Consider the following 56,211-nt stretch of genomic DNA (forward strand, 5'->3'; position numbering starts at 1 on the left):
CGCTGCAAGCCCTACGTCAAGGACGGCCCATGGTGGGGTCGCAACCTGCGCCCGGCCTCTTGGGCCGACATGGCGGCCTATGTCACCTTCAAGAACCTGCTGATCGCGGCGACGCTGTTCCTGATCATGAAGGGGACCGGCGTACTCGACTACCTGAGCGACGTACCCGGACTCGAATGGCTCTACTGACGCGCGTCGCCGCCCTGCTCTGGCTGCTGAGCACCGGCGCGACGGCGGCCGAACTCACGGTAAGCCCGGGCCAGTCGATCGCGCAGGCGGTCGCGCGCGCAGCCCCGGGCGACGTGATCCGGATCGAGCGCGGCCACTACGAGGAAAACCTCCTGATCGAGAAGCCGCTGACGCTCAAAGGCATCGGCCGGCCGACAATCAGCGGCGGCCTCAAGGGCGACACGATCCGCGTCACCGCCGAGGACGTCGTCATCGACGGACTGATCGTCAGCGACTCGGGCGACAGCCTGCTCGACCAGAACGCCGGCGTCTACATCTACCCGGGCGCGCATCGCGCGGTCGTGCGCAACTGCGACCTGACCTACAACCTTTTCGGCTTGTGGATCGAGAAAGCGAACGACGTCCGCATCGAAAACAATCTCATCACCGGCAAGCGCGACTACCGCTCGCCCCAGCGCGGCAACGGCATCCAGCTCTACAACACGACGGGCGCGCGCATCATCGGCAACCGCATCGGCTTCGTGCGCGACGCGATCTACGTCGACGTCTCGCACCGCGCTATCTTCCGCGGCAACAGCCTGCATCACAGCCGCTACGGTACGCACTACATGAACTCCTACTACAACCTGTGGGAGGACAACGACAGTTGGCGCAACCGCGGCGGACTCGCGCTCATGGAAGTGCGCGACCAGGTCGTGCGCAACAACCGCGCCTGGGGCAATTCCGACCATGGGATCATGCTGCGCACGATCCAGGACGCCGTCGTCGAGAACAACGTGGTCGCGGGCAACGCGCGCGGATTCTTCATCTACGACGCCGAATACAACGTCCTGCGTGGTAACCTCGTCGTCGACAACGTCGTCGGCGTCCACCTGTGGGCGGGCTCGATCAACAACACGGTCGAGGGCAACGACTTCATCTCCAACCGCGAGCAGGTCCGCTACGTTGCGGCGCGTGACTCGGTCTGGGGCGGGAAGCTGGGCAACCACTGGAGCAATTACCTCGGCTGGGATCGCGACGGCGACGGCGTCGGTGATGTGCGCTACGAAGCCAACGACGTCGTCGACCGGTTGTCGTGGCAGCATCCGATGATGAAACTGCTGCTCGCCAGCCCTGCGGTGCAAACGCTGCGCATGGTCGGGCAGCAGTTCCCGCTGCTGCGCGCGCCGAGCATCGTCGATCCGCACCCGCGCATGCAGCCCGGACATACAAACTGGAGAATCTGGCTTGGCAAGTATTTCCCCGGCGCACGCTGAGTCCCGCGCCACCCCGGCGCACGACAACGTCGTCGTCGCCCGCGCGGTTAGAAAACACTACGGCGCCGTCCACGCCGTCGACGGCGTCGATCTCGAAATCCGCCGCGGCGAGTTGTTCGGCCTGATCGGCCACAACGGCGCGGGCAAGAGCACGCTGTTCAAGACGATGCTTGGCCTGATTCCGCTGAGTTCGGGCGAGATCCTGATCGATGGCGCCTCGGTATCGGGCAGCGGCTTTCGCGCGGTGCGGCGCAAGATCGGCTATCTGCCGGAAAACGTCGTGCTCTACGAGAACCTCACCGGGCTCGAAACGCTGCAGTTCTTTTCCCGGCTCAAGGGCGCCGCGCTGCGCGAATGCGCGCCTGCGCTCGAGCGGGTAGGCCTGGCCGCCGCGGCGAAGCGCCGCGTGCGCGAATATTCCAAAGGCATGCGGCAGCGCCTCGGATTCGCCCAGGCCCTGCTCGGCAAGCCCCAGATCCTGTTCCTCGACGAGCCGACGACCGGCCTCGACCCCGAAGCGATCCGCGAGTTTTACAGCATCCTGCGCGCGCTTCGCGCCGAGGGCGTGACCGTGGTCCTGACGTCGCACATCCTGGCCGAGATCCAGGAGCGCGTCGACCGCCTCGCCATCATGGCTGCGGGCAAGATTCAGGCGCTCGGCAGCGTCCAGTCCCTGCGCGAGCAAATGGACCTGCCGCTCTGGTTCGACATCCACATCGCGGCCGAGCACTTCGACACCGTGCGCACGGCGCTCGGCCATCTGCCGGTCATCGCAGTCGACGCGCGCGGCGATCATGTCGCCGTCCAGTGCCGGCGCGAAAGCAAGATGGCCGTACTCGAAGCGCTGGCGGCACTCGACGGCCGCGTGCTCGACCTGCACGTGCGCGAACCCTCGCTCGAAGACGTATTCTTCGGTTTTTCCGACTAAAGGGCAGACGCGTGGAATTCAGCCAAATCGGGGTCATCGCCGGCAAGGAATTCTGGGACCGCATCCGCAACCGGTGGGTCCTCGCCGTCGCCCTCGTGTTCACCGTTTTCGCACTCGCGATCGCCTATTTCGGCGGTGCGCAGCAGGGCACCGTCGGCTTCCGCTCGATCGAGTTCACAATCGCGAGCCTGGTCAGTCTGGTCATCTACCTGATCCCGCTGATCGCGCTGGTTCTCGGCTTCGACGCGATCGTCGGCGAGCGTGAGCGCGGTTCGCTCGACCTGTTGTTGTCGATGCCGATCACCCGGCTGGAGTTGCTGCTCGGCAAGTACCTCGGGCTTGCCGCCGCGCTCGCGTTCTCGACTGTCGCCGGCTTCGGCCTGGTCGCGATCGTGCTCGCCACCCAGCTCGATCTCGCCGCCCTGCTCCACTACTTCGGCTTCATGCTGAGTTCGGTCCTGCTCGGGATGGCCTTCCTGAGTCTCGCGGTCATGGTCTCCGCCTTCGCCGCCGACCGCACGCGCGCTTCGGGCATGGCGATCGCCCTGTGGTTCTTCTTCGTGCTCGTGTTCGACCTGCTGCTGCTTGGCGCGCTCGTCGTCAGCGGCGGCCAGTGGGGCGGCGACATCCTGCCCTACCTGCTGCTCGCCAATCCGGCCGACGTCTTCCGTATCCTCAACATTTTTTCGCTATCCGACGTCCGCAGCCTTTACGGGCTCGCGACGGTCTTCCCCCCGGCGCTCGCCAACCCCTGGCTTCTGGGCCTCGTGATGCTGGGCTGGATCGTCGCGCCGCTCGGCGTCGCAACCTGGAGATTCCGTCGATGAACCTGTCGCGCCCCGCAGGCGTCCTGATCCTCGTGGCCGCCGGCGCCCTCGCCGCCTGCGGCCAGGACAAGATAGCCGAGAAAGTCGCTCCGCTCGAGATTACGCAGGGCACGTCCTGCAGCCTCGACGGCATGCTGCTCGCCGATTACCCCGGCCCCAAGGCGCAGATCTTCTACGCCGGACAGACCGAGCCCGAGTTTTTCTGCGACACGGTCGAGATGTTCCACGTCTACCTCAAACCCGAGCAGGTGCGTCCGGTGCGCGGCATTTTCGTCCAGGACATGGGGAAAGCCGACTGGGACGAGCCGCGCGACAACTGGATCGACGCGACGGCCGCCTACTACGTCCACGGCAGCAAACGACGCGGCTCGATGGGACCGACCCTGGCGAGCTTCGCCTCCGAAGGCGACGCGACCAAGTTTGCGGCCCAATACGGCGGCAAGGTCTATCGTTTCGCCGACGTCACGCCCGATATGGTCGTGCTCGACGGCGGCGCCCTCCACGACAGCACCATGTAAGAAGCCATGGCCCATTTTTTCGAAAACCTCGACCCAGAAACCGCGGCTGAACTCGACCAGTTGTCGCGCCTGCTCTACGAATTGCGCGAACACCTGAGCACGGTTCTCGCCGCCTACGGTGCGGACAATCCCGCCGCCCTGCTGCGCCAGATCGAAAGCGGCGCGGTGGGCGAGCATCCGGCGTACGAACACTACCTGTCGGCGCGCATCCTTGCGGATACGCGGGACGCCGCCCGCACCCTGCTCGGCGAACGGGCGAAGGAAGCGAACCGCTGATGAGCCTGCATTTCGAACTTGCCACGGCGGTCGACGCCGCATTCGCCGACCACCTCGATGGACCCGTCGAGCAGAAGCAGGACGCGCTGATCATTCGGCTCAAGAACGGCGTCGCGCTCACCGTTCGCTACGCCGCCGAGGACGCCTACTCCCTGCGCTGGACGTATGGCACATCGGAAGCCGCGATCGACACGGCGCCGCTCCACAGCGGTCTCGCGACTTTCCCCAACCACTTTCACGACGCCGCCGGCCGCGTGGCGGCCGACCCTCTTACCCGACCCGACGCCACGCCGGCCGACAATCTGCAACGTCTGATCGGCGCCTTGCTCGACGATCCGACGCTCGGGGCCGCGGATATCGGCTGATGCGCGGGGCGACGAAACTGGCGCTGGCCGCGACCGTGGCGGCGCTTTCGGCGGCGGCCGTCGTCGTGTTCCCGACGGGCGGCGCGAAACCGGTCCCGCCGGAGGTGGACAACGACTTCTGCGTGGTCGCGCCGGCGACACCCTACGAAGCCGCGTCGGGCCTGCCGATGCTCGCGCCCAAGACCGTTCCCGATGATGCGCGCTGCCCGGTCTGCGGCATGTACCCAGCCCGTTTCCCCCACTGGGCGGCGCAAGTCGTTTTCCGCGACGGCGCCTCGCAGTTCTTCGATTCGCCGGTCGACCTGCTGGTCTTCCTCGCGCGTATCGAACGCTACAACCCGAGCTACGCGGCCGCCGACGTCGCGGGCCGCTTCGTCACGGATGCCAAGACCGGGAAGTGGACCGCGCTCGAGCAGGCCTACTTCGTCCACGGCTCGAACGCGCTCGGGCCGATGCGCGACGGTGACCTGCCTGCCTTCGCCAGCCGCAGCGAGGCTGAACGCTTCGCCGCGAAAAACGGCGGGCGCGTGCGCAAACACTCCGAGATCACCGCGGCCGAGCTGGGTGTGCTGAGCCGCAACCGACGGCATCACCACTAGGCCGGCGAGCGCCCCACGAATTCTCGGACCAAAAAAAAACGGAGGAGACCAGGTCTCCTCCGTTTTTTTCGAAGCCGCGGTTTTCGAAGCGGCTTACTTCGACTGCGCAACCATGAAGTCGACTGCAGCCTTGACTTCGTCGTCCGACAGCGTCGTCGAGCCGCCGCGCGCGGGCATCATGCCTTTCTTGCCGGTGAAGCCTTCGATCGCGTGCTTGTAGAGCACGTCGTTGCCCTGGGCGATGCGGGGGCCCCACTCGGCCTTGTCGCCCGGCTTCGGCGCGCCGGCCACGCCTGCAGCGTGGCACATCGAGCACACGTTGCCGTAGACCTTCTTGCCGACGTCGCCTGCCGCGGCGACTGCCTCACCTTCGGCCGGAGCGGCGGGGGCGGCAGCCTCCGGCGCAGGCGCGGCCTCCGGTGCGGCTGCCTCAGGTGCCGCTGCTTCGGGTGCGGCGGCCTCGGGCGCCGGTGCGCTCATTTCAGGCGCTGCCGTTTCCGGGGTCTCTGCTTCCTTGTCGCCGCAAGCGCTGAGCAAGGCCGCCAAAGACAAGGCGAGTGCAAGCGAGGTCATCTTCATCGTTCATATCTCCTGTAGATCGGGTTTGAAAAGCTGGGAATAAGTCTGGCCGATGCAACGGGTTCCATCCTCGCGGGCGGGCCCAGGCTTTATTCGGCGCAGAAGCATCGACGCCGCGGAAATATAGCACAGCCGGTGGGCGCGACGCCCCCGGCCAAGGGGTTACACGGCGCGTCGGCGAGGCGCTCACCACGCGACGCTCCGGCCGCATGCTGTTTTTCTTTCATAAGAAAAACAGCGTCTTACCGGAATACCCCCTCTACCTCTTTAGAGGTAATCCCCTCTTTTGCACGGTCAGCAAAGTTGCATAAACGATACATCATTGGTCCGGCGGGGCGACCGCGCTCCCGTCGGGTGAATGCGCGCAACCCGCTTCAGGGTTTCGCCTGCCGGCGACAGCGATCCGCCCACACCGCCGCCTCGACCCGCGACCGGAGGTTGAGTTTCTTGAGGAGATGCTTGACGTGCACTTTCACGGTGCCCTCGGCGATGCCCATGTCGCGGGCGATGAGCTTGTTGCTCTTGCCGTCGACGAGGTGGTCGAGGATGCGGTTTTCCTGCTCGGTGAGTCCTGCGTCGGCGAGGCTCGTCGGCCGCGTCTTCTCTCGCAGGGACGAGACGAGCAACTGCGTCAGGCCTTCGCTGATCGTGATCTTGCCGCGCGCTGCCTCGGCCAGTTGCTGCATCAGGTCTTCGGGCTCCATGTCCTTGAGCAGGTAGCCGTCGGCGCCTGCCTGCAACGCGGCGATCAGGTCTTCCGCCTGGTCCGACACGGTCAGCATGATCACCCGTGAATCCAGCCCCTCGTCCTTGATGGCCTTGAGCACCTCGACGCCGTTCATGTCCTTCATGTTGAGATCGAGCAGGATCATGTCGGGGTGCAGGCGGTGCGCGAGCGTAAGGCCTTCCCCGCCGCTCGCCGCTTCGCCGACGAAGCGGAATTCCGGCGCCGCCTGGATGAGCTGGATCACACCCTTGCGAAACAGCGGGTGGTCGTCGACGATCAGGATGGTCTGGGGGTCGGTCGTAGGCATGGCTTTCAGCTCGGTTGAATGGGGTGAATCGTACCGTTGTCCTCGCGCCGCGTGCTCGGCACGAAGTGGAGGGCCACGCGCGTGCCCCGTGCAGCAAGGTTCTCGACGCTGAGCCGGCCGCCGAGGTTTTTCGCACGCTCTTCCATGATCGTCATCCCGTAATGGTGGGCGCGTGCAGTCCCGTGGATGCCGATGCCGTCGTCGGTCACGGTGGCCGACACCGATCCGTCGCTGTTGCAGCTCACACTGACCTCGGCCTGGCGCGCCTGGGCGTGATTGAGCACGTTGGACAGCGCCTCGCGCACGATTTGCAGCGCATGGATTTCCTCGTTCGGCGTGAGCTTGCACCCGGCCAGATGGACGACGAGCGTGATCGGAATGCCGCCGCGGTTGGAGAATTCGGTCACCGTGGTCTGCAGCGCGGCGCCGAGGCCTTCACCCTCGATTCGCAGGCGGAAGGTCGTCAGCAGTTCGCGTAGCTGGCGGTACGCGCTGTTGAGACCTTCGCGCAACTCGGCCAGCACGTCGCCGGCCTCGCTGCCGGCGCCCGACCCTTCGACCAGCGGCTTGAGCCGGCTGACCTGGATTTTCATGTAGGCGAGCGACTGCGCGAGCGAATCGTGCAGGTCGCGCGCGAGCGCGGCGCGCTCGTCGAGCAGCGACAGTCGACGGCTCTGCTCGGTGCGCCTCGCGGTGCCGATCGCAATGCCGATGTGGCGCGACAGCGCTTCGAGCAACTGGCTTTGCCACTGGACCAGTTCCTTGCCCGGCGGCATTTCGAGTTGCAACACGCCATACAGCTGCTCGGTGTCGTTCAGCGGCAGCGACAGCACGCGCCGGCCGTCGCCGAGCGGGTGGACCGCGAGCGCCGGGCGCGCGAGACACTCGGCGCAGCTCATGACGCTGCAGGGGTCGGCCCCCTCGGGCAGCGGCGGCAAGGTGCTCGCGATCACGCGCCCGCGCGTCGCGCCGTCGCCTTCCACCAGACACGCGAGGCCGTGCCCGAGGCCGAGCACGTTCTCCAGGTCCTTGAGCAGGATCTCGTAGGTACGGGGGGCGATCGGGCCGTTGTAGAGCCGCGCGATCGAGTGATAAAGCAGTTCGAGCGAACGGTTGGCAATCGTCAGTTCCGCGGTCTTCTCCTCGACCCGCGCCTCGAGGTTCTGGTAAAGCATCGAGAGGTCTTCGGCCATGTGGTTGAAAGCCTGGCCGAGCCGCCCGATCTCGTCCTCGCCGGTCAGATCGTTGCGCACCGCGAGATTGCCCTGGCCGATCTGGTCGGCCAGCCCGAGCAGGCCGCGCAGCGGGTAGACGAGAATGTTGTTGACCAGATAGATGGCAAGCGCCACGACGAGCATCGTCGCGATCACGGCTGCTCCGAGGATCACGCGCATGACCAGGATCTTGGCCTCGGCCGCGTCCTCGATCTGTTTGACCAGGTCGTTGATGTGGGCGACGAACGCCGGAATGTCGTCGAGCACGCTGCCGCGCGCGGGCCGCCCGGCGGCCGGCGTGACCTGCAAGCCGGGCTTGACGACGGTGCGCCAGTCGTTTTCGACCTGCCGGTAGACGTGCCAGAGCGGCGTGGTCTCGTCGCTCGGCAGCACGGCGAGAATCGGTGCCGCCTTGAGGTCGGCCTCGAAGCGGGCGATCGCCTCCCCCAGATCCTCCGCGTCTTCAGTTGCGCCGTCGCTCTGCAGCCGCTGATAGATCGCAGCCATGCGCCAACTCTGCATGCGCAGGCTGCCGGCAAGGTTGATCGCCTCGCCGCTGCCCTGGATCGTCTCGGCCACCATCCACGAGGTCGACATGCTGGTGACCGCGAGCACGGTGATCGCGACAAACATGCCGCCCAGCCGCATGAGCAGCGAGTTCTCGAGTTTGGTCCGCCCCGAACGGATCACCGCTTTCTCCCTTGCGCCTTGTCTACAGGGCCCCAAGCGTAATACACCGGCGCGTCTGGCGCGCGGATAAATAGGTATACCTCTTCTTCGTCAGGCCGCCGGCTACGCGCCCGCCTCGCAAAAATAGCAGCAACGAAACAAGGCGTTATCGAATATCCCCCCTATCCAGAAATGGGTATCCGCGCCCTTCCGACCGGCGCTTCCCCCTCTGGCCTGTGTGGGTTCAAGGGGGTAAAAAGACCCCTAAGTCCATTTTACCGGTTCCGTCGCGGGGTGGTTTATGCAGAGCCAACAATACAAGGCATGGTCGGTCGTCAGCATGAGCACGCTGGCGTTCACGGTCTGCTTCATGATCTGGATGATGTTCGCCGTCATCGGCGTTCCCATCAAACAGCAACTCGGCCTCAACGAGACGCAGTTCGGCATCCTCGTCGCCACCCCGGTCCTGACCGGGTCGCTGATCCGCGTGCCGCTCGGCATGTGGACGGACAAATTCGGCGGCCGCATCGTGTTCTTCGTCCTGATGCTGACGACGGTCATCCCGATCTGGCTGATCTCCTACGCGACCGAGTTCTGGCAGTTTCTGCTGGTCGGCCTGTTCGTCGGCCTGGCCGGCGGCTCGTTCACGGTCGGCATCGCCTACTGCGCGCGCTGGTTCCCGCGTGAGCGCCAGGGGCTGGCGATGGGCATTTTCGGCGCGGGCAATACCGGCGCCGCCGTCACCAAGCTGCTCGCACCGATCATCGTCGTCGGATACGGCTGGACGATGGTGCCCAAGGTCTACGCCGGACTCATGCTCGTCACCGCCATCGTCTTCTGGTTCTTCACCTACACCGAGCCCGCCCACAAGGTGAGCAAGTCGGTCACGATCCGCGAGCAGCTTGCGGCCTTCAAGGATCCGAAGGTCTGGCGCTACAGCCAGTACTACTCGATCGTGTTCGGCGGCTACGTGGCGCTCGCGCTGTGGATGACCAAGTACTACGTGAGCCAGTACGGCTTCGATCTCAAGACCGCGGCCTTCCTGGCGGCCGCCTTCAGCATTCCCGGCGGCGTGCTGCGCGCGGTCGGCGGCTACTTCTCCGACAAGTACGGCGCGCACACGATCACCTGGTGGGTGCTGTGGGTCTCGCTGCTGTGCCTGTTCTTCCTGTCCTACCCGCAGAGCAGCATCACGATCCACACCGTCGACGGCCTGCGCACCTTCCACTTCGGCCTCGGCCCGACGGCGTTCACGATCGTGATGTTCAGCCTCGGCATCGCGTTCGCGATCGGCAAGGCCTCTGTCTTCAAGTACATCTCCGACGACTACCCCGACAACATCGGCGTGATCTCCGGCGTGGTCGGCCTCGCCGGCGGTCTCGGCGGCTTCCTGATGCCGATCATGTTCGGCGCCCTGGTCGACCTGACCGGCGTCCGCTCGTCGGCCTTCATGCTGATGTTCGGCGTCGTGTGGGTGTCGCTGATGTGGATGTATTTCACCGAAGTACGCGAGATGGACGCGGCGGCGCGGGGCGCGAAGCGCGTCATCGCCGCGGACGTCATGGAGTAACTGTGTCGATCAGCCGAATGGAGGGCAAGGGATCATGAGTCTCAGAAACAAGCAGCACGGCGCCGCGGGCGTCGCCGTCGGGGGACGCGAGCGCGAGCAGGTTCCCGCGACCATTCCCGAGTGGGACGTCGAGAACAATGTGTTCTGGGAATCGACGGGCAAGCGCATCGCCAACCGCAACCTGTGGATTTCGATCCCGGCCCTGTTGTGCGGATTCGCGGTGTGGGGCATGTGGGGCATCATCACCGTACAGATGCTCAATCTCGGGTTCCCCTTCTCCAAGGAGGAGCTCTTCACGCTCACCGCGATCGCCGGCATCTCGGGCGCCACGATGCGGATTCCGTCGTCGTTCTTCATTCGTCTCGCGGGCGGGCGCAACGTCATTTTCCTGACCACGGCGATGCTGCTCGCGCCGGCGATCGGCACGGGCATCGTGCTGCAACACCCCGACTGGCCCTTGTGGACCTTCCAGCTAATGGCGCTGTGGTCGGGCGTCGGCGGCGGCAACTTCGCCAGCTCGATGTCGAACATCAGCACCTTCTTCCCCAAGCGTCTCCAGGGCACGGCGCTCGGCCTCAACGCGGGCCTGGGCAACTTCGGCGTAACCACGATGCAGGTCGTGATTCCGCTGGTCATGACTCTCGGCATGCTCGGCAGCTACGGCGGCGAATCGATGACGCTGGTCAAGGACAGCGGCTGGATCCTCGGCAAGATCGCCGCGGGCACCGAGACCTACGTGCAGAACGCCGGCTTCGCCTGGGTGCTGTCGCTGGTGCCGCTGGCCATCCTGGCCTGGTTCGGGATGAACAACCTGAAGCCGATCTCGCCGGACGCGCATCACACGATCGCGTCCTTCGCCAAGGTCACCTACCTCTACACGCTGGCCTTCCTGCCGGCGATCTTCATGCTCTACCTGTATCTGCCGGCGCCGACCGGGCTCGGCGTACTCAACATGTGGGTCGCCATTCCGCTCGATATCCTCGCGGCGCTGCTGGTGATGAAGCTTGCAGCGTTCGGCACCATGAAGGAAAACGTCGCCAAGCAGTTCGCAATCTTCAAGAACAAGCACACCTGGTCCCTGACCGCGCTGTACATCGTCACCTTCGGCTCGTTCATCGGCTTCTCGATGGCGCTGCCGTTGTCGATCACGGTCATCTTCGGCGACTCGCACGTGCTCGATGCGGCAACCGGCGTCTGGACCCATAGCAAGAACCCCAACGCGCCCTCGGCCTTCACCTATGCGTGGATCGGCCCCTTCGTCGGCGCGGCGATGCGCCCGATCGGCGGCTGGATTTCGGACAAGGTCGGCGGATCGATCGTCACCCAGATCATCTCCGCCGTGATGGTCGCCGCCTCGGCCTACGCGGGCTGGATCATGATGCAGGCCTTCCACTCGGCCACGCCCGAAGTCTATTTCACCCAGTTCCTCGTTACCTTCATCGTGCTCTTTGCCGCCACCGGTGTTGGCAACGGCTCGACCTTCCGCACCGTCGGCGTGATCTTCGACCGCGTGCAGGCGGGGCCGGTGCTCGGCTGGACGTCGGCGGTCGCCGCCTACGGCGCGTTCATCGCCCCGGTGGTGATCGGCGATCAGATCAAGGCCGGCTCGCCGGAGAACGCGATGTACGGCTTCGCCGCCTTCTATGCCGTGTGCCTGTTCGTGAACTGGTGGTTCTACCTGCGCAAGCACGCCTACATCAAGAACCCCTGATCGCAGCCTGAAACCCCAAGGAGCAAGAACAATGAGTCACTTTCTCGACCGACTGACCTACTTCACCCGCCAGCGCGAGTCGTTTTCCGGCGATCACGGCATCACCACCTGCGAGGATCGCAAATGGGAGGATGCCTATCGGAACCGGTGGCGTCACGACAAGGTCGTGCGCTCGACCCACGGCGTGAACTGCACCGGCGGCTGCTCGTGGAAGATTTTCGTCAAGGGCGGCCTGGTTGCGTTCGAAATGCAGCAGACCGACTACCCGCGCACCCGCGAAGACCTGCCGAACCACGAGCCGCGCGGGTGTCAGCGCGGGGCCTCGTTCTCCTGGTATCTGTACAGTCCGCACCGCATCAAATACCCGCTGATCCGCGGCCGTCTGCTCGATTTGTATCGTGCCGAACGCGCAGCGGGCCGCGACCCGGTCGAAGCCTGGGGCGCGATCCAAGCCGACGACACGAAGCGCCAGCAGTACGTCGCCGTACGCGGGCTCGGCGGCTTCGTGCGCTCGACCTGGGACGAGATGACCGAGATCATCGCCGCCGCCAATGTCCACACGATCAAGAAGTGGGGGCCCGACCGCATCTACGGGTTTTCACCGATTCCCGCGATGTCGATGATTTCCTACGCGGCGGGCTCGCGCTACCTCTCGCTGATCGGCGGCGCGTGCGGCTCGTTCTACGACTGGTATTGCGACCTGCCGGCCGCGTCGCCGCAGACCTGGGGCGAGCAGACCGACGTGCCGGAAGCGGCCGACTGGTACAACTCGACCTACATCATCATCACCGGCGCCAACCTGCCGATGACGCGCACGCCCGACGCCCACTTCGCGGCCGAAGTCCGCTACAAGGGCGCGAAGATCGTCGCGATGGCGCCGGACTACGCGGAATTCTGCAAGTTTTCCGATCTCTGGATGCCGATCCGCCAGGGCACCGACTCGGCAGCATTTCTCGCGATGGGCCACGTCGCGCTCAAAGAGTTCTACATCGACAAGCAGGACCCCTACTTCCAGGAATACGCGCGCACCTACACCGACCTGCCGATGCAGGTGATGCTGCGCGCGCACGAGAACGGCAGCTACGTGACCGACCGCATGCTGCGCGCGTCGGACTTCGACGGCGCGCTCGGCGAAACCAACAACCCCGAATGGAAGACCATCGTCTACGACGAGAAACGCGGCGCCTTCGTCGCGCCCAACGGCTCGATCGGCTTCCGCTGGGGCGAGGAAGGCAAATGGAATTTGTTGCCGAAAAACGCTGCGGACCAGAGCGTGATCCAGGCTGAACTCTCGTGCATCGGGCACCGCGACGAGGTGGTCTCCGTCGGTTTCCCGCACTTCAACCACGACGAGGATGCGCTGCTGTTCCGCAACGTGCCGGTGCGTCGCGTCAAGCTCGCCAGCGGCGAGACCGCGCTGGTTGCTTCCGTCTTTGACCTGCAGATCGCGCAATACGGCATCGACCGCGGCCTCGGCGGCGGCAACGTCGCCAAGGACTACAGCGACGCCAGCGTGGCCTATACGCCCGCCTGGGCGCAGAAGGTCACGGGCGTGAAAGCCGCCGACATCGAGCGCACCGGACGCGAGTTCGCCTACAACGCGTCGAAAACGAAGGGCAAGTCCATGGTCATCATGGGCGCTGCGATCAACCACTGGTACCACAACGACCTGTCGTACCGCTCGATCATGAATCTGCTGCACATGTGCGGCTGCGTCGGCCAGACCGGCGGCGGCTGGGCGCACTACGTCGGGCAGGAAAAGCTGCGCCCGCAGGCGGGCTGGGCGCCGATCGCGTTCGCGCTCGACTGGCAGCGTCCGCCGCGGCACATGAACTCGACGTCGTACTGGTATTTCCACACCGACCAGTGGCGCTACGAAACGCTGGACGCCGACAAGCTGCTGTCGCCCGCAGGTAAAGGCAAGAACAAGGGCTACTCGCTCGCGGACTACAACGTCGCCGCCGCTCGCATGGGCTGGCTGCCGACCGCGCCGCACTGGAACACCAACCCGCTCGAACTCGTGGCCGAGGCCGAGCGTGCCGGCGCGACCGATGAGGCCAGCATCGGCAAGCACATCGTCGGCAAGCTGCAGGACGGCTCGCTCGACGTCGCGTTCGCCGACGTCGACAACCCGGTCAACTGGCCGCGCAATCTGTTCGTCTGGCGCGCCAACCTGATCGGTACCTCGGCAAAGGGTCACGAATATTTCCTTAAACATTTACTGGGAGCCCAGAACGGCGTGCTGCAGGAAGGCGGTGCCGGGCGCGACAACAAGGAAGTGAAGTGGCACGACGAGGCGCCGATCGGCAAGCTTGATCTGATGGTCGACATCAACTTCCGTCTCAATTCCACCGGCGCCTACTCGGACATCATCCTGCCGACCGCGACCTGGTACGAGAAGAACGACCTCAACACGACCGACATGCATCCCTTCATCCATCCGTTGTCGGAGGCGGTGTCGCCGGGCTGGGAATCGAAGTCCGACTGGCAGATCTTCAAGTCGATCGCCAAGACCTTCTCGCCGCTCGCCGCGAAGCACCTCGGCACGCGCAAGGACGTCGTGGCACTGCCGATGCAGCACGACTCGGCGATGGAACTGGCGCAACCGTTCGGCCAGGTGACCGATTGGAAGCGCGACGGCGTCGCCCCGGTGCCAGGCAAGACCATGCCGATCCTGAAAGTGATCGAACGTAACTTCGGCGACACGTACAAAAAGTACATCGCGCTCGGTCCGCTCATGGTCAAGCTCGGCAACAACATCAAGGGCGTCGACTGGAACACCGAGCAGGAATACGAGGAGCTGAAGAAGTGCAACTACACGGTCAAGGACCCGGGTGTCTCCTTCGGCATGCCATCGCTCGAAGAGGACATCAGCGTATGCGACGCCGTGATGCGCATGGCGCCCGAAACCAACGGTGAAGTCGCGCACAAGGCGTGGACGGCGATGTCGAAGAAGACCGGTATCGACCATCACCATCTCTATGCCGGACGGCACGAGGACAAGATCACCTTCCGCGACATCCAGGCGCAGCCGCGCAAGATCATCACCGCGCCGACGTGGTCGGGGATCGAATCGGAAAAGGTGTCGTACACGGCCGGCTACACCAACATCCACGAGCACATCCCGTTCCGGACGCTGACCGGCCGCGCGCATTTCTATCAGGATCACGAATGGATGCTCGACTTCGGAGAAGGCTTCTGCGCCTACAAGCCGATGGTCGATCTAGGCGAACTCGACCAGCTGCCGGCGGCCGTCCGCGACAAGCCGCATCTGTCGCTGAACTGGATCACGCCACACTCCAAGTGGGGCATCCACTCTAGCTACCAGGACAACCTCAGGATGCTGACCCTGTTCCGTGGCGGCCCCTACGTCTGGGTGTCGGAGGACGACGCCAGGCGCATTGGCCTCGAAGACAACGACTGGGTCGAGGCGGTCAACCACAATGGCGCGACCGTGGCGCGCGCCGTCGTCTCGCAGCGCATCCCGCGCGGCATGGCGATGATGTACCACGCGCAGGAGAAGAATGTGAACGTCCCCGGCTCGCCTTCGACCGGCAAGCGCGGCGGCATCCTCAACTCCGTCACGCGCGTGCTCATCAAGCCGACCAACATGATCGGCGGCTATGCGCAGCTGTCGTACGGCTTCAACTATTACGGAACGGTCGGCAGCCAGCGCGACACGATGGTGGCCCTGCACAAGATCGCGGACAAGGACGTGGACTGGCTCGAACGTCCGCTCACGCCCGAGCGTGAAGCGCAACGCAATCCCAACGGCATCGGCACCAAGTAAGGAGAACCCCATGAAAGTCAGAGCGCAATTCGCCTTCGTCTTCAACCTGGACAAGTGCATCGGATGTCACACCTGCTCGGTGACCTGCAAGAACGTCTGGACCAACCGCAAGGGCGTCGAGTACGCCTGGTTCAACAACGTCGAGTCCAAGCCCGGCGTCGGCTACCCCAAAAGCTGGGAAGACCAGAGCAAGTGGAAAGGCGGCTGGGAGCTCAGGAACGGCAAGTTGGAGTTGAAATCCGGCAACCGCCTATCCAAGCTCGTGAACATCTTCGCCAACCCGGACATGCCGGAGATCGAGGACTACTACGAACCCTTCACTTACAACTACGCGCATTTGCAGAACGCGCCGCTGTCGGAGGCCGCTCCGACCGCGCGCCCGATGTCGCAGATCGACGGCAGCCGGATGGAGAAAATCCAGTGGGGCCCGAACTGGGAAGACGACCTCGCCGGCGAGTTCGCCAAGCGCAGCAAGGACAAGAACCTCGACAACATCCAGAAGGAGATGTACGCCCAGTTCGAGAACACCTTCCACATGTATCTGCCGCGCATCTGCAATCACTGCCTGAATCCGGCCTGCGTGGCGGCGTGTCCGTCGGGTTCGATCTACAAGCGCGAAGAGGACGGCATCGTGCTCGTCGACCAGGACAAATGCCGCGGCTGGCGCATGTGCATTTCCTCCTGCCCGTACAAGAAGGTGTTCTACAACTGGGAATCCGGCAAGGCCGAGAAATGCATCGGCTGCTATCCGCGCGTCGAGTCCGGGATGCCGACCGTATGCTCGGAATCCTGCGTCGGGCGCATCCGCTACAACGGCATCATGCTGTATGACGCCGACAAGATCGAAGCGCTCGCCAGCACCGAGAACGAGCAGGACCTGTACGAGGCGCAGTGCAACATCTTCCTCGACCCGCACGATCCTGAAGTCATCGCCGCCGCGCGCGCCGAGGGCATCAACGAGGACTGGATCGTCGCGGCACAGAAGTCGCCGATCTACAAGATGGCGATCGACTGGAAGATCGCCTTCCCGATGCACCCGGAGTTCCGCACGCTGCCGATGGTCTGGTACGTGCCGCCGCTCTCACCCGTACAGTCGCAAATCGACCAGGGCAATCTGCCGGTCGGCCCCGACGGCGCGATTCCGCTGGCCGGCACGATGCGCACGCCGATCCAGTACCTCGCCAACCTGCTGACCGCCGGCAAGACCGCACCGATCGAAAGCGCGCTCAACCGCCTGATCGCGATGCGCAGCTACCAACGCTCGGTGCACGTCGAGGGCGTGGCCGATACCCGCGCCCTCGACAAGGCCGGCATCACCGAGGACCAGGCCAAGGAGATGTATCGCTACCTCGCGATAGCCAACTACGAGGACCGTTTCGTGATCCCGACCGGGCACGAGGAAGTGCGCCTCGAAGACTTCCACGGCTTCCAGGGACAGAACGGCTTCACCTTCGGCAACGACTCATCGGCCGGCATTTCGGTCAACTCGCTGTTCCCCGAGCGGCGCAAGGAGACCGTGGAGCCGAGGGAAGAGGCGCCCTCGCGCCGCGTCATTCCCATCGTTCGCAGCGACTACTAAGGAGCGCACCATGACGGACGCCCCCATGACGCTCTTCAAGCTGCTCTCCGCGCTGCTCGAGTATCCGGACCAGGCCTTGATGCAGGCCATTCCCGAACTCATGACGATCATCGGCGAGGACGCCACCCTCACGCCGGCGGAGCACGCAGCGATCGCGGACTTTGCCGCCTGGCTGACCGACAGCGACCTGACCGACGCGCAGGCGCGCTATGTCAAGACCTTCGACATGACGCCGGAGCATGCGCTGCATCTCACCCACCACCTGTTCGGCGACGACAGGAACCGCGGTCCCGCGCTGATCGATCTCGGCGAGTATTACAAGAGCTACGGGCTCGAAGCGGACAGCGGCGAGCTGCCGGACTACCTGCCGCTCGTGCTCGAGTTCGCGTCGACGCTCGAACCGGTCGAGGCGAAGCTTTTCCTCGACCCGTTCGCCAAGGCGATCGCGCAGCTCGGCGCCAACCTCGACGCGGCGAAGAGCCCATGGGCGCCGCTCGTGAGGCTCGTCGAGGCGCACGCCCGGCTGGTGCCCAGCGCCTTCGTTCCCGCCGCCCAGCCGATGACGGACACGGTCTGCAACGACGACGACTGCGAAACCCCGGTCACCTGGGGCGACGCGACGCCGCCCGCCGTGCAAGCCCTCGCCACGCATCCCTGAATTCCGGAATTCGAAGGAGAAAACAATGGACCTCAATACCCTGCTCTTCGGCGTCTACCCCTACGTCGCCCTCACGGTGTTCCTGCTCGGCAGCTGGATACGTTTCGACCACGAGCAATACACCTGGAAAAGCGATTCTTCGCAGCTGCTGTCGAAAAAAGGCCTGCGGCTGGCGAGCAACCTCTTCCACGTCGGCATCATCGGCCTGTTCTTCGGCCACGCCGCGGGCCTGCTCATCCCCCACAGCGTCTTCCTCGCGCTCGGCGTGTCCGACCTGACCCATCAGTGGATCGCCATCAGCGCCGGCACCGTCTTCGGCACCCTGACGCTGCTCGGCGCGGCCCTGTTGTGGGTGCGCCGCATGTTCACGCCGCGCGTGCGCGCCGCCTCGCGCCGCGTCGACCTCCACATCCTGGGCTGGCTCGCGCTGACTGCCTTCATCGGCCTGTCGACGATCCCGGCGTCGATTCACCACGCGAACGCGGGCGACGCGAGCACCATGATCCGGCTCGCCGACTGGGTGCAGAGCATCGTCTACCTGCAGCCGAAGCCGGCGCTGCTTCGCGACGTCGATCTCGTCTACAAGCTCCACGTCTTCGTCGGCGTCTCGGTGTTCCTGTTCTTCCCGTTCACCCGGCTGGTCCATATCTGGAGCGCGCCCTTCGGCTACCTCGGCCGCGCCTACCAGATCGTGCGCAGCAAGCGCGGCCTGGTGCGGGGGTGATGAGGAATGGCCGCGGATTCCGGCGCCGATGCAAGGAGACTGAAATGACCCACGTTGTCATCCTCGGCGCCGGCATCGCGGGCGTGTCCGCGGCCTACGCGCTGAAATCCCGGCTCGGACCCGACGACTCGGTGACGGTCGTGTCGGACAAGCCCTACTTCCACTTCGTGCCCTCGAACCCCTGGGTCGCGATGGGCTGGCGCGAGCGTGCCGACGTCGCGTTTCCGATCGGCCCCTATCTCGAATCGCGCGGCATCGTGTTCATTGCGAGCGGGGTGCGCTGCATCCAGCCCGACATCATCCAGATCGACCTCGAGAACGGCGACGTGCTGTTCTACGACTATCTGCTGATCGCGACCGGCACGGCTCCGCTGGCCGACGAAGTCCCGGGCATGGCCGAGCACACCGAGTCGGTGATCCACATCGAACAGGCCGAGCGCGCGCTCGCCGCGTATCGCGCCTTCCTGGAGCGTCCCGGGCCGGTCGTGATCGGCGCGGCGGCGGGCGCGAGCATGCTCGGTCCGCTCTACGAATACGCCTTCCTGATCGACGCCGACCTCAGGCGGCGCAACATTCGCGAGCGCGTCCCGATCACGCTGGTGACGCCCGAGCCCTGGCCCGGTCATCTCGGTCTGGGCGGCGAAGGAACGAGCCGGGGCGCCGTCACCGCGGCACTGGCCGACACCGGGATCCGCGTGATCTGCAACGCGCTTACGACCCGCATCGACCGCGACACGATCCACGTCGCGGAAGTGACTGCCACGGGCAGCGTCAAGCGGACCCATGCCCTGCCCTCCGCCTATTCGGTTTACTGGCCCGCGTTCGGCGGCGTGCGTGGCGTGCGCAGCGCGAGCGATCTCGTCGACGCGCGCGGCCTGGTCGTCGTCGACGAATATCTTCGCAACCCCGAGTACCCCAACGTCTTCGGTCTCGGCGCCTGTGTCGCGCGCGCGCCGGTCGAGGCCACGCCGGTCGCCGTCGGCGCCCCCGAATCGGTCTACTCGATCCAGAAGGCCGGCGAGATCGCGGTGCAGAACATCCTCGCCGACCTGGCGGGCGCGCCGCCGGTCAGCCATGTCCCGCAGCGTGCGCGCTGGCTCAGCGACATGGGGACGAATGGCGCCGCGTATCAGTCCGAGCCGCAGGTGCCGCTGCGCGACGTCAACTGGATGCGGCAGGGGCGCTGGGTACACCAGGCGAAGGTCGATTTCGAGAAATATTTCGTCAACACGATCCGCCTGCATCCAGCCGACGAGGTCACCGCGGCCGCCTCGAGCATCGCCGGCCTCATGACGCGGGCACTTGCCGGCAAGAACGGCGGGCACGACGGCCCGGCCGGAGCGGACCTCGCGGGGAACGGCAAGCCTTGGCAAGTCCGCCTGCCGCAGGGCCCTGGCGTCGAGCTGCGCGCCCTCGCCGAATCGCTCGGCCGCGCACCCGACGCGCTGGCCGGCGAACTGCTCGCGGCTGCCGTGTCCGACGCGAAGTCCTACCTCGACCCTGCCGCGGTCGACGCGATGGCCCGCGCCCGCCGCCACTTGCTGGTGGAAGACCTGCCCGAGCGCGAGCCCGGTGCGGAACGCCGCGGGGGAACCTGAGGCGCTGCAATGCGACTACAACGTTGTCGGGCCGACCGATATTAAGATATTCTTGAAATACATCTTTACGAGTCCATTCCGAATCCACCCACCTGAAGGAAAGCGAACATGATCACCGAGTTGCCCGAACGCGACGCCGAAGGCTATCTGATCGAGCCCGGCGACTGGAACGAAGACATTGCGCGCGCCCTGGCGCGGGACGAGAACATCGCACTCAACGACGATCACTGGGACGCGATCCGCTTCATGCGCGAGTACTACGACGAACACCAGATCGCGGCCGACGCCCGCTTCGTCATCAAGCACCTGTCCGAACGCTATGGGCGCGAAGCGCAGAAGAAGCTGTTCGAGCTCTTCCCCTACGGCTACGTCAAGCAGGCCTGCAAGATCGCAGGCATGAGACGGCCACGGGCCTGGAGCACGGGCTGACCTCGCATCGGACTGGCGCCGCGCATGGCGGCGTCACGCAGCCTATACTCATCGGTCGGGCACTGCCCGGCCCTTTTTATTTTTCAGACATGCATCATGGCGACTCCCTTACGTGACATCGAAACCCCGACCCGACCTTCGTCTCGCGCGGGCCTTGCGCCCTTCGCCCTCGGCTTTCGCCCGTTCTTCCTCTCCGCCGGCATCTACGCCGTGCTCATGATGGGGCTCTGGCTCGCGGTCTTGTCCGGTCACCTGACGCCCGGCGCGCTCGCGCCGGCGGCCTGGCACGGCCACGAGATGGTCTTCGGCTTCGCCGTCGCCGTGATCGCGGGCTTCCTGCTTACCGCGGCGCAGAACTGGACCGGCATCGCGATGCCGTCGGGACGGCCGCTCGTCGTGCTGTTCGTGCTGTGGCTCGCGGGGCGTCTGAGCTTCCTCGTCCCGGGCCTGCCTGCGCCGCTGGTCGCCGCGATCGACGTCAGCTTCCTGCCCGCGCTCGCGCTCGCGATCGCGCTGCCCGTCCACCGCGCCCGGCAGCTGCACAACTATCCGTTTCCGGTTCTGCTGCTCGCGCTCGCGGTCGCGAACGCGCTGGTGCACCTGGCGGCGCTCGGCTGGATCACGGCCAGCGTCAACCTGGGCCTGCATCTGGCCGTGTACGTCGTGGTCATGATGATCGTTCTGATGGGCGGCCGCGTCATTCCGAGCTTCACCGACAACAAGCTGCGCACGCGCGCGCGCCGCTGGAAGACGATCGAGCTGCTGGCGCCGTTGTCTGCGCTTGTCGCCCTGCTCGCCGCGCTCGTCGCCCCGTCCGGAACCGTCACCGCGCTGCTCGCAGCGCTCGCGGCCAGCGTGCACTTCGTGCGTCTCGCCGGCTGGTACACCCCAAAGTTCTGGTCCGTGCCGCTGCTCTGGATCCTGCACCTCGGCTACGCGTGGATCGCGCTCGGCTTCGCCTTGCTCGCGCTGGCCGCGGCCGGCTTACCGGGGGCCGCGAGCAGCGCGCTGCACGCCTTCACGGCGGGCGGGATCGGCGTACTGACGCTCGGCATGATGGCGCGGGTCTCGCTTGGCCACACCGGCCGCATGCTCGAACCGCCGCCGGTGATGACGCTCGCCTTCGTCGCGATCAACCTCGCCGCGCTCATCCGCGTCGCTCTGCCGCTGGCTTTTCCGGCCTTCCACCTCCCGGGCATGACCGCAGCCGGGCTCGTGTGGATCGCCGCGTTCGGCCTGTTCGCCGCCGTCTACGCGCCGATGCTGCTGCGCCCCCGCGTCGACGGCAAGCCGGGCTGAACCCGCCGCGCATTTGACGCGCCGGCGGCAACCGGTGCACGCTCGGGCTTCTGCCTCGCCGCCGATGCCCATGAACCGCTTTTTGCTCTGGCTGCTCCTCAGCCTCGTCGCGTCCCCGCTGCGCGCCGCGCCTGACGGGGTCGTCGCCGTTTCCCATCCGGCCGCGGCCGCCGCCGGCGCGCGCATGCTCGCCACGGGCGGCAACGCCGTCGACGCCGCCGCGGCGGTGCAGTTCGCGTTGAACGTGGTCGAGCCGCAGTCGTCCGGCATCGGCGGCGGCGGCTTCATGCTGATTCATCTCGCCAAGACCGGCGAGACCGTCATCGTCGACTCGCGCGAGCGCGCACCGGCTGCGTCCCGCGCCGACATGTTCGCGCCCGGCGGCGCGCCGATGGCGTTTCCGCTCGCCTCGACGAGCGGGCTTGCGGTCGGCGTGCCGGGTACCGTGCGCGGCGTCGACACGGCGCTGCGCCGTTGGGGCACGATGGCGCTCGCCGACACGCTCGCCCCCGCGATCGAACTCGCCGCGGGCGGCTTTCGCGTCAACCGCTTTCTCGCTGCCGACATCGCCGACGACGGCGGGCGGACAGCCATCCATCCGGAAACCGCTGCGATCTTTCGGCCCGGCGGCGTGCCGTTGGCCGAGGGCGACTGGCTGGTGCAGCCCGATCTTGCGCGCACGCTCAGACTCATTGCGACAGGTGGGCCAAAGGTTTTTTACGAGGGTCCGCTCGCGCGCGCGATCGTCGAAGCCCAGCAACGGACACGCGGCGAGTTGGGCGAGCCCGGCCGCGGACGCATGGCAATCGCCGACCTGCGCGACTACACGGCCGCGATCCGGCGTCCGCTCACGGGGCAGTACCGCGGCTGGACCGTGGCGAGCATGCCACCCCCGTCCTCGGGCGGCCTGACGTTGCTGCAGACGCTGGGCCTGCTCGAGCGCTTTCCGCTCGGCGATACGACACAGGGTTACGGCTTCGGCAGCGCGAAAACGGTGCACCTCATGATCGAAGCGATGCGCCTCGCCTTCGCCGACCGCGCCGTCTGGATCGGCGACGACGACGCACGCGCCCTGCCCCAGGCCGCGCTGCTGCATCCGCAGTACCAGGCCGCACGCGCCGCGCTCATCGATCCGGCGCGACGCATCGAACAGGCAAGCGCCGGCGACCCGACACGCTGGGCCCCCGCGGCAACCAAGGCGCCGCAACGCATCCGTAGCAGGGCGGAAAGTCCGCAGACGACCCATTTCTCGATCGTCGACCGCTGGGGCAACGTCGTGAGCTATACGAGCACGATCGAATACACCTGGGGCGCGGGCATCACCGTGCCGGGCTACGGCTTTCTGCTCAACAACGAACTGACCGATTTCAATTTCGTGCCGAGCGCCGACAGCGCGACCGGCAATCCCGGCGCCAACGACGTCGCGCCCGGCAGACGTCCGCGATCGAGCATGGCACCGACGCTGCTTCTGAAAAACGGGCGTCCGGTCGCGGCCTACGGCTCGCCGGGCGGCGCGACGATCATCAACTCGGTGCTCAACATGACGCTCAATCTCGTCGACCACGGCATGACGCCGGGTCAGGCGATCGCCGCGCCGCGCGTCTCGGTCACGAGCGCTGCAGGCAAAGTCGCCTGCGAGGGCGGCGAGGATTTCATGCAGCCGCGCCTGAGCATCGCGGTGCAGGACCGCCTTCGCGCGCTCGGACACGTCGGACTGGGAGAAGCCGGGACGGACGGCTGTCAGGGGAGGATCGGTTCGGTGCAGGCGGTCGTCGTCGACCTGACCAGTGGCGCGCAGTACGGCGCCGCCGATCCGCGCCGCGAAGGTACGGTGATCCGGGTAGGTCCCGGCGCGCCCCTCGCGCCCTGACGCTCAGGCGACGCGCACAGCGGGCGCGGTGTCTTCCTCGTAGAACTTGACCTGATGGCGGCCCGCCGACTTGGCGCGGTACATCGCCTGATCGGCGCGGCGCAGGAGTTGGCCGGCGCTGACGTGGTGGCCGCAGAAGGTCGTGATGCCGATGCTCGGCGTGCTGTTGTGCAGGTGCGCGCCGAGCCGGTAGGGCTGCGACAGCTTGAGCAGAATCTTGTCACCGAGTTCGGCGGCTTCGGCCTTGGCCGCCTCGGCGGTATTGCCGAGATTGCCGATGACCACGACGAATTCATCGCCGCCGAGACGGGCGACGGTATCGCTTTCCCGGACGCTCGCAAGCAGGCGCGCCGCGACCTCGACGAGAACCTGGTCGCCGGCCGCGTGCCCGAGCGTATCGTTGACGGTCTTGAAGTTGTCCATGTCGATGAACAGCAGCGCGCCGTGGCGACCGGCGCGGCCGCTCGCGGCAAGCTGCTGTTCGAGGCGGTCGAGGAGCAGACGCCGGTTGGGCAGTCCGGTCAGGGTGTCGTTGAACGCGAGGTCGCGGATCATGATCTCGGCGGCCTTGCGTTCGGTGATGTCGAGGACGACTCCGTCGAGCCACTGCGCGCGTCCCGCGGCATCCGAGCTGACCTGACCGCGTTCGCTGACCCAACGCGTGAAGCCGTCGCGGGCCTTGATCCGGTACTCGACGTTGTAGGTGCTTCGCTTGGCGACGGCTTCGGCAACCGCCTCGGCGACCGCGGCCCGGTCGTCGGGATGGATCAGTTCCTGGTAGGACACGTCTCCAGAAAGGAAACGCTCCGACGCCTCGCCGGTCAGCGGCGCAATGCCGCTGCTCAGCCGTCTCAGCGGTGCGGGCGATCCGACCTCGCAGCGGAACACCGCGCCCGGGATGTTTTCGACGAGCGCCTTGTAGCTGTCGAGGCTTTGAGCGAGCTTGGCCGCTGAAATCCGCATCTTGCGCCGGTGGCGGGCATTCATGTAGAGCACGGAAAACAACAGAAAGTCGAGCGCGACCCCGCCGACGAGGACCATCGTCGGCTGCATGATTCCTTCGAGCGACTCGTAGCGTTCGCTGCTGCGGAAGCGCGCGACCCAGATGTTTCCACCGACCTCGAGCTTCATCTCGGTCATCAGCCGCGCGTCGCGCGTCGCGCCTTCGGTGGCGTAAAGCAGGTTCTCGGGCGATGCGCCGCCGTCGAACAATTCGATCTCGAGGATTTGGGTGGGGGTGTCAAACACCCCGTCGAGCAGATCGTAGGCGCGGAATGGACTGTATACGAAGCCGAGCAGGGCCGCGCGCCGGGCCGCTACAGTGTCGATCGGCTGGCCGCTGCGGTAAACAGGGAAGTAGATCAGAAAGCCGGGCTGCACGCCCGTGCGGGTTTCCTGCACGAGCGTGACCTTGCGCGACAACGCGGGCTGGCCGCTGTCGCGCGCGCGGTCCATCGCTTCGCGGCGCGTCGGCTCGGAATACATGTCGTAACCGAAGGCGCGCAGGTTGCGCCCGCTGAACGGCTCGATGTAGACGATGCTGCTCAGCATGGCGCGCTCGCCGGGCGGAACGATCGCGTAATCCGGAAACCCCTCCGCGCGGACGGACTGCTCGTGCGCCGCCTTGGCTTCGGGCGGCACCATGAGCGCGAAACCGGTCGCCAGAATGCCTGGCAGCGAGCGCTCGAGGTCGAGCTCGTCGACATAGGTCCGCCACTCGCTGCGGCTGGGCACGCCACCTGCCGCAAACAGTGCGGCCCCGCCACGCAGAACCTGCTCGTAGTCGTGGATGCGATTGGTCAGGATGTTCCGCTGCTTTTCCGCGGCGCGCATGAAACGGTCCTGATCGTGGTGGGCACGCGCGGCGTCGAAATGCTGCCAGGTCGCGAACGTGAACAGCAGCGCAACGGCGAGCACGACCCACGCCAGCGCCTGATGGTCGAGAAGTCCCCCCCGGTGAACGTCGTGGGTCATGGCTGCGCGCCCAGCGCAGCCGCGATGCGAAGCAGAAAACCCGCTTGGGCATGCACGTCGCTCGTATCGGGCCGGCGCGTACGGGGCAGAGCAGCCGGTGACGGAAGTGCGTGGCCGCTGCTCATCGTGGGTTTACTGGTCATTCTTATGCCCCTAATGACGGGGCATCATACGTCCCGTCTTTCACGTTTACTGTAGGCAGATTCTGATAACCCGAACAACAAAACGTTCGAGTTGCAACGTCGAACGGCGAGCAGCGTATGTGGAGTCCTGGCCCGGCGTCGCCGGCCCGCCTGAACACTCAAACGGATTGCAAAGAATACCGTTCCAACGCCATGTTTCCAAAGAAATTCCAATCGGCATCGGACTTCCCGCAAGTGGCGGGGCTATTCGTGGCGCAAGGCGTCGATCGGATTGAGGCCCGCGGCACGCCGTGCCGGGAAGTAGCCGAAGACCACACCGATCGCGGCCGAAAAGAAAAACGACAACAGGTTGATGGCGGGATCGAACAGGTAGAGGATGCCCATCATGCCGGCGAGAAAGATCGAGGTGGCCGTCGCGATCGCGATGCCGACGAGTCCGCCGAGGCTCGCCAGCACCACGGCTTCGATCAGGAATTGCAGCAGGACTTCGCGTTCGAGCGCGCCGATGGCGAGGCGGATGCCGATTTCGCGCGTGCGCTCGGTGACCGACACGAGCATGATGTTCATGATGCCGATGCCGCCGACGAGCAGACTCACCGCGGCGACGGCGCCGAGCAGCATGGTCAGCACCCGCGTCGTGCCGGTCAGGGTTTCGGCGATCTGGCGCGTGTCCATCACGCGAAAATCGTCCTCCTCGTTGTCGGCGATGCCGCGCCGTTCGCGCAGCAGCAGCGTGAGTTGGTCCTTGGCAACATCGATCGACGCACCGGCGCGGACCGAGACGCTCAGGCGATTGACGTCCTGGCTGCCCGCGAGGCGGCGCTGGACCGTGCGCAGCGGCATCACGATCGTGTCGTCCTGATCCGAGCCCATCGCCGACTGGCCCTTGGGCTTCAGAAGGCCGATGACTTCGCAGGAAAACTGCTTGATGCGGATGTCGCTGCCGACCGGGTTCTGCCCGCCGAAAAGCTTTTCGCGCACCGACTCGCCGATCACGCAGACGGCCTTGCCGGCGCGTTCCTCGGCGTCGTTGAAGCTGCGGCCCGCTGCGATTTCCCAGTTTCCCGCGGCGAAATAATCGTTGTTGGAGCCGGTGACGACCGTCGACCAGTTCCGCACCTGGTACACCGCGGTCACGCTCATGCTGACGACCGGTGCGACCGCCTCGGCCGCCGAGATCTGGTTGCGGATCGCCTCGGCGTCGGCGAGCTTGAAATTGGGTGCAGCTTCGGCTCCGGGGCCGTAGCGCTGCCCCGGCCGAACCATCAGCAGATTGCTGCCCATGCTCGAAATCTGGTCCGATACCGAACGCGTCGCGCCGTTGCCGAGGGTCACCATGATGACGACGGCGGCGACCCCGATCACGATGCCGAGCACGGTCAGGAACGAGCGCATCAGGTTGCGCCGGATCGCGCGCAGGGCCAGCAGCAGCGTGTTCCAGAGCATCAGGCGTCCCCGTGCCCGCTGCCGTCGCTGGCCACACGGCCGTCGACGAAACGGATCGCGCGGCGCGCGTACGCTGCCATCTCCGGCTCGTGCGTCACCATCAATACCGTGATCGCCTGGTCGCGATTGAGCGCGCTGATCAGGTCCATGATTTCCTTGCTCGTCTGCGTGTCGAGGTTGCCGGTGGGTTCGTCGGCGAGCAACACCTCGGGCGCGGTGACGATCGCGCGCGCGATCGCCACACGCTGCTGCTGGCCGCCCGACAGTTCGGCCGGCGTATGGTGCTCCCAGCCCTCGAGGCCGACCTGGGCAAGCGCGGCGCGGGCTGCGGCGTGGCGCCGGGCGGCGGGCTCGCCGCGGTAGATCAGCGGCAGTTCGACATTCTCGAGCGCGGTCGTGCGCGCGAGCAGATTGAAGCCCTGGAAGACGAAGCCGAGGTAGTTGCGGCGCAAGAGCGCGCGCTGGTTGCGCGTCATACGCTCGACGTGCACGCCCTCGAAGAGGTAGCTGCCCGCGGTCGGCGTATCGAGGCAGCCGAGGATGTTCATCACGGTCGACTTGCCCGAGCCGCTCGGGCCCATGATCGCGACGAACTCCCCGGCGTCGATCGTCAGATCGATTCCCTTGAGCGCCTCGAACGCGGCGGGCCCGTGGCCGTAGGTCTTGGTGACGCCGGCAAGCCGGATCAGCGCGTCGTTCATCGCGCCGCGCTTTCGGCCTCGGTAATGACTTCCATGCCGGGCTTGAGGTCGCCGCCCGTGACTTCGGTCACGCGGCCGTCGGTCGCGCCGACCTTGACGGCGATTTCAGCCGGCCGGCCGTCGCGCAGGACCCATACGCGCTGCGTACTGCCCGCGGGCGTCTCCTTCTGCTTCGGCGTCTGCCGTGGCAGGCGCGGCATCAGCAGGCCTGTCACGCCCCGGCTCTGGCCTTCCTCGGCGGGGCCCGCCTGCGGCGGCGTGAAACGCAGCGCGGCGTTCGGCACGAGCAAGACGTCGGCCCGCCGCAGCGTCGTGATCTCGGCCGTCCCGGTCATGCCGGGGCGCAGGCTCAGATCGTCGTTGTCGACCTCGAGCACGGTCAGGTAGGAGACGACGCCCTCCTTCACCTGCGAGCCGTAGCCGACGCGGGTGATGACCGCGTCGTATAGCCGTCCCGGCCAGGCGTCGACGGTGAAGGTCGCTTTCTGGCCGATCTCGACCTGACCGACGTCGGCCTCGTCGACGTCGACCTGCAGTTCCATCCGCGCGAGATCCTCGGCGAGCGTGAACAGCACCGGCGCCTGGAAAGACGCCGCGACGGTCTGGCCCGGCTCGACCTTGCGTGCGAGCACGACGCCGTCGATCGGCGAGCGGATGCTCGCCTTGGCGAGGTTGGTCTCGTCCGACTGCAGCGTCGCGCGCGCCTGCACGACCGCCGCCCGCGCGCTCGCCTCGTTCGCTTCGGCGCGCTTGAGGTTGGCCTCGGCCGTGTCCATCTCGCTCTTCGATGGCACCTTGCCGCCCGAGAGCTCGGCGACCTGCTGGTAGCGCGCGCGAGTCGCGCGTGCTTCGGCGACGGTCGCCCGGGCCTGCAGCACCTGTGCCTCCGCCGCGGCGAGGTTGGCCCGCGACCGCGTCACCGTGTCGCGCAGCTTGGAAACGTCGAGCCGCGCCAGCACCTGGCCTCGCTTCACCCGGTCGTTCTCGTCGACGAGCACGCGTTCGACGATGCCCGACAGCTCGCTGCCGACCTCGACCTGGTTGGTCGGCTGCAGATTGCCCGTCGCGGACACCCTGACGACGAGCTCGCCACGGGTTACCGGCGCGGTCTTGTAGCGCGCGGCGTCTTCATCGTCGTCGAGCCCGAGAAGCAGCCACGCGCCCACGGCGATCACGAGCAAGATCAGCGCCGCGCCGATGAGCCGGCGCGTCCAGGGAGTCGAGCGCGCGTCGACGAGCGCCTTCACGGCGGTGCTGCGCTCGCCCGGCGCGGTGTTGGGGTGGGTCATGCGGGGCCCTCTTGCGAAGCGGATGCGGCCGGCGACCATCCGCCGCCGAGTGCCTTGTATAGCCGGATCAGCGCCAGAACGCCGTCCGCGCGGGTGCTCGCGAGGCTGTCTTCGAGCGCGAGCACGCTGCGTTCCGTGTCGAGCACCGACTGGAAATCGATCAGTCCGGTGCTGTAGCGCTGCCGCGCGAAATCCGCCGCGTTGCGCGCCGCGGCCGCGCCCTTGGCCAGCGCCTCGCTGCGTTCGCGGTTGCGCGCGAGCGCGACCAGCGCGCTTTCGACCTCCTGCAACGCCGTCAGCACCGTGCGCTCGTACGCGACCCGCGCCTGTTCCCGCACGGCGTCCTGAACGTCGACCTGCGCGCGCAAGCGCCCGGCGTCGAAGATCGGCGCGGTAATCCCGGCGAGCAGCGAACGCGTCGCGCCGCTGTCGCTCAGCCCGCCGAGCGTCAGCGCCTCGAGGCCGATCGAGCCCGAAAGACTGAACGACGGAAAGCGTGCCGCCTGGGCGACGCCGACGCGCGCGGTTTCTGCCGCCAGCATCCGCTCGGCGGCGCGCACGTCGGGTCGCTGGCGCAGCGTGTCGGCAGGGATGCCGACGGCGACCTCCGCGGGAAGCGCCGGCAGTTCGCCGCCTGTTGCGAGGCGCGGCGTGAGCGTGCCGGGCGGCACGCCGAGCAGCAGATCGAGCCGGTACGCCGCCTCGGCGAGACTCGTTTCGAGGCTCGGAATCTGCGCCCGCGTCTGCTCAAGGTTGGCGCGCGCCTGCTCCGAATCCTGGCTGCTGACGAGCCCCGCCTGCGCGCGCCAGTCGGTCAACTGCAGCGTTTCGGTCTGGCTCGCGAGATTGGCGCGCGCGATGCCGAGGCGGATCTGCAACACGCGCACTTCGACGTAGGTCAGCGCCACCTCGGCGGCGAGCGAGACGCGCGCGTTCGCAAGCTCGGCCTGCGACGATTCATGGTCGGCACCTGCCGCCTCGACGCTGCGGCGCACGCGGCCGAAGACATCGAGTTCCCACGAGGCATCGAAGCCGACGCTGTAGAGATCCTGCATCGAGCCGCTGCCGACCTGCGCGTTCGAGTCGCTGTGGCGGGCGCTGCCCGATGCGTTCACGCTCGGAAAGCGGTCGGCCCCGGCGACGGCGCGGCGTGCGCGCGCAGCACGCAGGCGCGCCTCTGCACTGCGGACATCGGGCCCGGTGCGCAACGCCTCGTCGACCAGCGTGACAAGGAGCGGATCGCCGAGGCTGCGCCACCACTGACCGAGATCGGATTGCCGGGCGACGTATCCCGCGTGCGGCTGCGCGTCGGGTGTCGCCCAGTGCGCGGGAAGCGAAGGCTCGGGCGCGACGTGACCGGGGCCGACCGTGACGCAGCCCGTGAGCGCCAGCACGACGAACGCGAACAGCGCGGGCGCGACGAAAGACCGCGTCTTCATCGTCTCGCGGCGTCGGCCGTCGGTGCGAAATGGCTGCTTATTCAAGGAGCTGCCCGATGGTTCGAAAGTAAGCCTCGAAATTGTATAGCGTCTGCGCGGCTGCCCTTCACGACCGCGCACTGTCAGCGCCAGCCTCCGCCGAGCGTGCGATAGAGCGTCACGCGATTGGTCGCGTCGACGAGCCGCTCGGCGATCAGCGCCTGCTCGGCCGCATAGAGGCTGCGCTGCGCGTCGAGCAGACCGAGGTAGCTGTCGACGCCGCTCTTGTAGCGCGCCTCGGACAGGCCGAAGCCCGCGCGCGTCGCCTCGACCTGCTTTTGCCGCGCGTCGAGACGCTCGCTGAGCGTCGCGCGCTCGGCGAGCGCGTCGGCGACTTCGCGAAAGGCGGCCTGAATCGCGCGTTCATACTGCGCGACGTTGATGTCGCGCTGGACCTCGGCGACGTCGAGACTCGCGCGCAGGCGCCCGGCCTCGAAAATCGGGATGCGGATCTGCGGGATGAAGCGCCAGGTGCCCGACCCGCTTTCGAACAGGCCGTCGAGCGTGCTGCTTGCCGTGCCGGCCTCCGCGGTCAGACTGATGCTCGGGAAGAACGCCGCCCGCGCGGCGCCGATGCTCGCGTTCGCCGCCCGCAGCGCACGTTCGGCCTGCAGGATGTCCGGCCGGCGGGCCAGCACCTCCGACGGCACGCCGGCCGGCAGCTCGGCGACCGCGCTAACACCGTCCGGCAGCCGCGCCGGTTGCAGCGTGTCGGGAACCGGCGCGCCGACGAGCAGCGCGAGCAGGTTCGCGTCCTGCGCGACGAAGGCGCTGAACTGCGCCACGTCCGCACGCGCCGTCTGCAGCAGCGTCTGCGACTGGTTGAGGTCGAGCGCCGAGACCGCGCCGGCCTCGAAGCTGCGGCGCGTGAGATCGTGCGACTTCTGCCGGGTTTCGTAGGTGTTGCGCGCGAGCGCGAGGCGTTCGCGGTCGAAACCGAGCAACAGCCAGGTGTTGGCGACTTCGGCGACGAGGCTGATCTGGGCGCTGCGGCGCGCTTCCTCGGTGCCGAGGTAGCGTTCGAGCGCCTCGGCGTTGAGGCTGCGGATGCGCCCGAAGAAATCGAGCTCGTAAGCCGAAAAACCAATCGTCGCGCTGTACTGGCGCACCACCGTGGCGTCGCCGGTCGTGCTGAGCGTGCGCGGCAAGCGTTGCGCGACTTCGCTGCCGTCGGCACTGACTGCGGGAAACAGATCGGCGCGCTGGATCCGGTACTGCGCACGGGCGCGCTCGATGTTGAGCGCCGCGACGCGCAGGTCGCGGTTGTTGGCGAGCGCGAGTGCGATCACCTCGCGCAGGTGCGGGTCGGCGAAGTAGTCGCGCCAAGCGATCGCGTCCGCAGGCGGTGCGTCGGCGGTCGCCGGGCTCGCCAGCGCAGAACCGGGGAAGGCGTCCGGGACGGGCGCGGCGGGCCGCTCGTAGCGCGGCATCATGCTGCACGCGCTCAAGAACGCTGCGGCGAGCGTCACGCTCAGGCTGGGAAGGCGGGACATCACTTGAGCTCCTGCGGCACGGGGGCGGCGGCGACGCTGCCTGGCCGCGGCTTGTCCTTGAATACCCGCTTGATAACCACGTAGAACAGCGGGATGAAGAAGATTCCGAGCAGCGTGCCGGCAATCGTGCCGCCGAGGACGCCGGTTCCCACCGCATTCTGTGCGCCCGAACCCGCGCCGCTGGCAAGGGCGAGCGGCAGCACGCCGAAGCCGAAGGCGAGCGAGGTCATCAGGATCGGCCGCAGACGCATGCGCACGGCCTCGCGGGTCGCCGAGATCAGGTCGCGGCCCTCCTTCTCCATCTGCGCCTTGGCGAACTCGACGATCAGGATCGCGTTCTTCGACGACAGGCCGATCGTCGCCAGGAGTGCGACCTGGAAATACACGTCGTTCGACAATCCGAGTCCGCTCGCGGCGAGCATGGCACCGAAGACGCCGAGCGGCACCACGAGCATCACCGCGAACGGCACCGACCAGCTCTCGTAGAGCGCGGCGAGACACAGGAACACGACCAGCAGCGACAGTGCGTAGAGCGCCGGCGCCTGTGAGCCGCTGCGGCGCTCCTCGAACGAGGTGCCGGTCCATTCGTAGCCGATGCCGGCCGGCAGCTTGGCGATGATCTCCTCGGCCGCCGCCATGGCATCGCCCGAGGACAGGCTCGGCGCCGCCTGGCCGAGCAGTTCGACCGAGGGCTGGCCGTTGAAGCGTTCGAGGCGCGGCGAGCCGTAGGCCCAGTGCGCGCGCGTGAACGCCGACAGCGGCACCATCTCGCCCGCCGTGTTGCGCACGTACCACTTCGCGAGGTCTTCAGGCTTCATGCGTGCGTCGGCGTCGGCTTGCAGGTAGACCCGTTTGATCCGCCCACGGTCGATGAAGTCGTTGACGTAGGTGCCGCCCCACGCGGTCGCCAGCGTGTCGTTGATGTCGGCGACCGAGACGCCGAGCGCGCCGGCCTTGGCGTAGTCGATGTCGAGTTGGTACTCGGCGACGTCGTCCTGGCCGTTCGGCCGCACGCCGACCAGACGCTTGTCCTGCGCGGCCATGCCGAGGAATTGGTTGCGCGCGGCGATCAGCGCGTCGTGACCGAGGCCGGCGCGGTCCTGCAGTTGCACGTTGAAGCCGCTCGAGGTGCCGAGTTCGAGCACGGCGGGCGGCACGAAGGCGAACACCATCGCCTCCTTGATCTGCGAGAACGCGCCCATGGCCCGCCCGGCGATCGAGTTCACGTCCTGTTCGGGTTCGTGACGCTGGTCCCAGGGCTCGAGGTTGACGAAGCCGATGCCCATGTTCTGACCCTGGCCGGCGAAGCTGAAGCCGGCCGCGGCGAAAATCGAGCGTACATTGCCCTTCTCGTTCTCGAGGTACTGGTGCTCGACCTTTTTCAGGACCTCGACCGTGCGCTCCTGGCTCGCGCCCGCCGGCAGGATGACCTGGGTGAACATCACGCCCTGGTCCTCCTCCGGCAGGAAGGCGGTCGGCATGCGGAAGAACAGCAGCGCGAGCACGCCGACGATCGCGATGTAGATCGCCAGGAAGCGCAGGCTGCGGCCGAGGATCTTGCCGACCGCGGACTCGTAGCGCTCGGTGTTGCGCGCGAACATGCGGTTGAACCAGCCGAAGAATCCCGAGAACCAGCCGCCTTCACCGTGGCCATGGCCCTTTTCGACCGGCTTCAGCATCGTCGCGCACAGGGCCGGCGTGAAGATGATCGCGACCAGCACCGAAAGCGCCATCGCGGCGACGATCGTGATCGAGAACTGGCGGTAGATGACGCCGGTCGAGCCGCCGAAGAAGGCCATCGGCACGAACACGGCCGAGAGCACGAGGCCGATGCCGACGAGCGCACCGGTGATCTGCCCCATCGATTTGCGGGTCGCCTCCTTCGGCGACAACCCCTCCTCGCTCATGATGCGCTCGACGTTCTCGACCACGACGATCGCGTCGTCGACGAGCAGGCCGATCGCCAGCACGAGCCCGAACATCGTGAGCGTGTTGATCGAGAAGCCGAACGCCGCCATCACGCCGAAGGTGCCGAGCAGGACGACCGGCACGGCGATCGTCGGAATCAGCGTCGCGCGGAAGTTCTGCAGGAACAGATACATCACCAGGAACACGAGGATGATCGCCTCGATCAGCGTGTACACGACGTTCATGATCGAAATCTGGACGAAGGGCGTCGTGTCGTAGGGGATGACGGTCTCGAGACCGGCCGGGAAATAGGCCTTCATCTGCTCGATCCTGGCCTTCACGGCTTCGGCGGTGTCGAGCGCGTTGGCGCCCGCGGCGAGCTTGATGCCGATGCCCGAGGCGGGCTGGCCGTTGAAGCGGCCGACGATGCCGTAGTTCTCGGCGCCGATCTCGACGCGCGCGACGTCCTTCAGCCGCACCTCGCCGCCCTGCGCCGAGCTGCGCAGCAGGATGCGCTCGAACTCGTCGACGGTCTGCAGCCGGCTCTGCGCCGTGATCGACGCGGTGAACCCTTGGCCCGGCACGGCGGGCGTGCCGCCGAGCTGGCCGGCGGAGACCTGGTTGTTCTGTTCCCGGATCGCCTCCTCGACGTCGCCCGGGGTCAGCCGGTACTTGTTCAACTTGCCCGGGTCGACCCAGATGCGCATCGCGTACTGCGCGCCGAACACCTGGACCTCACCGACGCCGGTGACGCGCGACAGCGGCTCCTGCACGGTCGAATTGAGGAAATCGGCCAGGTCGGTCCGGCTCATGGAACCGTCCTTGGAAACGAAGCCGATGATCATCAGGAAGTTGCGCGTCGACTTCACAACCTGCACGCCCTGCTGCTGCACAGCGAGCGGCAGCAACGGCAGCGCGAGCTGGAGCTTGTTCTGCGTCTGCACCTGAGCGATGTCGGGGTCGGTGCCGGCGTCGAAGGTGAGCGTGACCGTCGCCCGGCCGTAGGAGTCGGACTGCGAACTCATGTAGAGCAGGTTGTCGAGGCCGGTCAGCTTCTGTTCGATGACCTGCGTGACCGAGTCTTCGACGGTCTTCGCGGACGCGCCCGGATAGCTCGCGTTGATCGCGACCGTCGGCGGCGCGATCGCCGGATATTGCGAAACCGGCAGTGTCAGGATCGACAGCGCGCCGGCGAGCATGATGACGATGGCGATGACCCACGCGAAAATGGGCCGGTCGATGAAAAAGCGCGCCATCTCGGACTACCCCTTCGTTGCCGGCGGCGTGGTCGCGGCGGGCGCTGCTCGACCCGCCGGCTGGGCCTGGACGGGCGTACCCGGCCGGGCCTTTTGCAGTCCCTCGACGATGACGCGTTCACCGGGCGCGAGCCCTTCCGTCACGACCCATTTGTCCTGGATCGACTGCTCGGCTTTGACCACGCGCGCCTCGGCGATGCCTTTCGGATTGACCAGCATGACCGTCGCGTTGCCGCGCGGGTCGTGCGTGACGGCCGCGTGCGGAACGAGGATCGCGTCCTCGCGCACGCCCTGCGAGAGCCGCGCGCGCACGTACATGCCGGGCAGCAGCTCGCCGTCGGGGTTGGGAAAGACCGCGCGCAGCGTGACGCTGCCGGTGGCCTCGTCGACGGCGACCTCGGAAAACGCGAGCCTGCCCTTCGCGCCGTAGACGCTGCCGTCTTCGAGCACGAGTTCGACCGGCAGGCTGTCGCTGCCGCTGCGCCTGAGCTTGCCGGAGGCGAAATCGCGACGCATGCGCAGCAGTTCTGCGCTCGACTGGGTGAGGTCGACATAGATCGGATCGAGCTGCTGGACTGTCGCCAGCGCCTGCGCCTGGTTCGCCGTGACGAGCGCGCCGGGCGTGACGGTAGAGCGCCCGATGCGTCCCGAAATCGGCGACGCGACGCGAGTGAAGCCGAGATCGATGCGCGCGCTTTCGAGCGCCGCCTTCGCGGCGCCGACTTCGGCCTGGGCCTGCTTCATCGCCGCGACGGCCTCGTCGTTGGCCTGTTTGCTCACGGCCTCGATCTTGACCAGCTCGGCGTACCGCTCGGCTTTCGTCCGCGCCGCGGCAACGTTGGCCTCGGCGCGCGCAAGGTTGGCGACGGCGCTGTTGTACGCGGCCTGATAAGGCGCCGGGTCGATGCGGTACAAGACCTGGCCGGCCTTGACCTCGCTGCCTTCCTTGAATGGCCGCGCCTTGACGATGCCCGTCACCTGCGGCCGCAACTCCGCGATCATGTAAGGCGTCGTGCGCCCGGGCAGTTCGGTCGCGAGCGGCACGGCTTCGGCCTGCACCGTGAGCACCGTCACCGCGGGCGCGCCCGGGCCGCCGGCGCCGGGGCCGCCCTTCTGCGCTTCGTTGTCGCCGCCGCACGCGGCAAGAAACAGGCTGCCCGCGAGCGCGACGATCAGCGAGGGGGAAGGCAGATTGCAGCGAGTGGGCATGGTGACCTTTGCAAGCGTTGGGACGGGTGAAAACCGGCGTGCGGAAACCGCGAAGGCCGGTGACTGGGCGAAGCACTGTTCTAGAATGAACGTTCAATCTATACTAGAAGGCCTTCCGGCGCAAGATTCGGCGCTTCTCGAATCGCCACGCCCATGAATCCGGAGACCCGCATGACCGCCGCCCCCCCGATTCCCGACGCCACGCGCGCCGACGCCCGCCGCAGCCAGATCCGTGCGGCCGCGGCCGAGTGCTTCCGGCAGCATGGCTTCCACGGCACGAGCATCGCGCAAATATCCAAGGCCGCGGGCATGAGCACGGGCCACATCTACCACTATTTCGAGAACAAGGAAGCGATCATCGCCGAGATCGTTGCCCAGGATCTCGAGCGCTTGCTGACGCTGACCGCCGAGCTGCGCGCTGCGAGCGACGTCAAGGCCGCGATGATCGAGCGCGCCGTGGAAGGCGTGCAGCAGAATCTCGATCCGGCTCACGCGGGCCTGCAGCTCGAGGTCGTCGCCGAAGCCGCACGCAATCCGCGCATTGCGCACATCGTGCGCGCGGCCGACCGCCAGTGTCGGGAAAGCCTGCTGCAGACGATTCGAACGCTGCGACGGGCCGCCGGGCATCAGGACAGCGAGGCGACGCTCGCGGGCATGGCCGAGGCGATCTCGGCGATGTTCGAAGGCCTGCGCATACGCGCGATCCGCAACCCCGACATCGACCGCGATGTCGTCGTGCAAATGTTCCGGCGCATGGTCGGCGACCTGCTCTCCCAGGCGCCGCAACCGCCGCCCCGCGGTCGGCGCGACACATAGAAAAATGCCCCCGAAGCGGGGGCATCGTTCGACACCCGGGCGAGCCCGGGATGCGATCACTTGATGTTCTTCATTTCGGCTTCGACCATCTTGACGACGTTCGGCGGCAAGGCGACGAAACCGAGTTCCTCGGCCATTTTCTGCCCATTGTTGAGCGACCACTTGAAGAAATCGACGACCGCCTTCTGCTTCGTCGCGTCGGCCTGCTCGTAGGCGAGCACGTAGGTCGCCGAGGTGATCGGCCAGGCGTTCTTGTGCGACTGGTCGAGCAGGTCGGGCGCCATGCCGCGGACGTGGAAGTTCGCGCCCGCAGCGGCGTCGGCGACCGCGTCCTGGTTCGGGACGATGTAATTGCCGGCCTTGTTCTTCAGCGCAACGAAAGTCATCTTGTTCTTCATCGCGTCGGCGATGTCGACGTAGCCGATCGCACCTGGGATCTTCATCACGTTCGCCGCGACGCCCGGGTTGCCCTTGCCGCCGACGGCATTGGCGGGCCAGTTGACGGTGTTGCCGGCGCCGACGTCACGCTTGAAATCGGCCGACTGCTTGGCGAGATAGTTGGTGAAGACGAAGGTAGTGCCGGAGCCGTCCGAGCGATGCGAAATCGTGATCGCCGTGCCGGGCAGCTTGACGCCGGGGTTGAGCTTGGCGATGCGCGGGTCGTTCCACTTGGTGATCGTGCCGCGGAAGATGTCGGCGGCGGTGGCGCCGTCGAGCTTGAGCTGCCCCGAGGCAACGCCAGGCAGGTTGACGACGATGGTCACGCCGCCCATGACGGTAGGAAACTGAACCAGATGCGCGGCATCGAGATCGCTTTCCTTGACCGGCGCGTCGGTGCCTGCGAAGTCGACGGTCTTGGCCTTGATCTGCTTGACGCCCCCCGAAGAGCCGATGCCCTGGTAGTTGACCTGGTTGCCGGAAGCGGCCTTGTAGGCTTCCGCCCATTTAGTGTAGACGGCGTAGGGGAAGGTCGCCCCCGCGCCGGTGATGTCGACGGCCAGCGCCGGCAAGGCCGCAACGCTCATCGCGACGGCGGCCGCCGCCCCGGCAAGCTTGAAATACAGGTGTTTCGAACCGAACATAAGAAGTCTCCCGAGATGTGTGGATCGAACCCGAAAGGGTCGACGCCGGGGATACTAAGGATCTGGTGTTACAGGAATATTTCAGTCACATCGGGCGATATGCACGTGCGGGACTACGGTCGTCCCCTGCTTCTTCACCGAAGCTTCATGCCCGCTTCACGGGCCATTCATTCCACCACACTAAGGTGCCGCCATTCTTTGCACAACAGGACGGGCAATGCACACTGGATCGGCCGGCGCAAACACAGAACGGCAACACGTCGCGGCGGGGGCCGTGGACGCCGCACCCCGACCCTTGCGCCTGCGTGTCCGCTTCGTGAGCGGGCGCAATCCGCGCGTCGCCGAGCAGGCCGCGCGCTGCATGGACGCACTTGCGCGCGGTCGGCTGGATATCGAAGTCGCGCACGAAGCGGGCGATCGTGCGCCGGCCACCGGCAACTTGCCGAGCCTGGTCGTCGTGATCCACGTCGTCGCCGAGCCCGCGCCGCTGGTCGCCGACGAATGCGGCGGGCGCGTCGACTGGCACCTCGGGCGCGAGGCGCTTACCGACGACACGGCCGAACTGATGGCGCACCTGCGCCGACACGCCGCGCGACTGCTCGGCGATCTCGGGCACCCGGCGCCGCCGTGCGCGCTGCGCTCGGCGACACGTCCAGCCAATTCCGCCGTACCCAGGACGCCCGCGCTGCTCGCGGCTGCCTGAACGACACCCCTCGCCCCGCCTCCGTCCCGGACGGTGTTCATGAGGGCGTAACGCCCACGCGCTACCGTCGCCATGTCTTCCCCCCTGGACCAGACCATGCCATGCGCACCCTTCTGCAAGACATCCTCGCTCGCCCGCGTTTCACGACCCTGCTTCAACCGGTGCTCGACCTCGAAGAGGGCCTCATCACGGGCTACGAAGCGCTGTCTCACGGCCCGGCCTCGACACCCCTGCACGCGCCCCAGGCGCTCGTCGCCGCTGCAGTCCATTCCGGTCTGCTCACCGAACTGGACCTCGCCTGCATGCGGGGCGCGATCAGAACCTTTGCTCGGCTCAAGCTCGCTGGCCGCCTGCTCCTTCACGTCTCACCGGCGAGCCTGCTCGACGCGCGCTTTGATCCCGACACGGTTTCGGCTGCGCTCGACGCCGCCAGGATCGCCCGCAGCCGGCTCGTGGTCGTGATCCGGCAGGCGGAGGAGTCGGCCCGCCTCGATTTCCCTGCGCTGGACCGTGCGGTATCGCGCCTGCGGGCCACGTCGATAGAAGTCGCCGTCGACGGCGCGGACGACGCGGCCGCGGACCTCGCCGGCTGGAGGGAATTCCGGCCTTTCTTCGTCAAAGCCAGGATGCGCTGCGTGACCAGTCAGCGGCACCCTCTCGCCGCTGGGCCGACCGGCGGTCGCCCGCCGCACCCCGTCTCAAGCGCACGCTTTCCGCTCCTTGCCCACGGCGTCGAGAGCCGCGGCGACCTACGGCTTCTGAAGGACCTCGGCATCCGCTACGCGCAGGGCGACCTGATCGGCTGCCCTTCGCCGGTCCCCATCCGCCTGTTGCCGCGCGAGGTCGAAATGTGCCTGCACAACGCGGGGCCCACGCACCTCCACTAGATCGTCAATCTTGCACAAACAAAAAAGCCCCCGCCGCGGCGGGGGCTTTTGCCGGGCTGCGTATCTTCAGTCCTGGTGCTGCTGCCCCTTGCCGATCTGGCGCGTGATCGCGACGGTCTTGTCGTTGCCGGTGCCGGAGTGCTGCACGCTGACATAGAGCGTGTGCGGGTCCTTGCCGAAGTAGATGCCCGAGCCTTCGGCGGGCTTGTCTTTCAGCGATGCGAAGAGATGCACGCCATCACGGTAGCCGTCGCGGTTGGCATCCTTCGAGCGCGGGTCGTAGACCCAGATGTCGCTGTGGGCGTTGTCCTCGACGATCCAGAGCTTGCCGTCCGGCCCGTTCGCCAGGTTGTCCGGGCCCTTGAAGCCGGTGAGGCCCGTGGTCTGATCCTCGATCGGCGCATTCTTGCCGGCGGAAACGACATAGCTGGTGCGCGGTTTGTCGCCGAGCTCGATCGCCATGACCGCGCCCCGACCGTTGGTGTTCGCCGCGTCATCGACGTCTTCGCAGGTCAGTGCGACGTAGAGCGTGCCGGCGATGCGTTCGAGGTCTTCGGGACGGCAGTACTCGGTGGCGCCGACCGCGCGCGCCGCGACGTTCGCCTTGATCTGCACCTGGTTCATGTCGAGCGCGACCCAGTCGGCCTCGCCGGTCTTCGCGCCGTTCCGGACGCGCAAGGCGTACAGCTGGCCGGCCGAGAGGTCCCCGTAGCTCGTCGGCACGAACTTGTAGATCGCGCCCTTGCGGTCCTCGTCGATGACGTACACGTTGCCCTCGGCGTCGGTTTCGATGCCCTCATGGGCGAGCGCACCGAGCAGCGGCCGCACGGTCACGCGCTCGGCGACGGCAGGGTTATGGGAATCGAGCTTGAGCTCATAGACGAGGCCGGCCGTCGCCGCCGGGTGCGCTGGGTCGGGCAGCGCGGCCGCGCCAGTTTCCTCGGCGAACAGGAGGGTCTGCCACGGCGTCCACAGGATGCCGTCGAGCGCTTCCCAGTCGGCGCGTCCGACCACTTCCTTGGCGACGCCGGTCTTCAGATCGACCACCGACACCGCGCCGCCGCTCCCGCCGTCGACACGCGCCGAGTTCGCGCCGCGGACCTCGTGGGTGCGATACAGGTAGCGGCCTGCGTGCTTGCCGGTTTCGTTGGCCGTGTTCATGTCATTCCAGTCGTTCGCCAGATAGAGGTCGAGCGCGCTTTCGTCAGAGACGATGGACTGGACGTAGCCCTCAGGGATAAGCCAGGGTTCGGTCGCGATGTTGGGATCGGCGTCCATGCCATAGGCGGACGCGGCGATGGGGGTGAAGGCCATGGGTCCTTCGACGGCGGAACCGGCGTGGACCTGTGCCGCGAAAGCGGCTGCCAGCGTCAGGACGAGGGCGGAATACTTCATGGGTCGGATCTCCCGGGTTGGTTTCAATGATGAGGCGGCATCTGCGTACCGCCCGCGCATTCTTCCCGGCTTGTGTGTCGCCCCTGTGATGGTTTGATGAAGTCGGCGCGCCCAGCGCAGGCTCGGCTGCCATTCTCGGATTCGGTGGCGTCGCGTGCAAACCGCAGGGGAGCCGGTGCCCACGCGCACGGCGATTTTTTGCTTGAACGTATTCCACGCTTCCAGTATGCTGGAAACATGGAATCCAAAGACGCCGTCATCGCCCTGTCCGCGCTCGCCCAAGCCACGCGGCTGAACATCTTCCGTACGCTCGTCGAAGCCGGTCCGGCCGGGCTCAACGCGGGGCGGCTCGCCGAAATCGCCGCCATACCGCCGTCTTCGCTTTCGTTTCATTTGAAGGAGCTGAGCCATGCCGGGCTCGCCGAGTCCCGCCAGGAGGGCCGCTTCGTCGTATACAGCGCGCGCTTCGAGACGATGAATCGCCTGCTCGCCTATCTCACCGAAAACTGCTGCGGCGGGACACCCTGCGGCGCGAGCGACACGCCCGCCTGCACGGGCGGCGGGTCGTCGTAACGAATTCACGTCACACCGCGCGGCCAAGCTCCGGCTGTTTCATCACGTTTCGACAAGGACTACTCATGACCAAACCCCTGACCGTGCTGGTGCTGTGCACCGGCAACTCCTGCCGCTCGCAAATGGCCGAGGTGCTGCTCAACCATGACCTCGCGGGCCAGGTGCGCGCACTCTCCGCCGGCACCCGGCCGCAACCGAAGGTCGCGGACGGGGCGATCGCGGCGCTGCAAGCGGCCGGACTGAATACCGACGGTCTCCATCCGAAGGACGTCGATGCGGTGATGCACGAGGACATCGACCTCGTCGTGACCGTGTGCGACAACGCGAAGGAGGCCTGCCCGATCTTTCCCAAGCCGATTCCGGCGATCCATCTTCCCTTCCATGACCCGCACGGCGAACCGCTCGAGAGCTTCATCGCCGTACGCGACGACATCCGCACGCGCCTCGTCGCGGCGGTGCGCGAGAAACTCGGCCTCGCGGCCGCGGCCTGAACGTCCATGAGTGCGCAGTGTGAAGTCACCGCCAAGCGCGCGGCCGCCATGGGCGGCCCGCCGGCGCCGATGAGCGTGTTCGAGCGCTGGCTCACCCTGTGGGTCGCGCTGTGCATCGTCGCCGGCGTGGCACTCGGGCAACTGTTCCCGGCGCCATTCCAGGCGCTCGGGCGGATGGAGGTGGCGCAGGTCAATCTGCCGGTCGGCCTGTTGATCTGGATCATGATCATCCCGATGCTGATGAAGATCGACTTCGGCGCGCTGCATCAGGTGAAATCGCACTGGCGCGGCATCGGCGTCACGCTCTTCGTCAACTGGGCGGTGAAGCCGTTCTCGATGGCACTCCTGGCGTGGATCTTCATCCGCCATTTGTTCGCGCCCTGGCTGCCCGCCGAGCAGCTCGACAGCTACGTCGCCGGCCTGATCCTGCTCGCGGCCGCGCCGTGCACGGCGATGGTGTTCGTGTGGAGCCGCCTGACCGGCGGCGATCCATATTTCACGCTGTCGCAGGTGGCGCTCAACGACACCATCATGATCTTCGCCTTCGCGCCGATCATCGGGCTGCTCCTGGGCCTTTCCGCGATCGTGGTGCCGTGGGACACGCTCATGATTTCGGTCGCGCTTTATATCGTGCTTCCGGTGATCCTCGCGCAGGTCTGGCGCAAGCGGCTGCTGAAGCGCGGGCAGGCGGTGTTCGACCGGGTGATGGCGCAGCTCGGCCAGGCTTCGATCCTCGCGCTGCTGGCGACGCTGGTGCTGCTGTTCGCCTTTCAGGGCGAGCAGATCCTCGCGCAGCCGTTGATCATCGCGTTGCTCGCAGTGCCGATCCTGATCCAGGTCTTCTTCAACTCGGGCTTGGCCTACTGGCTGAACAGAAAAGTGGGCGAGAAGCACGCCGTCGCCTGCCCGTCGGCGCTGATCGGCGCGTCGAACTTCTTCGAGCTGGCGGTGGCGGCGGCGATCGCGCTGTTCGGCTTCGAGTCGGGCGCGGCGCTGGCGACCGTGGTCGGCGTGCTGATCGAGGTGCCGGTGATGCTGCTGGTGGTGAAGCTCGTCAACCGCAGCAAGCGCTGGTACGAGCGCGGCCTGCCAGCGGGACGGGCCTGAGCTGAGGCGCAATCGTGTTCGACGCACTCGCCACCCTGCTGGTTTTCGACCTCGCCGGCCTGACGCCGGGCACGCCGCTGGGCCAAGCGCTGCATTTCTTCGTCATGGACGTGGCGAAGATCCTGGCGCTGCTGACCACGGTGATCTACCTGATGGGCTGGCTGCGCGCGCTGCTCACCCCGGAGCGGGTGCGCGCGATGATGCGCGGCCGCTCCGGCCCCGGTGCACGCCTGGTGGCGGTGGGCCTGGGCGCGGTGACGCCGTTCTGCTCGTGCTCGTCGATCCCGCTCTTCATCGGCTTCGTCGAGGCCGGCATCCCGCTCGGCGTGACGCTGTCGTTCCTCATCGCGAGCCCGATGGTCAACCAGGTCGCGGTGGTGGTGCTGGCGGGCGTCATCGGCTGGGAGACGACGCTGATCTACGTGGCGACCGGCCTCACCGTCGCCTTCGTCGGTGGCTACGTCCTGCAGGCTTTCAAGCTGGAGCGCTGGGTCGAGGACTACGTATGGAAGATCCACATGGGCGAGGCGGCGCTCGAGACCGAACGCGATAACAGCCTACGCGCCCGCCACGATTACGCCTGGAACGAGGTGCGGCAGATCGTCGGCCGCATCTGGAAATATGTATTCATCGGCGTCGGCATCGGTGCCTTCATCCACGGTTATGTGCCGGCCGACTTCGTCGCAAAAATCGCCGGCGACGGCAGCGTGCTGTCGGTCATCGTCGCCGTTCTGGTTGGCGTGCCGATGTATTCCGATGCGGTCGGCATCATTCCGGTGGCCGAGGCGCTGCTGGGGAAGGGCGTGCCGCTCGGCACCGTGCTGGCCTTCATGATGGCCGTGATCGCGTTGTCGTTGCCGGAAATGCTGATCTTGCGCAAGGTCGTGAAATGGCCGCTGCTCGGCATCTTCGCCGCCTATCTCGCCGCCGCCTTCGTGCTGGTCGGCGTCCTGTTCAACGCCTTGAGGAGTGTCACCGCATGAGTTCCGAACTGCATCCATCCATCGTCGCGCTGGTTTCGCTGGCGGCGAACATCGCGGCGAATCATCCCAAACAGGGCCTGTGCCAGATCGAGCGCCTGAAGGGCTACGGCGTGTCGCGCGCGCAGATCGACACGGTGGTCGAGATCGCCCGCCATATCCGCGACGAGGCCGCGCAACAGCTCGACGCGAAATTCGACGAGGCCTATGCGGCGCAGTTCGCGCCGAAGGCGACCGCGAAGCTCGCGTCGATCGCGGTGGCTGACGCCGGCGCCTGCTGCACCCCCACGCCCTCGGGCAAGTCCTGCTGCTGAAAGGAGACCATCATGAGTGCACACGAACACGACCAGATCCGCCAACAGGTGCGTGACGCTTACGGCGCTGTCGCGCGCGCCGAATCCGCCGGCTGCTGCGCGCCGAGCACGGGTTGCTGCGCGCCGTCCGATGAGAATGTCGCCGAGTTGCTGTCGCGCGGCATTGGCTACAGCGCCGAGGAGACCGCCGCGGTGCCGGAAGGCGCCAACTTGGGACTCGGCTGCGGCAATCCGCAGGCGATCGCCGCGCTGCAGTCGGGCGAGACCGTGCTCGACCTCGGCAGCGGTGCCGGCTTCGACGCCTTCCTCGCCGCGCGCCAGGTCGGCGCCGAGGGCAGCGTGATCGGGGTCGACATGACGCCCGACATGGTGACGAAGGCCAGAGCCAACGCGGTGAAGGGCGGCTATGCCAACGTCGACTTCCGCCTCGGCGAGATCGAGCACCTGCCGGTAGCCGACGCCACGGTCGACGCCATCATCTCCAACTGCGTCATCAACCTGTCACCGGACAAGGTGCAGGTGTTTCGTGAAGCCTTCCGCGTGCTGAAGCCGGGTGGCCGGCTGGCGTTCTCGGACATCGTTACGACCGCGGAGCTGCCCGAGGCCATGCAGCGCGAAGTCGCGCTGTACACCGCCTGCGTCGCCGGCGCGGCGAGCGTCGACGAACTCACCGCGATGCTCGCCGATGCGGGCTTCGCCGACATCCGTATCGCCCCCAAGGACGCCAGTCGCGAATTCATCCGTAACTGGGCGCCCGGCCGCGGCGTCGAGGCTTACATCGCCTCGGCCACCATCGAGGCGGTCAAGCCGGCCGCGTGAAGGAGAACACAATGAAAGACATCAAGGTACTCGGCAGCGGCTGCGCCAACTGCAAGACCACGCTGAAGCTGATCGAGGAGGTCGCGCAGGCGCGCGGTGTCGCGATCAATCTGGAGAAAGTCGACGACATGGCGGCGATCCTCGGCTACGGCGTGATGTCGACCCCCGGCGTCGTGATCGACGGCAAGGTCGTGCACGCCGGCGGCGTGCCCGACCGCAGGAAAGTCGAGGCCTGGCTGGCGTGACCCCGCCGCCGCGCACACGTCTCTAGACGAGACCCGCGCCGCGCAGCCGCGCGCGCAGGCTGTCGACTTCCTCGAGCACGTCGGCAACGAGCGCCGCCAGTTCCGGCACGGCGTCGAAATCGCGCTCGATCTGCCGCATCCGGCGGGCGCGCACGAGCGCCTCGGCCGAAAAGCGCCACACCCCGGCAACGCTCTCGGCCTCCGGGAACAGACCCGCCTCGATGTGCCCGATCAGCCACGCGGGCTCAACCACACAGGCCGCGGCGACCTGTTCCACGGTCAGCCAGCAATCGTCCATCAGGACGCCAACGAAGACTTCGTTCTCGCTCACGATCAGTTCCTCCCGCGCGGATCGAAGGCAAACTCGCGCGCCATGGATTCATAAAATGCCTTGGCCTGCGGCGTGTCGGCGGGCGGCAGTACGACGCGAAGGTCGAGCAGCAGGTCGCCGGGCGGCTCGCCCGGTATGCCTTTGCCGCGCACCCGCAGCTGCTTGCCGCTCTGGGCGCCTTCGGGAATCCTGACCTTGACCGCCCCGCCCGGGAGCTCGACCGCGACGACCGCGCCGAGCGCCGCCTCCCACGGCGCGACCGGCAGCGTCAGGTAGAGATCCCGCCCGACCGCGCGCAATCGCGAATCCTGTTTGAAGTGGATCTCGAGCAATAGATCGCCGGCCGCCGCCCCGCCGGCTCCTGGCGCTCCTTGCCCCGCAAGGCGGATGACCTGACCTTCGCGCACGCCCTTCGGGATCTTGACGTTGAGCGTGCGGGTCTTGAGCACGACGTGCCCCTGCGGGTCGACCTCGGGCGCGCGCAACGAAACCTGCCGCGTCGCCCCGGTGAACGCGTCGGCGAGATCGAGCACGACCTTGGCGTGATGATCCTCGCCGCGCGCCTGGTAGCCCGCGCGTCCGCCGCGGGTGTGAAAAGGACTGCCGCGCCCGCCTCCGAGCCCGCCGAACAGTTCGGCGAAAAAATCGGAAAAATCTGCGGTCTCCTGGCCGCCGAAACCGCGGCCCGAGAATTCGAAGCCCGCGTCCCAATCGGGCGGCGGGCGGAATTCCTGTCCGGGCTGGTAGCCCTTGCCAAGCTGGTCGTAGGCGGCGCGCTTCTCGGGGTCGGACAGCACCGCGTTCGCTTCGTTGATCTCCTGCATCCGCGTTTCGGCGCCGGCTTCCTTCGAGATGTCGGGGTGATACTTGCGCGCGAGCTTGCGGAAGGCCTTCTTGATGTCGTCCGCCGTGGCGTCGCGCGGCACGCCCAAGATCTTGTAGTAGTCCTTGAATTCCATGAGCAGTCCTTGTCCAGGTACGGGTACGGGTACGGGTGCGGGTACGAGGGCGTTCGCAGGGCGGTGCGCTGCTGCCGACCCAGGTATGAACGATCGCCTCGCTGCTTCAGAATAGCTTCGCTCGGCGATGCGGCTCGAAAGGCCGTGCCGCCTTGACCGCTCAAAACCCGGCGTGTAAGTTCATCGTCACAATCAGACCCCGTCGCATCGACGGCGGGGCGATGCGGAGAACAAGTCGTGACCGACCGACGCAGCGGAGGAGACCCGCCTGTAATGACCCCTATCGCCCTTTTGTTTCAGCACGCCCCCTTTCCGGCCTGGCGCGCCCGCCTGGGGACGCTGCGGCCGCGTTCAATAAATCTGTCATCTATCTCTGTTCCAATTCTGCAGCCGAGCGGCGCCCCTGCGCCTCACGGGCGCATCCAGCCGGACGCGCCCGCTCGCGTCCTTCGCTTAAAAGGTGTGATCGTGCCTTCAACCAAATTGAACGCCAGCCCCGCGGGGCAGCGCGGCTTCACGCTGCTCGAACTGCTCGTCGTGATGGTGATCCTGGGCCTGCTCGCGGGTTACGTCGCACCGCGTTATTTCTCGCAAGTCGGCAAATCCGAAGTGAAGACCGCACAGGCGCAGATTGGCGCGCTCGAAAAAGCGCTCGACCAATACCGCATCGACACCGGCCACTACCCCACCACCGAGCAGGGACTCGCCGCCCTGAACGCGAAGCCCGCCGACGAGGAAAAATGGGACGGCCCCTATCTCAAAAAGGCCGTGCCGAACGACCCCTGGGGCAAGCCTTATCAGTACCGCACGCCGGGCGAACACGGCGAACTCGATCTGTACTCGTTCGGCCGTGACGGTGTCGCCGGCGGCAGCGGCGAAGGCGCCGACATCGGCAACTGGTAGATGCGCTACCGGGTGAAAGCCTTGCGCCCGGGGGTCGGCGTGAGCGCCCTCACGCTCGAGGCGCTCGACGAGACCGAGGTGCGCGCGCGACTACAGCGCGAAGGCCTACAGGTGATTTCCGTCGCCGCCGCGCGCGCCGCCTGGCTCAGACCGCGCGCACGTTTCCCGCTGTTGCTGTTCACGCAGGAGCTGATCGCACTACTCGACGCCGGGCTCACCCTGTCGGAAGCGCTGGAAACACTGGCCGAGAAAGAGCACCGCGCGGAGTCGCGGCAATTGATCGAGCGCCTGCTCGCCAGCATGCGCGAAGGCCGGCCGTTTTCTGCCGCGCTTGCGGCCCAGGACGCCTTCCCGCCGCTTTACGCGGCAACGGTGCGCGCGGCCGAGAGCACGGGCGACCTCTCGCCCGCGCTCGCCCGCTACGTCAGCTACCAGAGCCAGATCGACACGGTGAAGAAAAAGGTCGTCTCGGCGGCGATCTATCCGATGCTGCTCATCGCGGTCGGCACGCTCGTGGTCGCGTTCCTGCTCGGCTACGTGGTGCCGCGCTTCGCCACCGTCTACGCCGACACCGGCCGCGACCTGCCCTGGATGTCGCAGATGCTGCTGCGCTGGGGACAGGCCGTCGACAGCCACGGCGGCCTGATCGCCCTCGCCGCCCTCGCCCTCGGCGGCGGCCTGGTGCTGGCGCTCGCCCAGCCGGCGAGCCGCGCGGCGCTAACCCGCCTCGCCTGGCGTGTTCCTGCGCTCGGCGAACGGCTGCGCACCTTCGACCTCGCGCGCTTCTATCGCAGCCTCGGCATGCTGCTGAGCGGCGGCATCCCGATCGTCTCGGCGCTCGGCATGGTGTCGGGGCTGCTCTCGGCGCAACTGCGCGTCGGCGCGACGACGGCGATGGAAGCGATGCGCCGCGGGCAAAGCATCTCGACCGCATTCGCGCTTGGCGACCTGACGACACCGGTCGCCGCCCGTCTGTTGCGCGTCGGCGAAAAGAGCGGCCGCATGGGCGAGATGATGGAGCGCATCGCGGTCTTCCACGACGAAGAGATGGCGCGCTGGGTCGACTGGTTCACCCGGCTCTTCGAACCGCTTTTGATGGTGTTCATCGGGCTCGTCATCGGGTCGATCGTGGTCCTGCTCTACATGCCTATTTTCGAACTCGCGGGGTCGCTCGAATGAACGCGCCGCAAACGCCGCTCAGCGCCGACGTGCTCGCCGGCTTGCGTCGCGAGGCGCAGGCGGCCGGCCAGAGCATCGTGCTGCGCGTGCAGGAGCAGTTCGGCCTCGACGCCGACACGGCCTTGCGCATGGTCGCCGCGCAGACCCGGTTGCCGGCCTTCGACATGGCGGCACTGAATGCGCTCACCCCCGACTTCAACCGCCTGGGCTTCAGCGAGGCCGCACGGCGGCATTGCGTCGCGGCACGCGACGGGACGTCGAAGCTCTGGCTGCTGCTGACCGATCCCTGGGACAGCGCGGCCTCGGCGTACGCCGCGCACGTGCTCGGCGAGCCTTTCCGGACCGGCCTTGCGCACCCCGCCGATCTCGCCGCGCTGCTCGCTCGCCACGAAGACGGCCTGCGCGCGATGGAGGGCGTGGGCGGCGGCAAAGTCCAGAACGCCGCCGACCCCGGCATCGAGTCGCTGTCTTTCGCCAGCATCGCCGAGGACGCGAGCCCGGTCGTGCGGCTCGTGCGCTCGACGCTCTACGACGCGCTCAAGGCCGGCGCGTCGGACATCCACCTCGAGACCGACGCGCGCGGGCTCACGGTCAAATACCGCATCGACGGCGTACTCTCGCACGTCGCGCAGATCGCCGGAACAGACGTCGCCGAGCAGGCGGTCTCGCGGATCAAGGTCATGTCCGAGCTCGACATCGCCGAGCGCCGCGTGCCGCAGGACGGCCGTTTCAAGGTCGCGATGCAAGGCCGCGAAGTCGACGTCCGCGTGTCGGTGATGCCGAGCGTGTTCGGCGAGGACGCGGTACTGCGCATCCTCGACCGTCAGGCGCTGTCCGAGGAACTGGCGGGCTTGACCCTCGAAGGCCTCGGCTACGCCGGGACCTCGCTCGCCCGAATTCGCAAGCTCGCGGCCGAGCCCTACGGCATGCTGCTCGTCACCGGCCCGACGGGATCCGGAAAGACGACGACCCTGTATGCCGCGATTTCGGAGATCAACCACGGCCGCGACAAGATCGTCACGATCGAGGACCCCGTCGAATACCAGCTCCCGGGCGTCCTGCAGATTCCGGTCAACGAGAAAAAGGGGCTCAGCTTCGCGCGCGGCCTGCGCTCGATCCTGCGCCACGATCCCGACAAGATCATGGTCGGTGAAATCCGCGACGCCGACACGGCCCAGATCGCCGTCCAGTCGGCGCTTACCGGGCACCTCGTGTTCACGACCGTGCACGCGAACAACGTCTTCGACGTCATCGGCCGTTTCATCCACATGGGGGTCGACCCCTACAGCTTCGTCTCGGCGCTCAACGGCATCGTCGCGCAACGGCTCGTGCGCATGACTTGCCAGCACTGCGCGCAAGCCGCGACGCCGAACGCGGAACTGCTCGAGCTGTCCGGGCTCAGTGTCGACGACACGCGCGACTACAACTTCCGCCAGGGCGCGGGCTGCGGCCATTGCCGCGGCAGCGGCTACAAGGGCCGCCGAGCGGTCGCCGAGATCCTGCTCCTCACCGACACCCTGCGCGAACTCGTCGTCGCCCGCGCCCCGATCGGCCAGATCAAGGAAGCCGCGACACGCGGCGGCACGCGCAACCTGCGCGACGAAGCCCTCGCGCTGGTGAAGGCCGGCGACACCACCCTCGAAGAGATCAACCGTGTCACGCTGGTCGGCTGAACGGCTTCGCATCGGACTCTCCCCGGGCGAAGCAGCCTTGCGGCGCGGCGCGCAAACCCTGCGGCTGCGCGCCGCGGAACGCGGACCGGGCGCGCTGCTCGCGCCGCTGGCCGAAGCCCTTGCCGATCCTGCCTGGCAGGGAGGTCCGGTGGACGTCGTGTTGTCGCAGCACTTCGTCCGCCACGTCACGACACCGCCCCCGCTCGCCGCGCTCGCGCGCGACGAGGCGCACGCGCTGGTCAGCGCGGGCTTCGAGGACATCTACGGCGAGGAGGCCGCGGCCTGGACCGTCGCGGTCCACGATCAGCCGCCGCACCATGGTCTCGTCGGCGCCGCGGTCGACACGGCCTTCGTGCAGCGCCTCGACGCACTCCTGGCCGCGCAGGGCTTTCGCGCAAGCACGATCCGTCCGCTGTGCGCCGTCGCCGCGCCGCGCCTGCCGCGCAAGTTCAACGGCTGGTGGGCGCTGATCGAGCCGGGCTGGATGAGCCTGTTCCGACTGCGACGCGGCATCTGGGAAGCGACCGCGGCGCAGCCTGTCGACACCGCGTGGCCCGAGGCGCTCACCGAGTTCACCGCACGCGACGCCGACAGCGCAGCGCCCCCCGCGGTCTGCGTACAGCCGGTCGGGGTCGGCGCGGTCGCCGCCGCCTCCAACGCCGCGTGGCAGGTGCTCGCGCACGACGATGCGGCATACGGCGCGCTGGCGCTCGCGGGAATCTGAGCGTGGCCCGCCTCGACTTCGACTTCCATGCCCGGACGCGTCGCCCCGGAAACATCGCGATCGTGCTCGCGCTTGCCGGCGTGCTGGCTCTCGGGCTGTCGTGGAATGCGCTGCAGACCGCGCGCATGCGCGAAGCCGGGCTCGACCTCCAGATCGCCGCACTCGAACGGACGCCGCTCCGCCCCGTGGCGCGGCAGGCCGCAGCGCAAGACGCGGCAATCCCCCGTGTGCTCGCCCAGCTCGCGTATTCGTGGCAGCCGGCGTTCGCAGCACTGGCCGCGGCACGCAGCGACAAGATCGCGCTCGTCGCACTCGACGGATCGCAGGCGAAAAGCCAGCTGAAGCTCGTCGCCGAAGCGCGCCGGCTCGCCGATGCCGTCGACTTCGTCGACGCGCTGCAGCGACAGCCCGCGGTCAAGCGCGCCGCGCTGTTCCAGCACGAGGTGCAGGCCGACACCGCGCAGCAGCCGGTACGCGTCAGCATCGTCGTGGAGCTCGAGTCGTGAACGCGCTGCTGTGGCGGCTTCGGCAGGGTGCACGACGCCTCGGTGCGACCGGCCTTGTTGGCCTGGCCCTGCTTGCCGCCGCGCTCGGTTTGCAGCTGACCGCGGTGACAGCGACGCAGGCCTCGGTTGCCGCGAAGGAGGCAAGGCTCGCGCAATTGCGCGTCGCCGCGCAGGCGCGCGCGGCGCACCCGGCGCCCCCGCCGGTCGATCCGCTGGCGCGATTGCCGGCCAAGGGCAGCGCTTCCCGGCAGATCGGCGAGCTCGAACGGCTCGCACGTGACCACGGCCTCGAGCTGCCGCGCGGCCAGTACAGCGTCTCGGCCCTGAGCGGCACGCCGCTCCTGCGCTGGCAACTCGTGCTCCCGGTCGAAGCGAGCTATGCGCCGCTCCATGCCTTTCTCGTCGCCGCGCTCGCGCATTCGCCGAACCTGACGCTCGACGAATTCAAGCTCAAGCGCGAGCGGATCGAGTCCCCCGAACTGCAGGCCGAGCTGCGCCTGAGCCTGTTCGTCGAGGCCAAGCCATGAACGATAAACGCCGGCGTTTGCTCCTGTTCGTCGCACTCGCCGCAGTCGTCGGCTGGTCGAGCCGGCTTGCACTCGACGAGGCGGCGGTTGACGCGGAAGACGCGGCGATCGAACTCGCGGAGCCCGCGCGCGTCCGCGCCGACGCCCCGCGCGCCGCGGCGCCAGCCGCCGCGGCCAGCGCCAAGGCCGAGCCGGTAACAAAGGCGCGGCTCGAACTTGCCCGTGCCGACCTCTTTCCGCAGCAGACCTGGTACGTCCCGCCTCCGCCACCGCCTCCACCGCCCGCGCCGCCGCCCCCCCCGCCCCCGCAGGCGCCCGCGCTGCCGTTCGCCTACATGGGGCGCTGGGACGAAGCGGGCACCGTCACCTACTACCTCGCCCGCGGCGGCGCCAAACCCGTGAGCGTGCGCCCCGGCGAGGTTTTGGACGGCGTCTGGCGCCTCGAACCGACCACGGGTCGCACGCTCAGTTTCACCTACCTGCCGCTGAACCAGACGCGCAGTCTGCAAACAGGAGAATAAGTTGTCCTTCCATCCGTCGCCCTTGCTCACCGCGCTGGTCGCGTTCAGCCTGACCGCGTGCGCAGGCACCGGTCTCAAGGAGGGCCGCAAGCTGATCGACGCCGGGCAGCCCGAGGCCGGGATCGCGCGCCTGCGCACCGCCCTGGCCGAAGAACCCGACAACATCAAGCTCAAGGCCTACTACCATACGCAGCGCGAGCGCATCGCCAGCGAACTATTGGTGCGGGCGCAACAGGATGTCCACGCCGCACGCTTCGACGCGGCCGAAACCAAGCTCGACAGCGTGCTCGAAATGCATCCGGAAAATCCGCGCGCGCTCGCCCTGCGCGCCAATCTCGAGACGGCGCGCCGCCACGAAGCGGCCTTGCAGCAGGCGAACAAGGCGCTCGCCGCGGGTAAGGTCGACGCGGCCGCGCAGGCTGCGCGCGAGATCCTCGCGCAGGCGCCGGGGCATGCCGGCGCGCTTGCCCTGCTGCGGCAGACCCAGGCCGCGCACGCGCCCGACGAACTCGCGATGCGCCGGCTCGGCCCGGCCTTTCACAAACCGATCACGCTGGAATTTCGCGACGCGCCGCTGCGCAACGTCTTCGACATGATCGCCCGCCAGTCCGGCCTCAACTTCGTTTTCGACAAGGATGTCCGTCTCGACACCAAGGCCACGCTGTTCGCGCGCAACACGCCGATCGACGAGGCCGTCGACATGCTCCTGATGACCGGGCAGCTGTCGAAAAAGGTGGTCAACGCCAACACGCTGTTGATTTATCCCGACCAGCCGCAGAAGCAGAAGGCCTACCAGGAGCTGATGGTGAAAAGCTTCTACCTCGGCAACGCCGACGCCAAGGCGACGATGGCAATGCTGCGCACGCTGGTCAAGGCGAAGGACCTGCACGTCGACGAACGGCTCAACCTGCTGGTCATGCGCGACACGCCCGATGCGATCCGTCTCGCCGAGCGCATCGTCGCCGTGCAGGACCTGGCCGAGCCCGAGGTCATGCTCGAGGTCGAGGTGCTCGAAGTGAAGCGCGGGCGCCTGCTCGACCTCGGCATCCAGTACCCGACCAATTTCAGCCTGCTCAACCTGCCGCCGGCGACGAGTTCGACCATCGGCCCCGGCGGGGTCGTCACCAATACGACCCCGCCGCCATCGGTGCTGACCGTCGAGAGCCTGAAGAACATCACGGCGAGCCAGATCGCGATCAGCCCGACGCCCGGCGTCGACCTCAGAAAGCAGGACAGCGACGTCAACATCCTCGCCAATCCGCGCATCCGCGTGAAGAACCGCGAAAAGGCCAAGATCCACATCGGCGACAAGGTGCCGGTGATCACGTCCAACACGACGTCGACCGGCGTCGTCTCCGAATCGGTGTCGTATCTCGACGTCGGCCTCAAGCTCGACGTCGAACCGAGCGTGCTGATGCGCGAGGACGTGCAGATCCGCGTCGGCCTCGAGGTTTCCAACATCGTGCGCGAGATCCGCAGCGGCAACGGCACGCTGACCTACCAGATCGGGACGCGCAACGCCGGCACGACGCTGCGCCTGAAGGACGGCGAGACCCAGGTGCTCGCCGGCCTGATCTCGGACGAGGACCGCAGCACGGCGAGCCGCATTCCCGGGCTCGGCGATCTGCCGCTGATCGGCCGCCTGTTTTCGAGCCAGCGCGACGAGCGCAACAAGACCGAAATCGTGCTTCTGATCACGCCGCGGGTGCTGCGCAGCGACGCGACGCGGCTGCCCGCACTGACCGAATTCCGGGGCGGCACCGAGAACGCGATCGGCGGCGGCGGCGCCGTGCCGTTCAGCGCGCCGGCCCTGCCCGAAGCGTCGCAGCCGCCGCTGCCCGACGAAGGCCCGACCTCGCCGTCGGCGATTGCACCCGCGCCCGAGTCGGAGATCCCGCCGGCGCCCGACACGTTCGGGACGCCGAGCGTGCCTGTCCCACAGATTCCCGCACCGCCGGACGCGGCCGATTGACGATGGCCCGCGCGCCCGCAGGCTTCAGCCTGATCGAACTCATGGTCACGCTGGCCGTGCTGGCGCTCCTGGCGAGCGTCGCGCTGCCCTATGGCCAGCTTGCGCTGCAACGCCAGAAGGAGGTCGAATTGCGCGAGGCATTGCGCGAGATCCGCGGCGCGCTCGACGCCTACCGCCAGGCCGTGCGCGAGGGCCGGGTCGACGCGCCGGCCGACGCGAGCGGCTATCCGCCCGATCTCGACGCGCTCTGGCAGGGCGTCGCCGACAAGACCAAGCCGGACGCAAGCAAGCTTTATTTCCTGCGTCGTCTGCCGCGTGATCCCTTGTTCCCCGACGCGGCGGCGCCGCCCGCGTCGACCTGGGGCCTGCGCAGCTATGCGAGTCCGCCCGACGCCCCGGCCGCCGGAAAAGACGTATTCGACGTCTATTCGCTTTCGCCCGCGCTCGGCCTCAACGGCGTGCCCTACCGTGAGTGGTGACGACATGCGGCGGCGCCGCGGCTTCACCCTGGTCGAACTACTGGTCGTGATGGCGATCGTCGCGCTGCTCCTGACTCTCGCCATGCCACGTTATTTCGGCCACCTCGAAAGTTCGCGCGAAACGATCCTCAGGCAGGATCTGGCCGTGATGCGCGACGCGATCGACAAATACAACGGCGACACCGGCCGTTACCCCGAAAGCCTCGAGACCCTGGTCGAGGCCCGTTATCTGCGCGCGGTACCGGTCGACCCGATCACCGAACGCGCCGACACCTGGCAACCGCTGCCCCCCCCGGACCCCGAATCGGGCGGCGTGTACGACGTCAGGAGCGGCGCCCCCGGCACGGCGCGCGACGGGAGCAGCTATGCCGACTGGTGAGCGCGGCCAACGCGGCTTCACCTATCTCTACGTGCTGCTGATGATCGCGCTCGTCAGCCTCGGCCTG

54 protein-coding genes (2 of these 54 only partly in view) are annotated in these 56,211 nt (G+C 67.1%); 39 read left to right on the forward strand and 15 right to left on the reverse strand.

Annotation, left to right across the window (positions count from 1 at the left end; all coding sequences use genetic code 11):
* The 8 genes in view from TBD_RS06935 to TBD_RS06970 are tightly spaced (at most 11 nt apart) and all read left to right on the forward strand, a layout consistent with a single transcriptional unit that may run on beyond the window.
* Positions 1–189 carry the final stretch of a 4Fe-4S binding protein gene (locus TBD_RS06935; RefSeq protein ID WP_011311902.1) on the forward strand. It extends 2,466 nt beyond the left edge of the window, so only the last 189 of its 2,655 coding nucleotides appear in the window; its start codon lies off the left edge, out of view; the stop codon is at positions 187–189.
* Entirely contained in the window at positions 177–1,445 is a 1,269-nt protein-coding gene (locus tag TBD_RS06940) for a nitrous oxide reductase family maturation protein NosD (protein ID WP_011311903.1), read from the forward strand. The genes TBD_RS06935 and TBD_RS06940 overlap by 13 nt, the downstream gene beginning before the upstream one ends.
* Entirely contained in the window at positions 1,417–2,373 is a 957-nt protein-coding gene (locus tag TBD_RS06945; protein WP_011311904.1) for an ABC transporter ATP-binding protein, read from the forward strand. Before TBD_RS06940 ends, TBD_RS06945 begins: the two co-directional genes overlap by 29 nt.
* Before the next feature lie 11 nt (positions 2,374–2,384).
* Complete coding sequence (locus tag TBD_RS06950) at positions 2,385–3,200, forward strand: ABC transporter permease (protein WP_011311905.1); 816 nt, start codon at positions 2,385–2,387, stop codon at positions 3,198–3,200.
* Complete coding sequence (locus TBD_RS06955; RefSeq protein ID WP_011311906.1) at positions 3,197–3,718, forward strand: nitrous oxide reductase accessory protein NosL; 522 nt, start codon at positions 3,197–3,199, stop codon at positions 3,716–3,718. Before TBD_RS06950 ends, TBD_RS06955 begins: the two co-directional genes overlap by 4 nt.
* A 6-nt stretch (positions 3,719–3,724) precedes the next feature.
* A complete protein-coding gene (locus TBD_RS06960) occupies positions 3,725–3,994 on the forward strand; it encodes a hypothetical protein (RefSeq protein ID WP_011311907.1) in 270 nt (89 codons plus the stop codon).
* Positions 3,994–4,359: a hypothetical protein gene (locus TBD_RS06965; protein ID WP_011311908.1), complete on the forward strand. Its 366-nt coding sequence runs from the start codon at positions 3,994–3,996 to the stop codon at positions 4,357–4,359. The genes TBD_RS06960 and TBD_RS06965 overlap by 1 nt, the downstream gene beginning before the upstream one ends.
* Positions 4,359–4,958: a nitrous oxide reductase accessory protein NosL gene (locus tag TBD_RS06970; RefSeq protein WP_011311909.1), complete on the forward strand. Its 600-nt coding sequence runs from the start codon at positions 4,359–4,361 to the stop codon at positions 4,956–4,958. The genes TBD_RS06965 and TBD_RS06970 overlap by 1 nt, the downstream gene beginning before the upstream one ends.
* Before the next feature lie 93 nt (positions 4,959–5,051).
* Here the strand turns inward: TBD_RS06970 and TBD_RS06975 are convergent, their stop codons facing one another.
* From TBD_RS06975 to TBD_RS06985, 3 genes are all read right to left on the reverse strand, one after another.
* The gene (locus TBD_RS06975; RefSeq protein ID WP_011311910.1) at positions 5,052–5,537 is read right to left on the reverse strand and encodes a c-type cytochrome; all 486 of its coding nucleotides are present in this window, start codon (positions 5,535–5,537) and stop codon (positions 5,052–5,054) included.
* Between the two features lie 374 nt (positions 5,538–5,911).
* Positions 5,912–6,571: a two-component system response regulator NarL gene (gene narL / locus TBD_RS06980; RefSeq protein ID WP_011311911.1), complete on the reverse strand. Its 660-nt coding sequence runs from the start codon at positions 6,569–6,571 to the stop codon at positions 5,912–5,914.
* Positions 6,572–6,576: 5 nt separating this feature from the next.
* Positions 6,577–8,475, reverse strand: a complete 1,899-nt coding sequence (locus TBD_RS06985) for a histidine kinase (RefSeq protein WP_238376432.1) — start codon at positions 8,473–8,475, stop codon at positions 6,577–6,579.
* Between the two features lie 280 nt (positions 8,476–8,755).
* On the opposite strand from TBD_RS06985, the gene TBD_RS06990 reads away from it, so the two are divergent.
* The 10 genes from TBD_RS06990 to ggt all read left to right on the forward strand — a co-directional run bounded on the left by TBD_RS06990 (position 8,756) and on the right by ggt (position 23,682).
* Entirely contained in the window at positions 8,756–10,024 is a 1,269-nt protein-coding gene (locus TBD_RS06990) for an MFS transporter (protein WP_011311913.1), read from the forward strand.
* A gap of 34 nt (positions 10,025–10,058) precedes the next feature.
* Positions 10,059–11,735 carry an MFS transporter gene (locus TBD_RS06995; RefSeq protein ID WP_011311914.1) on the forward strand — a complete coding sequence of 559 codons (1,677 nt, stop codon included), beginning with the start codon at positions 10,059–10,061 and terminating at the stop codon, positions 11,733–11,735.
* A 31-nt stretch (positions 11,736–11,766) separates the two neighbouring features.
* Positions 11,767–15,525, forward strand: coding sequence for a nitrate reductase subunit alpha (locus TBD_RS07000; protein ID WP_011311915.1), 3,759 nt, complete (start codon positions 11,767–11,769; stop codon positions 15,523–15,525).
* Between the two features lie 10 nt (positions 15,526–15,535).
* A complete protein-coding gene (gene narH, locus TBD_RS07005; RefSeq protein ID WP_011311916.1) occupies positions 15,536–17,104 on the forward strand; it encodes a nitrate reductase subunit beta in 1,569 nt (522 codons plus the stop codon).
* A gap of 10 nt (positions 17,105–17,114) precedes the next feature.
* Positions 17,115–17,762, forward strand: a complete 648-nt coding sequence (gene narJ, locus TBD_RS07010; protein WP_011311917.1) for a nitrate reductase molybdenum cofactor assembly chaperone — start codon at positions 17,115–17,117, stop codon at positions 17,760–17,762.
* Positions 17,763–17,787: 25 nt separating this feature from the next.
* A complete protein-coding gene (gene narI / locus TBD_RS07015) occupies positions 17,788–18,486 on the forward strand; it encodes a respiratory nitrate reductase subunit gamma (RefSeq protein ID WP_011311918.1) in 699 nt (232 codons plus the stop codon).
* Positions 18,487–18,530: 44 nt separating this feature from the next.
* Positions 18,531–20,084 (forward strand): NAD(P)/FAD-dependent oxidoreductase, encoded by a 1,554-nt coding sequence (locus TBD_RS07020; protein WP_041432485.1) that lies wholly within the window; start codon positions 18,531–18,533, stop codon positions 20,082–20,084.
* 108 nt (positions 20,085–20,192) lie between these two features.
* Positions 20,193–20,513 carry a TusE/DsrC/DsvC family sulfur relay protein gene (locus TBD_RS07025; RefSeq protein ID WP_011311920.1) on the forward strand — a complete coding sequence of 107 codons (321 nt, stop codon included), beginning with the start codon at positions 20,193–20,195 and terminating at the stop codon, positions 20,511–20,513.
* Between the two features lie 96 nt (positions 20,514–20,609).
* Positions 20,610–21,812 carry an NnrS family protein gene (locus TBD_RS07030; RefSeq protein ID WP_148203024.1) on the forward strand — a complete coding sequence of 401 codons (1,203 nt, stop codon included), beginning with the start codon at positions 20,610–20,612 and terminating at the stop codon, positions 21,810–21,812.
* Positions 21,813–21,882: 70 nt separating this feature from the next.
* Positions 21,883–23,682, forward strand: coding sequence for a gamma-glutamyltransferase (gene ggt / locus TBD_RS07035; RefSeq protein ID WP_148203025.1), 1,800 nt, complete (start codon positions 21,883–21,885; stop codon positions 23,680–23,682).
* Between the two features lie 3 nt (positions 23,683–23,685).
* Here the strand turns inward: ggt and TBD_RS07040 are convergent, their stop codons facing one another.
* From TBD_RS07040 to TBD_RS07075, 8 genes are all read right to left on the reverse strand, one after another.
* Positions 23,686–25,656 carry a CHASE domain-containing protein gene (locus TBD_RS07040; protein WP_011311923.1) on the reverse strand — a complete coding sequence of 657 codons (1,971 nt, stop codon included), beginning with the start codon at positions 25,654–25,656 and terminating at the stop codon, positions 23,686–23,688.
* Between the two features lie 386 nt (positions 25,657–26,042).
* The gene (locus tag TBD_RS07045) at positions 26,043–27,245 is read right to left on the reverse strand and encodes an ABC transporter permease (RefSeq protein ID WP_011311924.1); all 1,203 of its coding nucleotides are present in this window, start codon (positions 27,243–27,245) and stop codon (positions 26,043–26,045) included.
* Positions 27,245–27,946, reverse strand: coding sequence for an ABC transporter ATP-binding protein (locus tag TBD_RS07050; RefSeq protein WP_011311925.1), 702 nt, complete (start codon positions 27,944–27,946; stop codon positions 27,245–27,247). Before TBD_RS07050 ends, TBD_RS07045 begins: the two co-directional genes overlap by 1 nt.
* Complete coding sequence (locus tag TBD_RS07055; RefSeq protein WP_011311926.1) at positions 27,943–29,235, reverse strand: efflux RND transporter periplasmic adaptor subunit; 1,293 nt, start codon at positions 29,233–29,235, stop codon at positions 27,943–27,945. Before TBD_RS07055 ends, TBD_RS07050 begins: the two co-directional genes overlap by 4 nt.
* Positions 29,232–30,674 carry an efflux transporter outer membrane subunit gene (locus TBD_RS07060; protein ID WP_041432487.1) on the reverse strand — a complete coding sequence of 481 codons (1,443 nt, stop codon included), beginning with the start codon at positions 30,672–30,674 and terminating at the stop codon, positions 29,232–29,234. The genes TBD_RS07055 and TBD_RS07060 overlap by 4 nt, the downstream gene beginning before the upstream one ends.
* A gap of 122 nt (positions 30,675–30,796) precedes the next feature.
* Positions 30,797–32,206 (reverse strand): AdeC/AdeK/OprM family multidrug efflux complex outer membrane factor, encoded by a 1,410-nt coding sequence (adeC, locus tag TBD_RS07065; protein WP_011311928.1) that lies wholly within the window; start codon positions 32,204–32,206, stop codon positions 30,797–30,799.
* Positions 32,206–35,370, reverse strand: coding sequence for an efflux RND transporter permease subunit (locus TBD_RS07070; protein ID WP_011311929.1), 3,165 nt, complete (start codon positions 35,368–35,370; stop codon positions 32,206–32,208). Before TBD_RS07070 ends, adeC begins: the two co-directional genes overlap by 1 nt.
* A 6-nt stretch (positions 35,371–35,376) precedes the next feature.
* Positions 35,377–36,579: an efflux RND transporter periplasmic adaptor subunit gene (locus TBD_RS07075; protein ID WP_011311930.1), complete on the reverse strand. Its 1,203-nt coding sequence runs from the start codon at positions 36,577–36,579 to the stop codon at positions 35,377–35,379.
* Between the two features lie 171 nt (positions 36,580–36,750).
* Between TBD_RS07075 and TBD_RS07080 the strand changes: the two genes are divergently transcribed.
* The gene (locus TBD_RS07080; protein WP_049750227.1) at positions 36,751–37,395 is read left to right on the forward strand and encodes a TetR/AcrR family transcriptional regulator; all 645 of its coding nucleotides are present in this window, start codon (positions 36,751–36,753) and stop codon (positions 37,393–37,395) included.
* 56 nt (positions 37,396–37,451) lie between these two features.
* Here TBD_RS07080 and pstS read toward each other — a convergent pair whose 3' ends face one another.
* On the reverse strand, positions 37,452–38,477 hold the full coding sequence (gene pstS, locus TBD_RS07085; RefSeq protein ID WP_011311932.1) for a phosphate ABC transporter substrate-binding protein PstS: 1,026 nt from the start codon (positions 38,475–38,477) through the stop codon (positions 37,452–37,454).
* Between the two features lie 274 nt (positions 38,478–38,751).
* On the opposite strand from pstS, the gene TBD_RS14975 reads away from it, so the two are divergent.
* The gene (locus TBD_RS14975; RefSeq protein ID WP_187147184.1) at positions 38,752–39,180 is read left to right on the forward strand and encodes a hypothetical protein; all 429 of its coding nucleotides are present in this window, start codon (positions 38,752–38,754) and stop codon (positions 39,178–39,180) included.
* A gap of 101 nt (positions 39,181–39,281) precedes the next feature.
* Positions 39,282–40,067, forward strand: a complete 786-nt coding sequence (locus TBD_RS14980) for an EAL domain-containing protein (protein WP_011311934.1) — start codon at positions 39,282–39,284, stop codon at positions 40,065–40,067.
* A gap of 66 nt (positions 40,068–40,133) precedes the next feature.
* Here the strand turns inward: TBD_RS14980 and TBD_RS07100 are convergent, their stop codons facing one another.
* Complete coding sequence (locus TBD_RS07100) at positions 40,134–41,462, reverse strand: alkaline phosphatase PhoX (RefSeq protein ID WP_011311935.1); 1,329 nt, start codon at positions 41,460–41,462, stop codon at positions 40,134–40,136.
* A gap of 237 nt (positions 41,463–41,699) precedes the next feature.
* Between TBD_RS07100 and TBD_RS07105 the strand changes: the two genes are divergently transcribed.
* From TBD_RS07105 to TBD_RS07135, 7 genes are all read left to right on the forward strand, one after another.
* The gene (locus TBD_RS07105; protein WP_041432492.1) at positions 41,700–42,035 is read left to right on the forward strand and encodes an ArsR/SmtB family transcription factor; all 336 of its coding nucleotides are present in this window, start codon (positions 41,700–41,702) and stop codon (positions 42,033–42,035) included.
* Between the two features lie 65 nt (positions 42,036–42,100).
* Complete coding sequence (locus TBD_RS07110) at positions 42,101–42,526, forward strand: arsenate reductase ArsC (RefSeq protein ID WP_011311937.1); 426 nt, start codon at positions 42,101–42,103, stop codon at positions 42,524–42,526.
* A 6-nt stretch (positions 42,527–42,532) separates the two neighbouring features.
* Positions 42,533–43,633, forward strand: a complete 1,101-nt coding sequence (arsB, locus tag TBD_RS07115) for an ACR3 family arsenite efflux transporter (protein WP_011311938.1) — start codon at positions 42,533–42,535, stop codon at positions 43,631–43,633.
* A gap of 14 nt (positions 43,634–43,647) precedes the next feature.
* Positions 43,648–44,616, forward strand: a complete 969-nt coding sequence (locus TBD_RS07120) for a permease (protein WP_011311939.1) — start codon at positions 43,648–43,650, stop codon at positions 44,614–44,616.
* Positions 44,613–44,927 carry a hypothetical protein gene (locus tag TBD_RS07125; protein ID WP_041432494.1) on the forward strand — a complete coding sequence of 105 codons (315 nt, stop codon included), beginning with the start codon at positions 44,613–44,615 and terminating at the stop codon, positions 44,925–44,927. The genes TBD_RS07120 and TBD_RS07125 overlap by 4 nt, the downstream gene beginning before the upstream one ends.
* A gap of 12 nt (positions 44,928–44,939) precedes the next feature.
* Positions 44,940–45,746, forward strand: coding sequence for an arsenite methyltransferase (locus tag TBD_RS07130; protein ID WP_011311940.1), 807 nt, complete (start codon positions 44,940–44,942; stop codon positions 45,744–45,746).
* An 11-nt stretch (positions 45,747–45,757) separates the two neighbouring features.
* Positions 45,758–45,991: a thioredoxin family protein gene (locus TBD_RS07135; RefSeq protein WP_011311941.1), complete on the forward strand. Its 234-nt coding sequence runs from the start codon at positions 45,758–45,760 to the stop codon at positions 45,989–45,991.
* A 22-nt stretch (positions 45,992–46,013) separates the two neighbouring features.
* Here the strand turns inward: TBD_RS07135 and TBD_RS07140 are convergent, their stop codons facing one another.
* Both TBD_RS07140 and TBD_RS07145 read right to left on the reverse strand, forming a co-directional pair.
* The gene (locus TBD_RS07140; protein ID WP_011311942.1) at positions 46,014–46,322 is read right to left on the reverse strand and encodes a chaperone modulator CbpM; all 309 of its coding nucleotides are present in this window, start codon (positions 46,320–46,322) and stop codon (positions 46,014–46,016) included.
* A gap of 2 nt (positions 46,323–46,324) precedes the next feature.
* On the reverse strand, positions 46,325–47,281 hold the full coding sequence (locus tag TBD_RS07145) for a DnaJ C-terminal domain-containing protein (protein WP_011311943.1): 957 nt from the start codon (positions 47,279–47,281) through the stop codon (positions 46,325–46,327).
* 468 nt (positions 47,282–47,749) lie between these two features.
* Here TBD_RS07145 and gspG point away from each other — a divergent pair, with 468 nt between their 5' ends.
* The 11 genes in view from gspG to TBD_RS07200 are tightly spaced (at most 4 nt apart) and all read left to right on the forward strand, a layout consistent with a single transcriptional unit that may run on beyond the window.
* Entirely contained in the window at positions 47,750–48,184 is a 435-nt protein-coding gene (gene gspG, locus TBD_RS14985; protein WP_238376433.1) for a type II secretion system major pseudopilin GspG, read from the forward strand.
* Positions 48,185–49,363, forward strand: coding sequence for a type II secretion system F family protein (locus TBD_RS07155; RefSeq protein WP_011311945.1), 1,179 nt, complete (start codon positions 48,185–48,187; stop codon positions 49,361–49,363).
* Positions 49,360–51,036, forward strand: a complete 1,677-nt coding sequence (locus TBD_RS07160; protein WP_011311946.1) for a GspE/PulE family protein — start codon at positions 49,360–49,362, stop codon at positions 51,034–51,036. Before TBD_RS07155 ends, TBD_RS07160 begins: the two co-directional genes overlap by 4 nt.
* Entirely contained in the window at positions 51,017–51,760 is a 744-nt protein-coding gene (locus TBD_RS07165) for a hypothetical protein (RefSeq protein ID WP_011311947.1), read from the forward strand. The genes TBD_RS07160 and TBD_RS07165 overlap by 20 nt, the downstream gene beginning before the upstream one ends.
* A gap of 2 nt (positions 51,761–51,762) precedes the next feature.
* Positions 51,763–52,266 (forward strand): hypothetical protein, encoded by a 504-nt coding sequence (locus tag TBD_RS07170; protein ID WP_011311948.1) that lies wholly within the window; start codon positions 51,763–51,765, stop codon positions 52,264–52,266.
* Entirely contained in the window at positions 52,263–52,793 is a 531-nt protein-coding gene (locus tag TBD_RS07175; protein ID WP_011311949.1) for a hypothetical protein, read from the forward strand. Before TBD_RS07170 ends, TBD_RS07175 begins: the two co-directional genes overlap by 4 nt.
* Positions 52,790–53,314, forward strand: a complete 525-nt coding sequence (locus TBD_RS07180) for a hypothetical protein (RefSeq protein WP_011311950.1) — start codon at positions 52,790–52,792, stop codon at positions 53,312–53,314. Before TBD_RS07175 ends, TBD_RS07180 begins: the two co-directional genes overlap by 4 nt.
* Position 53,315: 1 nt before the next feature.
* Positions 53,316–55,286 carry a secretin and TonB N-terminal domain-containing protein gene (locus TBD_RS07185; RefSeq protein ID WP_011311951.1) on the forward strand — a complete coding sequence of 657 codons (1,971 nt, stop codon included), beginning with the start codon at positions 53,316–53,318 and terminating at the stop codon, positions 55,284–55,286.
* A 2-nt stretch (positions 55,287–55,288) separates the two neighbouring features.
* Positions 55,289–55,765: a type II secretion system protein gene (locus tag TBD_RS07190; RefSeq protein WP_011311952.1), complete on the forward strand. Its 477-nt coding sequence runs from the start codon at positions 55,289–55,291 to the stop codon at positions 55,763–55,765.
* A gap of 4 nt (positions 55,766–55,769) precedes the next feature.
* Positions 55,770–56,144: a type II secretion system protein gene (locus TBD_RS07195; RefSeq protein WP_041432498.1), complete on the forward strand. Its 375-nt coding sequence runs from the start codon at positions 55,770–55,772 to the stop codon at positions 56,142–56,144.
* On the forward strand, positions 56,131–56,211 hold the beginning of the coding sequence (locus TBD_RS07200) for a type II secretion system protein (RefSeq protein WP_011311954.1). 489 nt of this gene lie beyond the right edge of the window; 81 of the gene's 570 nt are visible here — the first part of the coding sequence; it begins with the start codon at positions 56,131–56,133; the stop codon falls past the right edge of the window. The genes TBD_RS07195 and TBD_RS07200 overlap by 14 nt, the downstream gene beginning before the upstream one ends.

The sequence above is a fragment of the Thiobacillus denitrificans ATCC 25259 genome (assembly GCF_000012745.1).
GTDB lineage: Bacteria > Pseudomonadota > Gammaproteobacteria > Burkholderiales > Thiobacillaceae > Thiobacillus > Thiobacillus denitrificans_B.

What these genes read in the sequence shown, in the direction of transcription:
- narH (WP_011311916.1), top strand. Translation starts at nt 15,536, where the DNA reads ATGAAAGTCAGAGCGCAATTCGCCTTCGTCTTCAACCTGGACAAGTGC.
- TBD_RS07045 (WP_011311924.1), bottom strand. Translation starts at nt 27,245, where the DNA reads ATGCTCTGGAACACGCTGCTGCTGGCCCTGCGCGCGATCCGGCGCAAC.
- TBD_RS06970 (WP_011311909.1), top strand. Translation starts at nt 4,359, where the DNA reads ATGCGCGGGGCGACGAAACTGGCGCTGGCCGCGACCGTGGCGGCGCTT.
- narI (WP_011311918.1), top strand. Translation starts at nt 17,788, where the DNA reads ATGGACCTCAATACCCTGCTCTTCGGCGTCTACCCCTACGTCGCCCTC.
- narJ (WP_011311917.1), top strand. Translation starts at nt 17,115, where the DNA reads ATGACGGACGCCCCCATGACGCTCTTCAAGCTGCTCTCCGCGCTGCTC.
- TBD_RS07025 (WP_011311920.1), top strand. Translation starts at nt 20,193, where the DNA reads ATGATCACCGAGTTGCCCGAACGCGACGCCGAAGGCTATCTGATCGAG.
- TBD_RS07110 (WP_011311937.1), top strand. Translation starts at nt 42,101, where the DNA reads ATGACCAAACCCCTGACCGTGCTGGTGCTGTGCACCGGCAACTCCTGC.
- TBD_RS06990 (WP_011311913.1), top strand. Translation starts at nt 8,756, where the DNA reads ATGCAGAGCCAACAATACAAGGCATGGTCGGTCGTCAGCATGAGCACG.
- TBD_RS07070 (WP_011311929.1), bottom strand. Translation starts at nt 35,370, where the DNA reads ATGGCGCGCTTTTTCATCGACCGGCCCATTTTCGCGTGGGTCATCGCC.
- TBD_RS07155 (WP_011311945.1), top strand. Translation starts at nt 48,185, where the DNA reads ATGCGCTACCGGGTGAAAGCCTTGCGCCCGGGGGTCGGCGTGAGCGCC.
- TBD_RS07105 (WP_041432492.1), top strand. Translation starts at nt 41,700, where the DNA reads ATGGAATCCAAAGACGCCGTCATCGCCCTGTCCGCGCTCGCCCAAGCC.
- TBD_RS07075 (WP_011311930.1), bottom strand. Translation starts at nt 36,579, where the DNA reads ATGCCCACTCGCTGCAATCTGCCTTCCCCCTCGCTGATCGTCGCGCTC.
- TBD_RS07145 (WP_011311943.1), bottom strand. Translation starts at nt 47,281, where the DNA reads ATGGAATTCAAGGACTACTACAAGATCTTGGGCGTGCCGCGCGACGCC.
- TBD_RS07130 (WP_011311940.1), top strand. Translation starts at nt 44,940, where the DNA reads ATGAGTGCACACGAACACGACCAGATCCGCCAACAGGTGCGTGACGCT.
- TBD_RS06975 (WP_011311910.1), bottom strand. Translation starts at nt 5,537, where the DNA reads ATGAAGATGACCTCGCTTGCACTCGCCTTGTCTTTGGCGGCCTTGCTC.
- TBD_RS06940 (WP_011311903.1), top strand. Translation starts at nt 177, where the DNA reads ATGGCTCTACTGACGCGCGTCGCCGCCCTGCTCTGGCTGCTGAGCACC.
- TBD_RS06960 (WP_011311907.1), top strand. Translation starts at nt 3,725, where the DNA reads ATGGCCCATTTTTTCGAAAACCTCGACCCAGAAACCGCGGCTGAACTC.
- TBD_RS07190 (WP_011311952.1), top strand. Translation starts at nt 55,289, where the DNA reads ATGGCCCGCGCGCCCGCAGGCTTCAGCCTGATCGAACTCATGGTCACG.
- narL (WP_011311911.1), bottom strand. Translation starts at nt 6,571, where the DNA reads ATGCCTACGACCGACCCCCAGACCATCCTGATCGTCGACGACCACCCG.
- TBD_RS07195 (WP_041432498.1), top strand. Translation starts at nt 55,770, where the DNA reads ATGCGGCGGCGCCGCGGCTTCACCCTGGTCGAACTACTGGTCGTGATG.
- TBD_RS07020 (WP_041432485.1), top strand. Translation starts at nt 18,531, where the DNA reads ATGACCCACGTTGTCATCCTCGGCGCCGGCATCGCGGGCGTGTCCGCG.
- adeC (WP_011311928.1), bottom strand. Translation starts at nt 32,206, where the DNA reads ATGTCCCGCCTTCCCAGCCTGAGCGTGACGCTCGCCGCAGCGTTCTTG.
- TBD_RS07125 (WP_041432494.1), top strand. Translation starts at nt 44,613, where the DNA reads ATGAGTTCCGAACTGCATCCATCCATCGTCGCGCTGGTTTCGCTGGCG.
- TBD_RS07000 (WP_011311915.1), top strand. Translation starts at nt 11,767, where the DNA reads ATGAGTCACTTTCTCGACCGACTGACCTACTTCACCCGCCAGCGCGAG.
- TBD_RS07040 (WP_011311923.1), bottom strand. Translation starts at nt 25,656, where the DNA reads ATGACCCACGACGTTCACCGGGGGGGACTTCTCGACCATCAGGCGCTG.
- arsB (WP_011311938.1), top strand. Translation starts at nt 42,533, where the DNA reads ATGAGTGCGCAGTGTGAAGTCACCGCCAAGCGCGCGGCCGCCATGGGC.
- TBD_RS07050 (WP_011311925.1), bottom strand. Translation starts at nt 27,946, where the DNA reads ATGAACGACGCGCTGATCCGGCTTGCCGGCGTCACCAAGACCTACGGC.
- TBD_RS07030 (WP_148203024.1), top strand. Translation starts at nt 20,610, where the DNA reads ATGGCGACTCCCTTACGTGACATCGAAACCCCGACCCGACCTTCGTCT.
- ggt (WP_148203025.1), top strand. Translation starts at nt 21,883, where the DNA reads ATGAACCGCTTTTTGCTCTGGCTGCTCCTCAGCCTCGTCGCGTCCCCG.
- TBD_RS06995 (WP_011311914.1), top strand. Translation starts at nt 10,059, where the DNA reads ATGAGTCTCAGAAACAAGCAGCACGGCGCCGCGGGCGTCGCCGTCGGG.
- TBD_RS14980 (WP_011311934.1), top strand. Translation starts at nt 39,282, where the DNA reads ATGCGCACCCTTCTGCAAGACATCCTCGCTCGCCCGCGTTTCACGACC.
- TBD_RS07135 (WP_011311941.1), top strand. Translation starts at nt 45,758, where the DNA reads ATGAAAGACATCAAGGTACTCGGCAGCGGCTGCGCCAACTGCAAGACC.
- TBD_RS07055 (WP_011311926.1), bottom strand. Translation starts at nt 29,235, where the DNA reads ATGACCCACCCCAACACCGCGCCGGGCGAGCGCAGCACCGCCGTGAAG.
- TBD_RS07060 (WP_041432487.1), bottom strand. Translation starts at nt 30,674, where the DNA reads ATGAAGACGCGGTCTTTCGTCGCGCCCGCGCTGTTCGCGTTCGTCGTG.
- TBD_RS07080 (WP_049750227.1), top strand. Translation starts at nt 36,751, where the DNA reads ATGACCGCCGCCCCCCCGATTCCCGACGCCACGCGCGCCGACGCCCGC.
- TBD_RS07160 (WP_011311946.1), top strand. Translation starts at nt 49,360, where the DNA reads ATGAACGCGCCGCAAACGCCGCTCAGCGCCGACGTGCTCGCCGGCTTG.
- TBD_RS07180 (WP_011311950.1), top strand. Translation starts at nt 52,790, where the DNA reads ATGAACGATAAACGCCGGCGTTTGCTCCTGTTCGTCGCACTCGCCGCA.
- TBD_RS06965 (WP_011311908.1), top strand. Translation starts at nt 3,994, where the DNA reads ATGAGCCTGCATTTCGAACTTGCCACGGCGGTCGACGCCGCATTCGCC.
- TBD_RS06955 (WP_011311906.1), top strand. Translation starts at nt 3,197, where the DNA reads ATGAACCTGTCGCGCCCCGCAGGCGTCCTGATCCTCGTGGCCGCCGGC.
- TBD_RS07100 (WP_011311935.1), bottom strand. Translation starts at nt 41,462, where the DNA reads ATGAAGTATTCCGCCCTCGTCCTGACGCTGGCAGCCGCTTTCGCGGCA.
- pstS (WP_011311932.1), bottom strand. Translation starts at nt 38,477, where the DNA reads ATGTTCGGTTCGAAACACCTGTATTTCAAGCTTGCCGGGGCGGCGGCC.